Origin of the sequence: Tenacibaculum aquimarinum (assembly GCF_022478115.1) — a bacterium.
Classification (GTDB): Bacteria; Bacteroidota; Bacteroidia; order Flavobacteriales; family Flavobacteriaceae; genus Polaribacter; species Polaribacter aquimarinum_A.
This window is the reverse complement of sequence record NZ_JAKGSC010000006.1, coordinates 57,672-115,342: the sequence shown is the minus strand read 5'-3', so window position 1 is coordinate 115,342 and position 57,671 is coordinate 57,672. Positions and strand designations below refer to the sequence as shown.

Sequence of the window (57,671 nt, the reverse complement as noted above, 5' to 3'; positions counted from 1 at the left end):
AGCCAATTAAATACTTTTGCGGGCTCTTCAAGTATTTCAGACGATCAAGGAAATTTAGTTCTATACACTAACGGGCAAACAGTTTGGAATAAAAATCACCAAATAATGTTAAATGGTGAAGACTTAATTGGTGAAATTAATAATACTCAACCAACACTAATAGTTCCTAAACCAAATAGTAATAATACTTATTATGTTTTTTCTACTAGAACTACAGAATTAAATTCACCCTTACGATATCCAGGTGTATACTTTTCAGAAATAGAGTTTTCTACTCTTTACCCATTGGGAAGAGTGAAATATAAAAACATGAGGTTAACGCACTCAACAGCTGATAAAATTACAGCAGTTCATCATAAAAATGGAGAGGATATTTGGGTCATCACATACGGAAGTGATTCTTATGAAGGCACTGACAATATTTTTAAAGCATATAAAGTAACTGAAGACGGAGTTGATAGACAGCCAACTCGATCAATATTAAATGAAATAGAGAAAAAACGTCTTGGTCAAATGAAAGCTTCTCCAGACGGTTCTAAAGTAGCTTTAATTGCTGGTACATTTCTTTATACTTTTTATTTTGATAACACAACAGGTAACCTGACTTTAAACAAGCAAGTTCAATTACAAACAAGCTTTTCAGAAGGTTATGCTGCCTATGGTTTAAGTTTTTCTCCTAACTCCAAACTATTATATTATCCTGCACTTAGATATACAGATTCGGGTAATACCTATAGAATTATGCAATATGATTTTAACAACACTATAGAAGGATACTTAGGGGATACTGTATATAAAACCTCTCCAGATAGAACAGCTGCTTCTATGGAATTAGGTTCAGATGGGAGAATTTATGTTGTTCAAACAGTAGTTGTAAACAAATATGATGTTGATGGATTTTATATTGGCTTTGAAATGAACCAAATAAAAACTATTGGAATAATTAACGAACCAAATAAACTAGGTGAAGCAAGCGATTACCAACACGATGTAATTGACTTAGAAGAAGGTTGGTCTTATAGAGGTACTCCTAATTTTATTCAATCATACTTTAGAAATAGAATTATTACAGAAAATAAATGCGTTACTGACACCTTTAACTTTAGTCTTGATGCTTATACCCCCATTACAGAGGCTAAATGGGATTTTGGAGATGGAGCAACTTCTAATGATTTTAATCCAACTCATCAGTATTCTTCTGCTGGTGATTTTATAGTAACATGTTTAGTAACTATCAACGGAAAAGAAATTCCTTTTTATAAAAAAGTAACAGTTTACCCATTACCTGTTGTGGTTCCAAATCAAGAATTAGTTCAATGTGATATCGATAATAATGGTATTGATTATTTTGACTTATTTGATATTGGTAGTAAAGTTGTTCGTGGTTTTAATAATCAAGACTTCATTTTCTATCGAAATTTATTAGATGCTGAAAATGATGAAAATAGAATTCCAAATCCAGAAGCTTTTGAAAACGAAACCAATCCACAAGAACTTTTTGTAAGAGTTCTTTCTGAAAAAGGCTGTGCAAGTATTACTAATTTCTTTATTGAGTCAAAATTTGTTGAATTAGGAGGAATTCCAGATTACAATAGTTGTGATAGTTCAGATCTATTAAATGGAGATTTAAAAGCTTCTTTTAGTTTAAGTCAAAAAAGAAGACAAATTAGAGATAATTTCAATTTAAATAATGGAGAAACTATTAGATTTTTTCCCACTTTATTTGATGCACAAATTACAGAAAACTTACTTTCTGACATTTACATTTCTCCTTCAACAACAATTTATGTTAGAGTAGACACAGACTTAGGCTGTGGTGGTATTGAACCATTAAAACTTTTAGTAAACTCTCCTATTATAGATTTAGAAGATAGCTATGTTATTTGTAACGAACCTAGTATTCACAGTCCAGTAATTATAGAAGGCAATAACACTAGTGATAGATATGAATGGAAAAACCAAGCAGGAAATATATTAAGTACAAATAGAGAGTTTACACTTACTACAACTGGCACTTTTTCACTAACAGTATACAAAACCGAAAATGGAATTGAATGTTCAAATTCTAAAAATTTTACTGTTGTTAATCCTATTGGTCCAACTTTAAATCAAGTTATTGTAGATACAGAAACCGAAAACAATATGGTTTATGTTAGTGTTATTGGAAGTAATAGTAACAGCTCATATCAATACTCTTTAGATAATGAAAACTTCTATGGAAATGGTTTAAGTTATTTATTTAATAATGTAGAACCAGGAATTAAAACAATCTATATAAATGATATTGATAATTGTGAGTCTTCTTTAGAAACTGAGATTGCAGTTATTGGTTTCCCTAAATTCTTAACGCCGAATAACGATGGTAATAATGATACTTGGAGTGTAAAAGGTGCAACATCTGATTTTTTTAAAAATGTAGATATCTACATCTTTGACAGATATGGAAAAACTATTCATACTATAAATTTAACTAACCAAGAAAATGGTTGGGATGGAACGTTTAACGGAATTGAGTTACCTACAAGAAATTACTGGTATAAAGCTATACTAGTTGATAACAATGACAACACAATTGAAAGAACAGGAAGTATTGGTTTAATTAGATAATTCATAATCATTAATTGTATTTTTGTTAAATGGATTTTAAACTTGTATCTAACTTCTCTCCTACTGGAGATCAACCAGAAGCTATAAAACAACTTACAAACGGAATATTTTCCGAAGAAAAACACCAAACTTTATTAGGTGTTACAGGTTCTGGAAAAACGTTTACTGTTGCTAATGTTGTTGAAAGAATCAATCGTCCAACATTGGTTTTAGCTCATAATAAAACATTAGCTGCGCAATTATATTCAGAATTTAAACAGTTTTTTCCTGAAAACGCAGTAGAGTATTTTGTTTCTTATTATGATTACTATCAACCTGAAGCGTACATTCCGGTTACAGGAACATACATAGAAAAGGATTTATCTATTAATGAAGATATAGAACGCTTACGTTTAAGCACTACTTCTTCCCTACTTTCTGGTCGTAGAGATGTATTAGTTGTTGCTTCAGTTTCTTGTTTATACGGTATTGGAAATCCTGTAGAATTTAAGAAAAATGTTATTAATATTGAAATTGGGCAACAAATTCCAAGAACAAAATTTTTACACCTATTAGTTACAAGCTTATATTCCAGAACAGAAATTGAAGTAAAAAGCGGAACCTTTAAAGTTAAAGGAGATGTTGTAACAATTTATCCATCTTATGGAGATAATGGATATCGAGTTCACTTTTTTGGAGATGAAATTGAAGAAATTGAAAGTATCGATATTGAAAGTAATTCAATTGTAGAGCGTTTTGAAAATCTAACAATTTATCCAGCAAATTTATTTGTTACTTCGCCAGATGTATTGCAAAATGCCATTCATTTAATACAAGATGATATGGTAAAACAAGTAGATTATTTTAAAGAAATCGGGAAACATTTAGAAGCTAAACGTCTAAAAGAACGTACAGAATTCGATTTAGAAATGATTCGTGAATTAGGTTATTGTTCAGGAATTGAAAACTATTCTCGTTATTTAGACGGAAGAGATCCTGGAACAAGACCATTCTGTTTACTAGATTATTTTCCTGACGATTATTTAATGGTTATTGATGAAAGCCATGTTACAATTCCGCAAACACACGCAATGTATGGTGGCGATAGAAGTAGAAAAGAAAATTTGGTTGAATTTGGTTTTAGATTACCTGCTGCAATGGATAACAGACCATTAAAGTTTGAAGAGTTTGAAGAAATTCAGAATCAAACAATTTATGTTTCTGCAACTCCTGCCGATTACGAACTTCAAAAAACAGAAGGTGTTTTTGTAGAACAAGTAATTAGACCAACCGGTTTATTAGATCCAGTTATAGAAATTAGACCAAGTTTAAATCAGATTGATGATTTAATTGAAGAAATACAAATACGTGTTGAAAAAGACGAACGTACCTTAGTTACAACACTTACCAAGCGAATGGCGGAAGAATTGGCGAAGTATTTAAGCCGAATTCAAGTCCGTTGTCGTTATATACATTCTGATGTAGATACGTTAGAACGTGTAGAAATAATGCAAGATTTACGTAAAGGTTTATTCGATGTTTTAATTGGTGTAAACTTATTACGTGAAGGTTTAGATTTGCCTGAAGTTTCTTTAGTTGCCATTTTAGATGCTGATAAAGAAGGTTTTTTACGTTCGCATCGTTCGCTTACTCAAACAATTGGTAGAGCTGCCAGAAATGTAAACGGAATCGCAATTTTATATGCTGACAAAATGACAAAAAGCATGCAAAAAACTATTGATGAAACCGATAGAAGACGTGAAAAACAGATTGCTTATAATACCAAACACAATATTACACCAACACAAATTAATAAAAAGATTGATGACGCTTTAACCAAAAGCACAGTTACTTCTTATCATTACGACAATGCCGCACAAAAAGCTGCAGAACAAGAGTTAGAATATCTACCAAAAGAAACTATTGAAAAACGTATTAGAGAAAAACGTAAACATATGGAAGCTGCTGCAAAAGAGTTAGATTTTATTGTTGCCGCTCAACTACGTGATGAAATTAAAGTTTTGAAAGAAAATTTGTAGATTTACTTTTATGAAAAAGATATTTTTAGTTTTAATACTACTTACCTACTTTAATTCCTATTCTCAAGAAAAAAAAATAATATATTCTGATGAAGACTTAAATGAACTTACTAAAGAAAAGTATATAAGTAATCCATTAAAGAAACGTTTCTTTGAATATAAAACTGAAAATGATAGTTTAATTATTTATACTAGAGTTGCAAGAAATAAAGTTGGGCGCATTTCTAAAAATCATTTAACAAAAATTAAAAAACAACTACTTAATACTTCTAAGATTAAGATAGATTCTACTCAAACAATTGTAATTAATTTCTATTCAGGTATTGATAACTGTAATAAAGGTCCCGGAAACTCAACCATAAATGCATTGTATAACAAATACATTAGAAAAATTTCTAAAAGGAAAGATGTTGCTCAATTTTTTATTTATAAACAAATTGAAGGGACAAATACATATCCTAGAAAAACAAAATGGCTTAAAGATTCACAACAATTAATTGAAAAAACTTTTTTTAAATTTCATTATCCTTGTTTTAGTTATGTCATTATAAAACCTAATGGAAATTATTACTCCAAAAGAGGTGAATATATGATTACAGAAATTTTAGAAAAGATATAAATCAATCCTCACTCCCCCAAGGAGCACTTGGAGTATCTACTTCTTTCGTTAAATCAAATTTTACTGAGAAAAACCTATTTGTACTTATTCTTCTTAAATTATAAGTAAAACTTGTTTTATCTATAGTAACCCACCAAACATTATTAGAAGCATACGATATTAAATCAGACGTTTCTTGGTCCGCAGGAAAAAACTGTATGTTTGCCAATCCTGTATTCGGGCTTGAACCACCATATTGTGTTACCTTATCTTCAGAACCATCTTTATGTCTGTGATCATGTTTTAAAGTAATTAAATTATCAGTACTTTTAGTAAAAACCCAAGTTCTAGATTTATCTTCGCCAACAAAAAAGGGAATTCTAAGTGTATTCTCTTCACAATAGCGAATATGCATCACTAACTTTTTTCCGGTAAAACCGTCACCTTCTTTTCCTCCAGCAACTATTTCTCCTTCATAAGCTTTTCCACAATGCTCTTTAATTGAATTCCAGAATTTTACTGAGTTAGGAACTTCTTGCGATATTAATTGCAGTGGAAGTAAAAATAAAATAAGTACTTTTTTCATAATTTATAAATTATTAGAAGTAGCAATATAAAACAAAAAAGCCTCACAAAATTGTGAGGCTTTTATATATATAAATTAAGAAACTTTTTAAGCTCCTAATACTTCAGCAACTTTATCTGCAGCTTCTTGGAATTCTGTAGCAGAAATAATTTCCATTCCAGAATTGTCAATTAACTCTTTTGCTTCAATAGCGTTAGTTCCTTGTAATCTACAAATAATAGGTACATTAATTCTGTCTCCCATACTTTTGTATGCATCTACAACACCTTGTGCTACTCTATCACAACGTACAATACCTCCAAAGATATTTACTAAAATTGCTTTTACGTTTGTGTCTTTTAAAATAATACCAAAAGCAGTTTCTACTCTTGCAGCATCTGCAGTTCCACCAACATCTAAAAAGTTAGCTGGTTCTCCACCAGACTCTTTAATTAAATCCATAGTTCCCATTGCTAAACCAGCTCCGTTTACCATACACCCAACGTTTCCATCTAAATCTACATAGTTTAAACCTGCAGCTTTAGCTTCAACTTCAATTGGATTTTCTTCACGTAAATCACGCATTTCTGCATAATCTTTATGTCTATATAATGCATTTTCATCTAAAGAAACTTTAGCATCAACTGCCATAATTTTAGAATCAGATGTTTTTAATACTGGGTTAATTTCAAACATTGAAGAATCAGAACCAATATATGCTTTGTATAAATTAGTAACAAACTTTGTCATTTCCTTAAAAGCAACACCAGATAAACCTAAGTTAAAAGCAACTTTACGCGCTTGAAAAGGCATAATTCCTAATGAAGGATCTATTTCTTCTGTAAAAATTAAATGCGGAGTTTCCTCTGCAACAGTTTCAATATCCATTCCACCTTCAGTAGAATACATAATCATATTTTTACCTGTAGCTCTATTTAATAAAACAGAAATATAATACTCATCTGGCTCAGAATCTCCAGGATAATATACGTCCTCACAAATTAAAACTTGATTTACTAACTTTCCTTCTGCAGAAGTTTGAGGTGTAATTAACATCATTCCTAAAATATCATTAGAAATGCTTTTTACTTCTTCTAAGTTTTTAGCCAACTTAACACCACCACCTTTACCACGACCACCTGCGTGAACCTGTGCTTTAATAACGTGCCAACCTGTTCCGGTCTCTTCAGTTAACTTTTTTGCTGCGTTTACAGCTTCTTCTGGAGTACTAGCTACAATTCCGCGTTGTATTCTAACGCCAAAACTGTTTAATATTTCTTTACCTTGGTATTCGTGTAAGTTCATTCTATTAAAATGTTTTATAGTAAAGCAAAAGTACAAATTCAAATTACAAATTCAACTAACTTTAAGATTAATTACTATAAAATTCAAAAAATTATGTAACGTTTATAATTTTATTAAGTCTTTACAATAATTAACACTAATTTAAGACTTGTTAGCACAAAGGATAAATACTTTCGTACTATCAAATATACAATACTAATCAACTATGTATAGAATTGCTTTATTTTTACTTGTAATACTCTTCTTTTCTGGAGAAAATTACGCTCAAGAAATTAATACAAATCGAAAAAAAATTGATGCTACAAGAATTAGCAACTCTCCTAAAATTGATGGAGATTTAAATGATAATGCTTGGAAAAATGCTCCAATAGCTAACAATTTTATAATGATGCGCCCCACAAATGGCGACGCAGAACCTGCTTCACATAAAACGGAAGTAAAATTAGTATATGACGATAACGCTATTTATGTTAGTGCAAAAATGCTAGCTCCAGATCCATCTAAAATACCTGCAGAGTTTAACAATAGAGATAATATTGGTAATGCAGATTTTTTTATGTTAATGGTAAATCCAAATGATGATGGGCAAAACCCAACAATGTTTATTGTTACTGCTTCTGGTGTTCAGGTAGATTCTAAAGTTTCTAATGGTAATGAAGATTATAATTGGAATGCTGTTTGGGAAAGTGCTCATAAAATTACTGATACAGGTTGGGTTGTAGAAATAAAAATACCATACAGAGCTTTACGTTTTGCTAATGAAGATGTACAATCTTGGGGAATTAATTTTCACAGAGAAGTAAGAAATTTAAATGCTCGTTTTACTTGGAATCATATTGATAATACACAAGGAAGGTGGACACAATACGATGGTTTGTATCAAAATTTTAAAAACATAAAACCGCCAACTCGTTTAGCTTTTTATCCTTATGCATCAGTTATTTCTGATACGTATGACGGACATACAATTGCAGATTGGAATGTTGGTATGGACGTAAAATATGGTTTAACAGAAAACTTTACACTAGATGCAACCTTAATTCCAGATTTTAGCCAAGCTGGTTTTGATAATGTTGAATTAAATTTAGGGCCTTTTGAACAACAGTTTTCTGAACAACGTCAATTTTTTACCGAAGGAACAGAATTATTTTCCAAAGGAAACTTATTTTATTCAAGAAGGATTGGTTCTAGACCTATAGATCAATTTTCTAGCGATAGAAGTTTAGTCGAAGAAGATGTTTTTACAAACGGAAAAAGAACTAATGAAGAAATTATAGACAATCCTGGAAAAGTTCAAATGTTAAATGCCATTAAAATTTCTGGTCGTACAAAAGGAGGTTTAGGTATTGGTTTCTTTAACGCAATTACAGATAAGACAGAAGTTACCATAGAAAAAACGGTAGAAGAAGATTTAGGAAATGGACAAACCGAGACCACTACTTCTACAAGAAAAGAAACTACAAATCCGTTTTCTAACTATAATATTTTAGTTTTAGACCAACAATTTAATCAAAACTCTGCAATTACATTAATTAATACAAACGTAACACGTAATGGTAAATATAGAGATGCAAATGCAACAGGTTTATTATGGCATGTAGAAGATAAAGGTAGCAACTATAATATAGATGGTTCTTTTAAAATGACTAATATTTCAGACGATGTAAATAACCCAAATACAGGATATGCTTTTGACACTAGTATCGGAAAACATTCTGGAAAATGGCGCGGAGAAATTGGTTATAATTTAGAAAACAAAGATTATAATCCTAACGATATGGGAATCTTGTTTAGCAATAATGAGCAAACCTTATATGGTTATTTAGGATATAGATACCTTAAACCTAAAGGAAAAATTAATGAATTATACCACAATTTCTCTTACAATGTAAATTTCTTGCATGAATCTGGAGTTTATACAGGAACTTATTTAGGGTACAATTTTCAGGTACAAACCAAAAAAAGATTTGGTTATGGAGGTAATATAAACTTTAACTCAGAAAGAAAAGATTTCTTTGAACCAAGACAAGGATCTACAAGTGGCGTTTTCTTTTTAAGACCACAAACTTTAAATGTTAATCATTGGGGTTCGTCAGATTACAGAAAGAAATTTGCATATGATTATGATTTGTATTTCACACACAATAAAAACAATGCAAAGGAATCTTACGGTTTTGGAATTTCACCTAGATATCGATTTACAAATCAGTTTTCTTTAATCTATCGTTTAAATTATAATAAAACTAATAATGATCAAGGATATGTAACAGAAATTACAGCAAGTGATGTTGCTAGCGATACATCACTAGCGCCTTACCAAGACAAAATTATCTTTGGTCAAAGAAACCGAACTTCATATAACAATTCTCTAACAGGAAAATACAGCTTTAGTACAAAATCTTCACTATCGTTATCATTTAGACATAACTGGAGTAAAGTGCCTTATAAAGACCAATTTTTCACCTTAGAAAACGATGGTACTTTAGCCAACACAAACTACCAAGACAGTTACGATGTAAACTTTAACAGTTGGAATTTAGACTTAAACTACCTTTGGCAATTTGCACCAGGAAGTCAGTTGATAGCTTTTTATCGTAATTCAATTTCTAACTTTAACGAAAATGCTGCATTAAGTTTTAGTGATAATTTAAATCAGCTTTTTGAAGAACCAAACCAACATATCTTTTCTTTACGTTTAGTCTATTTTATAGATTACAACAACATTAAAAATATCTTTTAGGGCTTGTCAACAACTTAATTCTACACCAATTATCATTGTATAGAATTAAGTTGTTGTCGGGCTTTCCGTTCCAATCTTTTGTTCATTTTTCACAAAAGGATTTCTACTACAATCCCTCACGCAAAACCGATAATTCTTAGTACATTCGTTTTATTGAAATTAAAGCATGATTGTAGCAAAAAATATTCATAAGTATTACGGAGACGTTCAAATTTTAAAAGGAGTAAACCTTCATATTAAAAAAGGAGAAATAGTAGCTATTGTTGGTCCATCTGGAGCAGGAAAAACTACACTTTTACAAATTCTAGGAACCCTAGACAAACCTCAAAAAGAAGAAGAATTTCAACTTTTTGTAGACGGAATATCAATTAAAGACTTAACCGACAAAGAAATTTCTAAATTCAGAAATAAGCATATTGGTTTCATCTTTCAATTTCATCAATTATTACCAGAATTTACTGCTTTAGAAAACGTTTGTATTCCTGCATTTATTGGCAATAAACCAAAAGTAGCAACAGAAAAAAGAGCAAAAGAGTTATTAGATTTCTTAGGTTTATCGCATCGAGAAAATCACAAACCAAATCAACTTTCTGGAGGAGAACAACAACGTGTAGCAGTTGCAAGAGCATTAATTAATGAACCTTCGGTAATTTTTGCCGATGAACCTTCTGGAAATCTAGATTCTACTTCCGCAGAAAACCTACATAAATTATTTTTTGAACTACGTGATAAATTCGGACAAACCTTTGTCCTTGTTACGCATAACAAAGAACTTGCTGCAATGGCAGACAGAACTTTGACAATGAAAGATGGCGTTATAGTGTAACAAAACTATTTTTTTCGCTACTAATCAATAAATCAAAACAACATGAAAGAAACATTTAACGAGTTAGTAGCCTATTTAAAAAATCCTGTTTTAGAAGAAGACACAAATACAGATATCAATTATAGAATTAAAAAATTTGGACATCTTTTAATAATTAGTCTTTTAACGGGTTTAGCAACTTCAGTTTTAATAGGCGCTTTAGATGAGTTTGGTTTGGTAAACATGGACGATCATCAGATGGAAGAAATGATGAAAAGCTTATCTAAAACTATGATTTTTGTTATGGCTGTTGTAATTGCTCCACTTTTAGAAGAAGTTATTTTTAGAGCTCCATTAGCTGCTTTTAAAAAAGGAAAACAATTTAGAATAGCTTTTTACACTTTGGCAATATTATTTGGTTTAGTTCATATTACAAATTATAATTTAACCACAAATGTGCTATTATTTGCACCAATATTAGTGTTACCACAATTACTTTTGGGTGGTTATTTAGGTTTTATTCGTGTACGTTTTGGCTTACTTTGGTCTATTTTATTACACGCTGCTTATAACGGTATTTTAATGGGTGGAGCGTTAATATTTGGTTTCGAATAATGACAAATAAAGAACTTCAAGAATTCTTAGACGAAAAGGTTATTCAATACAACAATCCAAAGTTTATTGAGAGCGATCCAATACAAATTCCGCATTTATTTTCTAAAAAAGAAGACATTGAAATTGCTGGTTTTTTAACCGCAACAATTGCTTGGGGAAAAAGACAAATGATTATTAATAATTCTAATAAAATGATGGAATTATTAGATCATTCTCCACACGATTTTGTGGTCAATCACACAGAAAAAGAACTAAGTAAACTTACCAATTTTGTACATAGAACTTTTAACGAAATTGATTTTCAGTTCTTTATAAAATCATTAAAAAATATTTACAAGAACCACAACGGATTAGAAAATGCACTTTTAATTACTGACAAATCAGATAATTACAAAACTGCAATTCATAATTTCAAAAAAGTGTTTTTTGAAATTCCACATCAAAGCAGAACTACAAAACATGTTTCTGATCCATTAAAAAACTCAGCTTCTAAACGTATAAATATGTATTTACGTTGGATGGTTAGAGATAATAAAACAGGTGTTGACTTTGGTATTTGGAAAAATCACGATGCTGCAAATTTACATTGTCCGTTAGATGTTCATTCTGGAAATGTTGCAAGAAAACTAACTGTTTTAACACGTAAACAAAACGACTGGAAAGCTGTTAGAGAAATGGATACAACGTTAAGGAAATTAGATAAAAAAGATCCTTCTAAATACGATTTTGCACTCTTTGGTTTGGGTGTATTTGAACAATTTTAAACAAAAAAAATCCTGCTTTTAAGCAGGATTTTCTATTTATGTACTCTAATTATTTTTTCTTCTGTTGATTTAAAGGAATTGGTTTTTCTTGTTTTACAACTGGAGTTCCGTGTAAATCAAAATCTCCTGCTTCATGTATTTTAATGTCTATAAACTCCCCTATTTTTATATAGTGTTCTTTAGCATCAACTATAACATCGTTATCTACATCTGGCGAATCAAATTCTGTTCTTCCGTAGAAAAACTCACCATCTTTTCTATCAAATAAACATCTAAACGTTTTTCCTATTTTTTGTTGATTCAATTCCCAAGAAATCTGGCCTTGAATTTCCATAATTTCGTTTACACGTCTAAATTTAACGTCTTCTGGAACATTATCTTCTAAAACATAAGCGCCTGTATTTTCTTCATGAGAATATTGAAAAGCTCCTAAACGCTCAAAACGCATCTCCTCTACCCAATCTTTCAATTCTTGAAATTGTTCTTCCGTTTCTCCAGGATAACCAACAATTAATGTGGTTCTAATTCCCATATTTGGAACTGCTTCACGGAATTTATGAATTAAAGAAGTCGTTTTTTCGTGCGTTGTACCACGTTTCATCGACTTTAAAATTTCAGTATTAATATGCTGTAATGGAATATCTAGATAATTACACACTTTTGGTTCGCGCTTCATTACCTCTAAAACATCCATTGGAAAACCTGTTGGAAATGCATAATGCAAACGAATCCACTCAATTCCATCAACTTTTACTAAAGCTTCTAATAGTTCTGCTAATGCACGTTTTTTGTAAATATCTAATCCGTAATAAGTTAAATCTTGCGCAATAAGCATTATTTCTTTGATACCTTTTTCAGCCAACTTTGTAGCTTCAATAATAATATCTTCAATTGGAGTAGATTTGTGTTTTCCTCTCATTAAAGGAATTGCACAAAACGAACAAGGTCTATCACAACCTTCAGCAATTTTTAAATATGCATAATGTTTTGGCGTAGTTGTTAAACGTTCTCCAATTAACTCGTGTTTATAATCTGCTTCTAAAACTTTTAAAAGATTAGGCAAATCGTGCGTTCCAAAATATTGGTCTACATTTTTAATTTCTCTTTCTAAATCTGGCTTGTAACGTTCACTTAAACAACCAGAAACAAAAACTTTATCAATTTCACCTGCTTCTTTTCTTTGTGCATAATGTAAAATTGTATCAATACTTTCTTCTTTGGCTTTACCAATAAATCCGCAAGTATTAATTACAACAATATTTCCGTCATCTTCTGGATCTTCATGTACAACGTTTTTACCATTGGCTTTTAATTGTCCCATTAAAACTTCACTGTCGTAAACGTTTTTAGAACAACCTAAAGTAACAACATTAATCTTATTTTTCTTGATAGTTTTTGTACGCATCTTTCTACTTTAAAGCGCAAAGATACAATCTTAATTAAACCTTTTGTATATTTCGAAGTCTTAAATAGATATTCCTAATTATGAAAAAATATATCTTCTTATTTGTAGTAACATTATTAATTAGTTGCTCTTCAGAAACTGAAGTAACACCAATAATTCCTATTGATGAAACCGCCTATTTTCCATCAAATAACACAACAACTTGGGAAACTACAACTGCCACTTCTTTAAATTGGAATACAAACAATCTTGATAATTTATATGATTTTTTAGAAGAAAAAAACACAAAAGGTTTTATCATTTTAAAAAACGGAAGAATTGTAGTTGAAAAATATTTTAATGGTCATTCTCAAACAGCTACAAATCCATGGTATTCTGCAGTAAAAAGCTTAACAGCAACTGCCGTAGGAATTGCGCAAGAGGAAAATTTACTTGATATAAACTCTAAAACTTCAGATTATTTAGGAAACAATTGGTCTTCTTTACCCCAAGAAAAGGAAGATTTAATAACAGTAGAACACCATTTAACAATGACAACAGGTTTAGTTAATAATCCTAATAATTTAGTTGCTTGGACTTGCACTGCTCCAGATTGCATGAATTATAATTCTGATGCTGGTACAACTTGGGCATATCATCAAGGAGCATTTTCTCAAGTTCAGAAAATATTAAGTGAAGCTACTGGAACCGATTTTAAAACATATATAAAGAATAATATTTTAGATAAAATTGGTGCTTCTGGTAATTGGTCTAGTGTTTTTGATGTAAATATTTTTTCTAGCAACACAAGATCTATGGCAAGATTTGGCTTACTATCTTTAAATAAAGGAACCTGGAATAATGAAGAAGTTGTTTGTGAAAGTTACTTTAATGAAATGACAAATACTTCTCAAAACCTAAATAAATCTTACGGGTACTTATGGTGGTTAAATGGTAAAGACGGTTTTATTGCTACAGATTCTTCAACCAATACTGGAGAAATTATTCCTGATGCGCCAGCAGATATGTTTGCTGCTTTAGGTGCTAACGATCAAAAAATATATGTTGTTCCTAGTAAAAATATTGTTGTAATTCGTTGTGGAGATAGTGCAGGAAATACCAATCAACTTGCTAACTCTAGTTTCGATAATGAATTGTGGCAAAAAATTAATGCCGTTATAAACTAAATCTAATTGAGAAATTTAGTCTGTTTCTATATTCATAGAAGTTCCGTTAAATATTATCATTTTAAAAGTTATCTTTACGAGATAACGATAACTAAAAACTTTCTTTATCCTGTTTAATTTAAAGGATATTGAAAGTAAAAATAACTATATAACGAGTTACAGCACATATGAGAAAAACCATTGGTAAAGACATAATTTCACTTCTGATTTCAATAATTCTTTTGATAATCTCAATCGGAATTACGTTTTTTACGGATTATACTCTGAATTATAAGCATTACGTGGGAATTGGATTAATTGGAATTTCAACCCTTTTGTATTTTAAGAACAAAAAGTTATTTGTTTATATATTCGGACTGACTTTGATTCTCGGAATCCTAAATCTGATTGATATTTATTATTCAAACATAATATTCGGAATTGGGCCAATTAAGTTCAATCCAATATTTCTGACTTTACTGATTATTTTCTTGGCTTTGAATAAGGAATTACTGAACAAAATGTTTCCTGAAAAAGAATTGGCGGAAAAAAATACGGAAAACATAAAACTGATTAAACATTACGAGCAAAAATTCGAATCGAAAACCGAATCGGAATTGAAAAATATTGCGGACGAAAAAGGTGGATACGTGAACGTTGCAAAAATTGCTTCGAAAAATATTTTGCGGAATAAATACGTGCTGTAACAACGTATATAATCCATTGCTAGTTCTAGCCTACTTACGAATATTCCTGCGGAATATTCTATTCGGTTTTTATTTGCTAAATTAGTTGCTAACACACGCAACGTATCATATACAAAACCGTTAGCAAAGATTTTGGTGCTAACTTGCAATTTCAAGGCAATCACTAAATTCTGTACTTATTTTCATACCAAAACTACGTTGGAATTTAAAGCGGAATCTCAAAAAGTATTGCGCTGAATTTTTTTCACTCATTCGGATTGTTACGCGCGAATTTCGGCTTGCTCAACTTCTGTTCTTAAATTCAAAATAATAGCAATCCTCAACTTTTGGCTGATAAGCGGAATGGCAAAACGTACGGCTGAACTATTCCCAGTTGAAAAAATTTAAAATTAGTTGTTTAAATCAACCGATTCTAACATCACGAAAATTAGGATCTAAAACAAAACTGATGCTCTTTGCGGAAAAGAACGGAATAGTAATTCGGAGTTTTTTGACATTTAAGGAAAAAAATAAAATAGCGCAGGAAAAACAAATAGTTCGGAAATACGCAAAGGAGTAGTTCGCAAAAAAGAAAAAACCTTAGCTAACAATGTATATAATTTATAGCTGCTACTCGCCTACTGTCGAAAAACCTCGCGGTTTTTCTATTTCGGTTATTATTTGCTAACTTACTTGCTGAAACAATGCTACAAATCATATACGAGACCGTTGGCAATAATTAGAGTGAAATGAGTAAAATTTTAATTTTAATAATATTTTTATCTTTTAACAAAATTACTTCACAAGAAATAATTGGAATAGATGACACTTATATTGAAAATAATTTAGTTTATAAAATATCGAATGACAGTCTTTTTAATGGAATAGCTCAAAGGAAAAGAAGAAATGGGCATTTAGTTTTTGAAACGAAATTTAAAAAAGGAATTATCATTTCAAGCAAAATTTATTATAACGGAAAGATAAAGAGAGTATCAAATAAAACTATTTATAATTCTGAAAAACCATATTTGAAATCCAAAGAATATAAATATAATTTGGAAAGTGAAATATTTGAAACAACTACTTATAATGAAAATGGAGAAAAAATCCTTTTAGAACAATTTAAGAAAGGAAAATTGACTTACAGTTGTGAATATTTAGGAAAAAAGAAACACGGAATTGAACTTGGTTATGAAGAAAACGGAGAAAAATTGACTTATAGTTGTGAATATAAAAACGGAAAGAAACATGGAGAAGAACTTTGCATAAAATGTGGCGATAAAAAGAGAGTTACGAAATATGAAAACGGAAAAAAAATAAAATAACTATTGCCAACACCTTGTATAAAAAATTGCTGCTTTTAGCTAAACTAAAACTTGTTGCTCATTTGCAAACTTCTGAATTTCCGTTGGAAATTCCTCGTTCACAAAATCGCAACTTTCCATACAAAACAACGTTGTAAGCAATTTGAGAAAACTCGTTACTCAACCAAAAACATCATTCACTCATTATGACTTTTAAAGAAGAAAGAGATGAATTAGTTTTGAGAAACTAAAGAAATAAAAATGAAATTTTCGATTACACTCTCTCTTCTTCTATTTTCCTTTTTCACTTTTGGACAAGACCTGACCGAAATAAAATCGTCGTTGGAAAAACTAAAGATTGACGAAAATGGCTCGTACGAATCTGATAAATGGTATTACAATCCTGAAACAGCTGATATTAAGGAAATAAAAAAGGAAACTCTGAATAAAGTTCTATCTGAATACGATTTGTATAGTGCTGTTTTAGTAGGATTTTATGGATGGCACGAAAAAACTTCTCGATGTTTGATTTTAAGAAAATCGGACAATGGAGAATTGATAATAATTGACCCAATCTGGTATGACGGAATAAGTACGGAACTTATAAAATTGATTATTGGATATGAATTTAAAAGTAAGGAAGAACTTCAATTATTCACTTTTGAATTACAAGATGTAATGCTCATTGGCTCTACGCACAATAAGGAATTTAAAAATACTGTTATTAACGAAACAAATATTACTATTGACCTATACGATTCATATCAAGAAGAAAGGATTTGGAGAAAAATTGAAATTGGAATTAATAACAATACGATTGAATTTTTGACTTCGACTAATCCAATAAATATGGAAAAATTAACAATCAATAAATAAAAACTGCTTACAACACCGTGTATAATTAATTGCTTTGGCAAGTGCTTATTTGGAAAATTCCTTCGGAATTTTCTCGGGTTCGTATTTGTTTACTAAATTAGTTGCTTAACCACGCAACTAACCATACACAACAACGTTAGCATAAATACGTGAAACCCGTCAGAAAAACGAAAATTAATTAAGAAAAATGTTAACAGCAAAATACAAAGATACAGGTCAAGAATTGGATATAACAAAATTTGAAAATCCGAGAAATGAAATTGACAAAGAAAGGTTAGTTTGTAAATTTTGTGAAGGAAAAATTTCAATTAAAGACGGAAAATTAAGAGCTAAACATTTTTTTCATATTAATAATTGCACAAGTGACTTTGAAAGACACGCTGAAAGTCCACAACATAATTTAGGAAAAGAACTTATTGCTCAACATATCAAAGAATATTGGAGTGAATATTCAAACGCAGAAATCAGATTTGAATATCCAATAATTGAAGTTAAAAGAATTATTGATATTGCAATGCTTTTTCCAAATGGGTGGATTGTTGCTCACGAAATACAATTATCATCAATTACAACTGAAAATTTAGAAAATAGAACAAATGATTATAGAAAGCTCGGAATTGACGTCTTCTGGTGGTTTGGTAAAAGTGCTGACAAAAAAGCAAACCGAGAATGGGCGATTGAAAAATATGGACAATCATTATCTATTAACTATGAACTACTTGATTCCAAATATAAAGATTTACAAAAAGGAAAGAATATATGATTTCAATTTAGAAGAATATATTTATGAAATTAAGCCCGAATATCTTTCAAAGTATAAATTAAAAGTTGTCCATAATGAACCAAATATATTTTGGAGACAAAAAACTTGGGATTTAGCTATTTACAGAAGTATGGAGATTTGGAGAAAAATTCCAGCAAATAAACTTGAAAATAGTATTGGAGAATTAACAGCTTTAGCTAAAAGAAGTTTGAGCGGAAAAATGGGAACAGCGAATGGAAAGTATTTTAAAAAAGATAAAAATAATAATTGGAATTTTATAAAACCTAAAGAAGCGAAATACGAAAAAGTTTTTTTACCTTTAAGTGAAGAAGCTATTATGAAATGTAGAGAAAGAGCTAAAAAGTACTTATGCTAACACCGTATAAACTTTATTGCTGGCTTTTTGCCTACTTGCGAAAGTCCTCGCGGACTTTCTTGGTCAGTAATTATTTACTAAATTAGTTGCTTGAAACACGCAACAAAGCTTATACAACAACGTTGGGCATAATTTGAACGAAATGAGAAAAATATTGATAATATTATTAATTGGAATTTCCAATATTACATTTTCACAAACAATGACAGAAATTGATTCTGTTTCTTATGTAATGTGTGATTACCTGAAAAATTTGGAAATTAAAAATGATACACTGAAAATTAACTCATTATACGAAAAGCAACTTTATCCATATTTAGGAAAATTTAAGCAATCACAAACTCAAAAAATTGGACAACAAGTTTATTATAGACTTCAAAGGAATTGTGTGGAATTCCGAAATTTATTAGACAGATTGGAACCGCCAAAAGAATCAGTGACGAGAATAACGGAAAAACCAAAACCTGAAATTTCGAAAAAGCAACTCAAGGAATTTAAAAACGAAAAGGAATTTTATTATTTCGAAGTTGCTGGAGATACAACAAGAGTAAAAATGGAAAAAGGAAAATGGACGGACTCATTTTCTAATAATACATTTTCAAAACTGACCTATAATTGGATTAACGAAACAGAATTTGAATTAGTTTTTGTGGAAAGCAACAATGAAACAAGGTCAAATTTTAGTGTAAAAGGAGATAAATATATTTATCAGATTTTATCAAAGGAAAATGGATATTATCAAATGACAGTAAATATTCCTGGACAAGAAACTTTTGAGAAATTTAAAATGTATTACGAATAAAAAACTATGCCCAACACCGTGTAAAAAAAATTGCTTATTTTTAGCTTAACCAAAGTTAGTCGCATTCTTGTAAACTTCTATTTTCCTGCGGAAAATAGCCGTTCACTTTAAACGCAACTTTCCATAACACAACAACGTTGGGCAAAATATAACCAAAACCAAGAATTAGAATGAATCATATTCCTAATAAACTTGAATTACATTATTTTTTAAAAGACCATTCTCATTCAATCGACGCATTTGTAAAAAATGGTTGTGAACGAGATTTACTTTTAATATTAAAGGAGCTAACTGAAAAACTTGATATTAATATCAATATAGAAAGTGAAGTTTATCTTGAAGGAGGTTTTAAAGAAATATGGAAATTTTTAGGAAAAAACAATAATCAATTAGCTTTAATTGTTTCAATACTAGCTTTAATAATAGCAACTGTACCGAAAGAAAACAAAAAACTTACAGAATTAGAAATTGAAAATTTTGAACTTGACAATCAAATGAAAAGATTGCAAATCAAAAAATTAGAAGAAGAATTAAATCAAGAACAAATAGAAAAATTAGCTGAAAAAATTGTTCCAATATTTAATCAAAATTATAAAGTTCTATGGTATAAATCTAATTTTTATAAGAAACTTGTAACTTACTCTAAAGTCAAAGAGATTTCTGTAACTCAATTAGATAAGAATAATCAACCTTTGAAAAAAGAAGAACCTATTTCAAAAACAGATTTCTATAAATTCATTTTAAACTCTAATGAATTTACTCCAGAAATAAATGATGAAGCAGTTATAAACATAATTTCTCCAGTTTTACTAAAAGGTAAATTTAAATGGAAAGGGTTTTATGAAAATGAAATTATAACTTTCTATATGAAAGATGAAATATTTAAGTCATCTGTAAGAAATAACGAAATCGAATTCACAAATGGAACTTCTATAAAATGCGTTTTAAAGCAAAAAAGGATTATTAATGAATTTGGTCTAATTAAGACAAAAAGTTGTGATGTATTGCTTGTGTTGGAAGTTATGAAAAAATCAGAAAGAGTTACAACAGAACAAGGAAAAAAATACAAGCGAAACAAATCCGATTTAAAAAATCAAACTAAATTAGATATATAATACTTTGCCCAACACCGTGTAGTAAAAATTGCTTAATTTTAGCTTAACCAAAAGTTGTTGCTTTTTTATTCACTTCTATTTTCCTGCGGAAAATAGCCGTTCACAAAAATCGCAACTTTTATTACACAAACACGTTGTAACCAATTTGAGAAACCGAATGGCAATTAACCAATTTATAACATACATACTGCCGAAAAAGGCGATTGAAATTAAATTTGGAGAAATACCAAATCATTTGGAAATTAAACATTCTGAATGGGAAAAGTTTTGGGAAAAATATACTGAATCTGACAACGAAGATTTAGAGCCTGAATTTGAAGATGCAAGAACAACAAATTGGTGGAAAGAGATAGAAGTTAATGTAGCGGAATTAGAAAAACAAATTGACAAAATAATTACTCGTGCAAGTTGGACTGACGATGCAATTTGGAAAAGTGAAAAAGCGGAATTTGACCACGATGTTAGTATCGGACTTAATAAAACGAATGAATTTATTGATGAATTTATGTTTCGGACTGACTTAACAGACACTACTCTGAATTTCCTCAATTCAATGCTTGATATCTGTCAAGAAAATAATTGGATTTTAATGGACAGAAACGGAAATTTATGCAAACCGAATATTTCGGATTTAGGTCAATTAATTAAAGGTTCAGATGCCGACCGATTTTTAAGGAATCCGAGTAAATTCCTTGACGAACTGAATAATGAAAAATAAAAACTGGTTACAACACAGTATATAAAAAATTGCTATTTTGTGCTTAACCAATGTTAGTTGCTTTGTTTGCTAGCTTCTGATTTTCCTTCGGAAAATCCTCGCACACAAACACGCAACTTTCCATATACATAAACGTTGTACAACATTAAAAACCGAACAAAACTATGAACCCATTAGGAGATTTTATGAAAAGTGCCAAAGGTTTGACAAAAAATCCATTGGGAATAATCGGATTATTTATATCCTTAATTTATGGTTTCGCTTGTTTAGTTTTGAGTACAAGTATTTCAAATTTAGAATCAGTTTATGAAAGAATTCCTCTAATTTGGTTTATTATAATATTTCCATTAATAATTTTAGGAGCATTTATTTTTTTAGTAGTAAATCATCACGAAAAGTTATATGCACCGAGTGATTTTCGAAATGACGATTCATTTATAGAAACTATGAGTGGAAAGAAAATAAAAGAAAAACAAGAAAAAGAAGCTGAATTACTAAATTCCGCTGATAATTCTATAATAGAAATAGCAGAACCCAAGATAAAAGAAAGAGAAGAAAAAATCGAGAAAATAGTAGAACCAAATAATGAATCGATTAGTAAAATTGAATTGAGTAATAGAATTTCGGACGCTGAAGATTGGGCCGTAAAAGATTTAGAATTAAAATATAACATAGCATTTAGAACTAATCAAAGATTGGTATCAAATAGCATAAAACTTGAATTAGATGCTTACGCTTCAAGTCCTGAAAAAGTAATAATAGCTGAAATAAAATACTGGCATTCAAATAAAGCTATAAAACCGCTTCTACTTTCACTTCAAAATTTTATTCTTAAAATAAATACTTTTAAAACAGCATTTAAAAATAAAGAAGTCGAATTAATATTAGTCGTAGTTTTTGACAAAATTAATGAGATAACAGTAAATAAAATTGAGTCGTTTCTTTCGGAATTAGACGTTAATGTTAAATTAGAAATAAAGGAATATTCGAAATTAAAATCTGATTATGAAGAATAAAACGTTGTACAACACCGTGTATAATTCATTGCTAGTTATAGCCTACTTACGAAAGTCCTCGCGGACTTTCTATCTGTGATTTATTTGCTAACTTTAGTGCTTAAACACGCAACGAAATCATACACAAACACGTTGTGCGCAAGCTGAAAACCGAACTAAATGAAAAACTATTTCTTTCTGATTTTAACATTAATTACTATTTCAAGTTGTAAAGACAAAGGGAATGACAATAGCGAAACTAAAGTTCTGAAAACAGAATCAGTTATTGAAACTAAAGTCATTGAAAAACAAACTGAAAAAGTAAAAACGGAATCACTAAAATCTGAAAACAAAAAAGTTGCGGATTGGACTCACCCAGAGTTTTTTGAATTTAAAAACTACAAAGAATATCGTGTTACAGATACAATAAGTATTGACTTGAATGGAAACGGGATATTTGAACGAATATATTTTGACAAAAAAGACTGTCCGAAATTAATAATTGAAGAAAAAGAAAAGGACTTAATCTCGATTGGTTGTGGAAAAGAAGAATATAGTGGATTTCCAAATGCTATTGGTTGGGTTAATTTATGGTGTGTTGTTTCTGACAAGGAAACTTTTGAGATTATCGTAGAAGATGGAGAATTAGTTGGCGACAGAATTGTGAATTTGGAAAGACCAAGTATTTACTTTGGAAAAGAAGAAGCAGGTGGCGGAATAATAACATATAGAAATGGAGAACTGTATTGGGTTCATCAATCTGATTAAAAAAAGCCAGCGCACAACAATGTATAAAAATAATCGCTCAATTTCGGGCTTAACCAAAGGTCGTTGCAAGTTTATTACGTCTGATTTTCCTGCGGAAAATCCTCGCACATAAACCCGCAACTATTCTTATACGAGACCGTTGTATGCCATTTGAACTAACCCAAGAACAGTCTAACAAAAAATGAAATATGTCCAATTTTAAACTACTATTTTCTGACTATTTTGAAATTGAACATTCGACTTTAGAAAAATTTGGAGCATTAAATATTTGTTTAAGTTCTGACTTGCCAATGTTTATTGACCCTTTTTTATTGTTCGCATCTGAAAAACCAGAGTACAAAGAACTTCATAAAAAAGTAGTTGAACATTTACTTATTTTAAAAGAATATGCGACTGAAAATGACGGAATAGGTGTAGATATAAATCTATTCAAATTTCCCGAAATCAAACAAAATTGGTTAGGATTAGCAAAATATGGAAATGGCGGAAAAGGATTAGGAAAGAAATTTGCAAATGGAGCTATAACTGCTTTTAATGGTTTTTACAGCACTTTTGGAGAAGAAGAAATAACTGCCGAAACTCATATAGAAAAATTGACCCTTCTAAATTCTGGAGTTGGAAAAGATTTTATTAGTGACTTTACGACAAACTTAATACAAGAATATCTTCTTGAGTTTACCGAGAATTTTGCAAAAAAGCATTTAAAAGAAAATCAAACTAGAGATTTTTCAATTAGGTGTCGATTCGATAAAAAAACAAAAATATGGCAACCTCGAACTTTTAGACTGCCATATTTTTTTAGAGAAAAAGGTGGAGATTTCATTATTCTAACACCTTTAGATATTCTAACTGTAGATGATGCTGTAATCAACAATTCTGATTTTTATTCAAGCTTTCACAATGTAACAAGGTCTTTAGAAAATTCATCTTTACGTTCAGCTATAAACGAATTTTTCAGGTCTCACTTACCAAGAAAACCCAAAAAGAAAGATAAAGAATATGCCTTCTTAAAAACAATCAGAAAATTCCCTGATTTAGTAGACTTTTATATAAAACTGAAAGAAGACAAAAAGTATGAAGTTACTTCTGCTTCTATGTCTCAAATCAATGAATTAAAAGAAAAATTAGTTGATGCTCTAACGCCATTATGTGAATTACTAAACAAGAATAGTGATTTCTACAAATTACAATCCAATAGTTATGATGAATCTCTTAAAAGGGCTTTGTATCTAAAAGACGTAATCGAGAATAATGATGGTTATCGAATTTTCTACGATGGTCATCGACCTATTGCGAAGGAAGATACAATACAGAGAATATTTAGACTGACTTGGTATGCTTCACCATACGATGTTAATGCAGAAGTAAATAATGGTCGTGGACCAGCAGATTATAAAGTGTCTTTTGGAAGTGGAGATTCAACCATTGTAGAATTTAAATTGGCGAAATCATCTTCGTTAAAGAGAAATTTAGAAAACCAAACAGACATCTATAAATCTGCATCAAAATCTGCTAGTGACATTTCAGTAGTTTTATGTTACACATTATCAGATATTCGAAAAGTCAATAAAGTTTTAAAAGAAATTCAAAAAGAGAATCACGAAAATATAATAGTAATTGACGCTACAAGAAAGGCATCAGCTTCTAAAGTTTAATAATCGGAATAATAACAAACTGAAAAAAACGGCATACAACAACGTATAAAATTAATTGCTTGGTTCTAGCCTACTTACGAAAGTCCTCGCGGACTTTCTATCTGTAATTTATTTGCTAAATTAGGTGCTTAAACCACGCAACTAATCTTATACAAAACCGTTACCTGCAAGCTGAACAACCGAACAAAAAGAAAAAAATAGAAAATATGAGTATATTTCACTTCGCTTTTAAAGTAAAAGACATCGAGTCAACACGAAAATTTTATGTAGAAATTTTAGGATGTAAAGAAGGAAGGTCAACTGAATCTTGGATTGATTTTGATTTTTTTGATAATCAACTATCTGCTCACGTTAGTAATAAATTTCCTGAATTGGATTATTGTGGAAAAGTAGATGGAGTAAGTGTTCCAATTCCTCATTTTGGGTGTTTATTGGACAAAAGCGAGTTCGAAAGAATTGAAAAGAAACTGAAATCGGAGAAAATTGACTTTGTAGTTAAACCACAAAAGAGATACGAAGGAAAAGTTGGAGAACAGATGACAATGTTTGTATTTGATTATAGTGGAAACCCAATAGAATTTAAATCATTTTCAAACAATAATGAGGTTTTTGCCGAATAAAAGCCAGCAGGTAACAACGTATATAATTTATTGCTAGTTCTAGCCTACTTACGAAAATCCTCGCGGATTTTCTATTTGGTTTGTATTTGCTAAATTACGTGCAAAACCACGCAACAAACCATATACAAACACGTTGGCAATAATTTATGAAAACCGAATTTCCATTAAAATTTACAGCTGAATATCGAACTAGTTTATCTAAAGATGAACTAATTGAACAACTTAATGCAGGAGAATCGGAAAAAATATTAAAAGGATTGACGACAAAAAAATATTCTAAAGAAATAAAATCTAATCAATTCCTAATTCAGCGATACATTCTTGGACTTGACCTTGATTTAATAATGGGAAATCCACCATTAATAATTGGAACTTTTGAAAATAGTAATCAGCAAAAAATAAAAGTGGAATTCGTTCCATATTTGCTTAATGCTATTTTTTTTATCATCTTTAGTTTAGTTTTTATGATAAGCTCTTTGACAATGGAAAAAGCAACTATAAATGGAGTTGTTAAAGAAGCTGATTTCGGAATAAAATCAATATTTTTTGGAGTGGGATTATTTGTGTTGTTGCTTTGGTATTGGCTTGACATTAGACCAATACGACATTCGAAAAAATGGCTTGAATCAAAATTGAAATTGACTGAATTATAAAAAAACTATTGCCAACACAGTATATAAAAAATTACTGGTGTTTGGCTTAAATAAAGGTCATTGCTTGTTTTGTTACGTCTGATTTTCCTTCGGAAAATCCTCGCACACAAAACCGCAACTTTCCATATACTAACACGTTAGCAAAGATTTTGGTGCTAACTTGCAATTTCAAGGCAATCACTAAATTCTGTACTTATTTTCATACCAAAACTACGTTGGAATTTAAAGCGGAATCTCAAAAAGTATTGCGCTGAATTTTTTTCACTCATTCGGATTGTTACGCGCGAATTTCGGCTTGCTCAACTTCTGTTCTTAAATTCAAAATAATAGCAATCCTCAACTTTTGGCTGATAAGCGGAATGGCAAAACGTACGGCTGAACTATTCCCAGTTGAAAAAATTTAAAATTAGTTGTTTAAATCAACCGATTCTAACATCACGAAAATTAGGATCTAAAACAAAACTGATGCTCTTTGCGGAAAAGAACGGAATAGTAATTCGGAGTTTTTTGACATTTAAGGAAAAAAATAAAATAGCGCAGGAAAAACAAATAGTTCGGAAATACGCAAAGGAGTAGTTCGCAAAAAAGAAAAAACCTTAGCTAACAATGTATATAATTTATAGCTGCTACTCGCCTACTGTCGAAAAACCTCGCGGTTTTTCTATTTCGGTTATTATTTGCTAACTTACTTGCTGAAACAATGCTACAAATCATATACGAGACCGTTACAGCACATATGACGAAAACCATAACTAAAGACATAATTCCACTTTTAATTTCTATAATTCTACTATTAATTTCAGTCGGAATTACATTGTTTACGGAATATACTCTGAATTATAAACATTACGTTGGAATTCTTTTAATCGGAATTTCAACGTTTCTGTATTTTAAAAATAAAAAGGTATTTATTTATGTTTTCGGAATGACTTTAATTCTCGGAACTATAAACCTGATTGATATTTATTATTCAAATATTATATTCGGAATTGGACCAATTAAATTTAATCCAATTTTTCTGACTTTACTTGTTATTTTCTTGTCTTTAAATAAAGAAAACTTGAACAGAATGTTTCCTGAAAAAAAGATAAATGAAAATAAGTTGGCGGAAAAAAATACTGAAAATATAAATCAGATTAAAAATTACGAACGAAAATTTGAATCGAAAACAGAATCGGAATTGAAAAAAATTGCGAACGAAAAAAGCGGATATGTAAACGAGGCGAAAATTGCTTCAAAGAACATTTTGAAAAAAAAATACGTGCTGTAACACCGTGTATAAAAAATTGCTACTTTTAGCTTAACTTAAAGTTTGTTGCATTTTTGTCAACTCCTATTTTCCTGCGGAAAATAGCCGTCGACTTAAAACGCAACTTTCCATAACACAAACACGTTACCTGCAATACCCAAACCCAATGGCTGAAGACAAAGAATTTAGAGTTGTAATACCAAAAGAACATTATCAGATTCTGAATTTTAAGACTGATGGATTACCTGGAGTTGCAGTTGTGAATAAAAGTTTAGCGGAATTTGAACCGAAAGAAGTTTTTGTTTGGCATTGTTCGATAATGTTACAATGTGAAAAACTAATCGAAAACGGAATGCCATCACGAGAAGAAGTTGAAATATTAGACAAGTTTGGCGACTTTCTCGATGACAAAATAAAAGGGACTGATAAAGAAAAACCAAACGGACTTTTTCTCGCAAGAATTACGTGGAATGAAACGCGTGAATTGATTTGGCGGATTTTTGACCCAGAAATTACGAATGATTTTCTGACTGACATAATTGAACGTGAAGACCATCCTCGGAATTTTGACTATCGAATTGACGAAGACGAAGATTGGAAATTGACCGAATGGCATCTGAAAAAAAGAGAATAAAGTACAGCAGGTAACAACGTATATAATTTATTGCTAGTTCTAGACTACTTACGAAAATCCTCGCGGATTTTCTATTCGGTTTTTATTTGCTAAATTACGTGCTTAACCACGCAACAAACCATATACAAACAGGTTGTGCTTCATTATCAGAAACCGCTAACCAATGATAAAATTCTTTAGAAAAATTAGACAAAAACTATTAACTGAAAATAAACTCAGTAATTATTTCATTTATGCTATTGGAGAAGTCATTCTTGTTGTAATTGGTATTCTTATTGCCTTGCAATTAAATAATCTTAATGATATAAAAAAAGACAATGGTGATGAAAAGAAATACCTTGCTAGAATACAATTAGATATTAAGCAGGACTTAGCAGAACTAGAAAGGCTTTTTCAAGGGGATACTATTCAATTAGATGCTTATACTTATTTGGGACGTTATTTCCAGTCAGATTCAATAGCCACAGACCCTACTTTATTACTCTCAAAGTCAGGTAGTGCTTTTGGAATCCATTGGTTTGAAGGTAAAAATATAGTTTTTGATGACATGAAATCGTCTGGTAAAACAGGACTCATTACTTCAGATTCTTTAAGGAATAGTATTCAATATTACTATAGATTATTTGATGAAGTAATAAAAGAAGAGAGCGTACACAATAATTCCATCTTAAAATATAATGGTAATATTTATCCTTTATTCGAAACAGGTTCTGGAACAGACCTTGCGATGCCAGAAAGGTGGAAAGTAAACTCGAATGAAAAATCATTTTATAAATATTATAATTCTTTGATAAACCTAGATGAAGACCAAAAGAAAATAATTTCCGATAATTTTGGCTTGACAAAAGCTAACATTTTACTGAATCATAAAGTGCGACTGTTACTACACAAAGAAGGACTAAAGACAATTAAGGCTATTGATGCTTATTTAAAACTAGAAAAATAACGAAAGCACAACAACGTATATAATTTATTGCTAGTTTTAGCCTACTTACGAAAATCCTCGCGGATTTTCTATTCGGTTTTTATTTGCTAAATTTAGTGCTTAAACCACGCAACAAACCATATACAAACACGTTGTGTGTCATTTACAAACAAAAAACTGAATACAAAAAATGGAAAATAAAACATACAAGAAAATATCTAATTGGTACCGAAAATTCCAAATTAGTAAATCACCTCAAATGAATTTAGTTTGGGGATTCTTTTTGTATACGCTAATTGGATTTATTTTACTATCTATCCCTTTATTTCACAAAACCGACATATCCTTTTTAGATAATTTATTTATTTCAACTTCAGCTATTTCTACTACTGGTCTTGTAACTATAAGCGTTTTCGATTCCTATAATTTTTTTGGCCAGTTTATTATTATGGCATTAATTCAAATTGGCGGAATAGGATATATGACGCTAACAACATACTATTTAATATTTACTACAAAAAAAATAACGCATTGGCATAGTAAATTAATAGGAACGGAATTTACATTACCTAATACAATCCAAATAAAAGATTTCATCAAAAGCGTTATTGTTTTTACCTTAATAATGGAAACTATCGGAGCTATACTTTTCTACTTTGCCTTTACAAATTCTGGAATGGGAAATTTAAAAGCAATTTGGTTTTCAATTTTTCATAGTATTTCATCGTTTTGTACAGCTGGATTTGGATTGTTTAATGATGGTTTCGAAAGCTATCAAGACAATACTTTTATAAATACAATTATTTCTGTATTAGCCATTTCTGGTTCTTTAGGTTTTATAGTAATTACAGATTTGTGGTATCGAATTAGAGGTAAATCAAAAGAAATTTCCTTTACAACTAAAATCATTATTTATGGGTTTTTGATTCTGCTTTTTTTAGGTACTTTACTTATTTACACAACAGAGTCATCATCTATTCTCGGCTCAAATAGTTCACTAATGACCTCATTCTTTCAAGCAATGTCTGCTATGACAACAGTTGGGTTTAACACGATACCTATCGGTGAATTATCCTTGCCAATATTATTGCTTGTAACCTTTCTAATGTATATTGGAGCTTCGCCTTCCGGAACAGCAGGTGGAATGAAAATAACGACTTTAACGGCAATGCTATCGATATTGAAAAGCCGATTATTTGGTCAGAAAAAAATCACATTTTTAAACAGACTTATTCCATTTGATAGAATATATGTTGCCACATCAACTTTTATGCTTTACACGAGTTTAATTTTCTTGTTTTCATTTTTACTATCTTACTTTGAAAACTTTTCTTTTGACAGCATATTATTTGAAGTAGCATCCGCTTTAGGAACTGTTGGGTTAAGCACAGGAATTACAGGAGATTTATCTAACATAGGTAAAGTATTGATAATCATCTTAATGTTTATTGGACGAGTTGGAGTTCTAACTTTTGGATTTGCTTTGTTGCAACAAAAAGAAAAAAAAATAAAAAATATAAAAACGGATGATTTAGCTGTATAATAAAACGATATGAAGAATTTAGCCACTACTACAATAATTTTACTGACAATATGTTTAACTTCTTGCTCAGATGTTAGTCATAATCTTAATTTAGCAGGAGAAGATAAATTTACTGCACTTGAACTAGAATTACTACCCAATAATTTAGTTTTAAAAGACACTACGTATGTCGCCATTTACTCTGATATTTATAGTGAAACAAAAGATACAAGATTTAATTTAACGGCTACATTGAGTTTAAGAAATACTAGTTTAAAGCATAGCATTTATATTACCTCAATTGAGTATTATGATTCTTCAGGCGAAAAAAATAAGGAATTTCTTTTGAAACCAATCATTCTTAAACCTATGCAGTCTATAGAATATGTTATTGAAGAGACTGACACATCTGGAGGAACAGGGGCTAATTTTGTAATTAAATGGAGTGCTACTAATAAAAGTGTTGAACCAATTTTTGAAGGCATTATGATATCAACAAACGGACAACAAGGAATTTCTTTCACGACAAAAGGAATTTCGATAAGTAATAAATAAAAACGCCACACAACACCGTGTATAAAACATAGCTATTATAGGCTTTTCGAGAGGTTTTTGCTTATTTACAAAGTACGCCAAAATTTTTATTTGGTTATATTTATAAAAGAAAATGAAACATAAAAATAAAAAATTCGGCTCGTGCTAAATCCGAAAAGTTAGCGTTTATTTATACGCTACGTTTCATACACAAGACCGTTGGGCGTCATTACCACTCAAATTCCGAAAAAATGAAAAAACTTACTGAAATAGGATTTAAAAAAGTAGGGAAATGGAGTTTTGAGAATAGTTTATTTCAATATGAATTAAACGAAAATTATACCGCAAAAAATATATTATACTCTTTTGTAATTGAAAACGAAATAAAATATATTGGAAAAAGTGTTAAAACAATTTCACAAAGACTAAATGGTTATAGAAAACCAAATATTTCCCAACGAACAAACTTCAGATTAAATAATCTAATTATTGAAAAATTAGGAGATAGAAAAGAAGTTGAAATATATTTATTCGAAGATAATGCTGAATTAAGTTACAAAGGAAAGAAAATCAATTTATCAGCAGGTTTAGAAGACAATTTAATTGCGGAATTTTTACCAGAATGGAATTATCTTGGAAAAAACGGAAAATTAAGCGAACGAAAAAAGGTTGTGAAAATTGAGAATAAAGAAAAAATAATGGAAAAAGTATATAACGAAGAAATAATTGTAAAAATCGGAGAAGCTTATTATAATCAAAGGTTTTTTAATATTAGAAAAAAATATTCTGAATTATTTGCAAAAAATCATCTTGAACCAATAAAAATTCAACTTGGAGAAAACATTGAGAAAATCGTAATTGGAAAAATTAATAGAACAGCAAATTCAACTGGAGCACCAAGAATAATAATGACAGGAATAGATGGAATAGAATATGAAAATTGGGTTCAAGGAAATTTCAAAATGAGAGATATATTTAAAGTAGAAATTATTGAAAAAGATTTAATAAAACTGAAAAAATAACGAACGCCCAACACCGTATAAAAATAATTACGGCTTAGTGCTTAATCAAAGGTCGTTGCGTGTTTGTAACGTCTGATTTTCCTGCGGAAAATCTTCGCATACAAACCCGCAACTATTCTTATACATAAACGTTGGCAAACATTTCCGAGCAAACTCTTAAAAGATAAAATATGGACATTGAAGATTTAATGAACAATCCGAAATTTAATATTGACCTTGGAACTTTATTGATGAGTATTCACTCAACAAACTTGATGAATAGTTATCATTTGAAAGCAATTCTCAAAAGACAAATTCAAATATTAGAGTTACAAAAAGGGAAAACTGGACAGGAATTAGAAGAGTCAGTTCAAATAGAAATTGATAGTTTAAATGAAAAATTCACGGAATGGTTAAAAGAGGATATTATAAATGACGTTGACAATTTTTCGAGAGATTAAGAGTTAAAAAACAATAAAGAATTGGATAACAGCTTGGTCGGAATTGGAATTGCACTCGGAATAAGTTTCTTTATACTTTACACAAGGAAAAAGAAATGGATGAACCCGAAAATAGTTTGGCTGATTTGCGTCGGACTTTTAGCAATTGGACTTTTTGGATTTTTATATTCTAAAACTGAATTCAGAAATGACCGAATTATGTATTTCGGATTTTGCGTACCGACAGTCTATTGGGCTTTTGACCGAATTTTTAAAAGGATAAGTGAAAATATACACAATAGAGATTTTATACTCTTTTTAAGATATTCAGACGAAATAAATAGCGGATTTGGAGCTGAAAACCTAAAAGTGAAAAATTCTGATAAATTATTCTCGTTCGGACTTTTAATTATAATTGTCGGAACTTTATTTATCGGAATTGGAATAATAAAATAAAAACGATTTGCCAACACCGTGTATAATTAATTGCTTGCTTCTAGCCTGCTTACGAACATTCCTGCGGAATATTCTATCTGTGATTTATTTGCTAACTTAGTTCCTTAAATCACGCAACTAACCATACACAATCACGTGGGCAATTAAAACCTACATTTCGTCTGAAAACAAACTTTCATCAGAAATCAGCAGATTTTCATTTCGAATTGTTAAACAACGAACGAATTACGATTATTGTCAGTCAAATCAAACAACAGAATTTGACTTAAATATAATGTTGGGAATTAACCGAAAAGCCAACTAAATTTTGAAGTAGGTTAATAAAAAAAATGAAAAAATGAAAAAACTATTATTAATTTTAATTCTTACAGTATTTCAACATTCCTTTGCTCAAACCGAATTGACAGAGAAAGATGCTTTTGCTTTTTTTATGAAAGCTTATAATCATAAACCAAATGACAAAACTAATGTTCGAGTTGGTCATAACCCCAATTATAGATGGTTCGACTTATACCTTTATAAATTTCATAATCAGGAGTACCAGCAGGTTAAAAATGATGAGTTTAAAAATCAAAAGTTCGCAAATAGAATTCTCAATGAGCTGAAGAAAAATATAAATAAAGCCGATAATAATCTAATATACTATCAAACTATCGAAGCTAACTTAGGTAAATACAATTTTTCTGAAGGTTCATTTCCCGTTTATTATAATATGGACAAATTCAAGGGAGTTAGTGGTAATTTACAAGGCTTTAGAATTAATATAAATGAAATTTTGAACAAGGATGATGTAAACTTTACGCTGCCAATGCAGTCAACTGATGCTGAAAAATTTATTAATTCTCGTAAAAAAAGTAATGGCCAAATTGATAGAAGCATTCTACTAAAATTCTATTTCAAAGTAACATCTCTCAACACAATAGTTTATTCTCCAAGAGGAGGAGTTAACGGATATAATAAAGAAGATTTATCTATTATAGCAACAAAGATAGAGGTTTTTAAAAATGATTATTCTAATGCTTTATACAGCTTGAAAATAATAAATCAAGGAAGAGATTATACTCAAGTATACAAAGCAAAAAAAGAAGAAGAATTTAAAACCACTCAGCAAAAGATAAAGGACAAAAAAAGTCGTGATGACTATAATAAAGTTGTTGAGAAAATGAAACGAGAAAAAGAGGATCTTAAAAAGGGATTTGAGAAAGCTAAGAGAAATAAAAACTTCAAGGAAGGATTAGCACGTATTCAGATAAATGAAAAATACGGTTTCATAAATACAAAAGGACAAGTTGTTATTCCCCCATTATATGATAGAGTTGCTTCTAGATTTGAATCTGGTTTAGCATGGGTTAAGAGAAATGGCAAATACGGTTTCGTAAATACTAGAGGAAAAGTAGTCATTCCGATTAAGTATGATAATGTAAGAAATTTTTTAAAAAGACAGAATGGAATAACTATGGTTGAGCTTAATCGAAAACAATTTTATATTAATCTAAAGGGACAGTGTGTAAAAGACTGTAATTAATAATGTAGAATAAAGAAAAACAATAACTGCCCACAACACCGTATATAATTTATTGCTAGTTCAAGCCTACTTACGAAAGTCCTCGCGGACTTTCTATCTGTGATTTATTTGCTAACTTTAGTGCTTAAACCACGCAACGAAATCATACACAAAACCGTTAGCTACAAGCTATAAAAACCAAGAATACGAATTGAATTTAGATAACAAATTAATATTTTTCTTTAGTGCTATAGGAGCTTTTAATAGTATCGTTTTAAGTATCTATTTTTTATTTATTGCTAAACCAATAAATAAATCAAATTATTTTTTAGGTGCATTGTTAGCTGTTTTAAGTATCCGTGTTTGGAAGTCTTTATTCTTTTATTTTAACCCTGAACTCTCAAAAAATTACCTGCAAATAGGTTTATCTGCTTGTTTTTTTATTGGACCATTTCTATATTTTTATATTAAATCTAAAACTCAAGGTGATAAGCAATCAAACAAATTTTTTTATTCTCATATTTCATTATTCCTATTAATTATTCTGGGTGTTGGTTTTTTATATCCATACCAAAAAAACGCAGAACTTTGGGGTAATTATTTTTACAAAATAATTAATTATCAATGGGTTTTATATATTCTAGCATCAGCATTTTTACTAAAAAGCACTTTACGAAAAATATTAATAAAAAAAGCAAAACTAAATTATAATGAAATTTGGGCTTTAAGTGTTTTTTTTGGTGTACTTATTATTTGGACAGCCTATTATACTGCATCTTACACATCTTATATTTCGGGAGCTCTTTCTTTTTCTTTTGTGTTTTACTTATCTATATTACTTCTTTTTTATAAGAGAAAAAAGGACTTTGTTATCTCAGAAAAAAAAGAAAAATATGTTAATATTCAAATTGACGAAAATGAAGCACAAAAACTTAAACAAAAAATTACATCTATCTTAAATGAAGAAAAGTTATATAAAAACGCCAACCTAACACTACCCATATTCGCTAAAAAACTTAATATACGCCCACAGTTATTATCGCAATTTTTAAATAATAATTTAAGCAAAAGCTTTTCTCAATTTATTAATGAATATAGAATTGAAGAGGCAAAACATCTTTTAAAAACTCACCCTAATCTAAAAATTGAAATCATTGCTGAAAAATGCGGATTTAACTCAAATAGCACATTTTACACTGCTTTTAAAAAGGTAACAAACACAACTCCAGCTAAATACATTCGAAATAAATAATGATATTAAAACTCCTGATGTATACAACAGGAGTTTTAATGTATAATTTTGTAGATATCTCAACAAACATTCATAGTATCATTGCTGTTCAATTTAATTAACAACAATAAAAATACTTATGAAACATTTTCTTTTATTAATTGGATTTCTAATAATTAACTCTTCAGTTTTTTCACAAACGGAAGTATCTAAAATTGAAAGCACTCTTTTAAATTATATAAACGGTACTTCTTACAACAAATCTAAGCTTATTGAAAAAGCATTTTATACCAATGCCAATCTATATTTAGAAAAAAACAACAAAACACTTTGGACTGTTCCTGCTAAAGAATATGCAAGTTGGTATAAAAATAAAAAAGAAGGGGAGTTTACGGGAAGAATTGGAAACATTTTATCTATTGATAACTTTGAAGGTATTGCAACAGCAAAAGCAGAAATTATTATCTCTGAGAGTGGTTTGAGATATATTGATTTATTTCTTTTAAAAAAAATTGAAAACGAATGGAAAATCATTAGCAAAACTGCCAGTAATGAAAAAAGTAACCAAAAAGGAGATAAAATCTTATTTATAGTATCAAATGTTTCATTTCATGGAGAATCTGATATTCCAACTGGTAATAGTTTCTCTGAAATAGTTAATGCTTATGATACATTTAAAAAGGCAGGATTTACTGTCGACTTCGTTAGTCCAACAGGAGGAAGTATTCCGCTTGCGTATATTAATACATCTGATTCACTACAAAAAAAGTTATTATACAACCAAGATTTTATGTATGCCCTAGAAAACACAAAAAAACCTAAAGAAATCACCGCAAAAAATTATAAAGCAGTTCATTATATTGGTGGAGGAAGTGCTATGTATGATGTGCCTAAGAATAAAGCTATCCAAAAAATATCAATGACCATTTATGAAGAATATAATGGTATTATATCTTCAGTATGTCATGGAACAGCAGGTATCGTAAATTTAAAAACAAAAGAAGGAAAATACTTGGTAAATGGAAAAACCATTAGTGGATACCCAGAAGCTTATGAAAAAGAAGGTGCGGAATATTTTAAGCAATTCCCTTTTTTAATTCAAAAGACCATAGAAGAAAGAGGAGGTATATTTAAATATTCTCCGAAAAACTCTGTTCATATTGAGGTTCAAGGTAACGTGATAACTGGTCAAAATTATTTATCCTCGAAAGATGTAGCTTTAAAAATAATTCAGACTATAACAGAGTAAAGCCTGTAGCTAACAATGTATAAAAGTAATAGCGGTTTGGGTGTTAACTCGAGCCGCTATTTTATTTTTAATTTAGTATTTTGTAAATCTAGAGCTATTACGTTTTTTTTTCGCTACTGCTCTTATACGTAACCGTTGGCAGTAATTTGAGCATACAAAACATTAAAGAAAGAAATGAATGAATATTTAAAATCATTTAATTTATTTACAGACATAGAAATTAATAATTTCTTGAAATTATCTCAAACCATTTTATTAAAAAAAGGTGATTTATATATTAACAATAATGAAATTTGCAATACTATAGCTTTTGTTAAAAGTGGAATTTTTCGTTCTTATTACTTTTCAAACAATGACGATGAAATCACTTATTGTTTCACTTTTCCAAATAAACTATTAATGGCTTATTCGTCATTTATTTCACAAAAAAAATCTGAAGAAAATATTCAAGCTCTAACAGATGCTGAAATAATTTCAATACCAAAAGCAACGTTAGAAAATTTAGCGAAATCAAATAGTAATTGGTTGCGTTTTTTGAAAATTATTGCCGAAAAAGAATATGTAGAATTAGAAAAATGGATATTTAATCATCAAAAAGATAAAGCTCAACAACGCTATTTAGATTTAATTAAAACACAACCTGAATACATCAAAGAGATTCCACTACATTACATAGCATCTTACTTAGGTGTTACACAACGTCATCTTAGTAGAATAAGGGCTAATATTACGTATTAGACAAATGTCCTCTTCTTAAACCTTTAGTGCTTCATAAATTTGCATATAATTTAAAAACAGATATTATATGAAAACAATAATTTTAATAGGAGCAAACGGAAAAATGGGACAGGCTGCGCTTACAGGTTTAAGAAAACACAAAGTTATAACTGCTGGGCGTACTGCTAATAACTATGATTATCAAGTTGACATTACTAACGAAGAATCCTTAAGAAAACTTTTCAAAGATGTAGGGCATTTTGATGCTGTTGTAAATACTGTTGGTGTATGTGAATATGCTAGTTTTACAGACATGACGGAAAAACAATGGATGAGTACCATTTTAAGTAAAATGATGGGACAAATTAATATTGTTCGTATAGGACAAGAATACATTGCAGATAACGGTTCTTTCACATTAATTACGGGAATTCTAAATGTTAAACCGATTCCATTTGCGATCGCAGACGCAACTACAAGTGGAGCAATTGATACATTCGTTAAATGTGTTGCCTTTGAAATGCCAAGAGGAATTCGAGTAAACTCAATAAACCCAACTGTTTTAGAAGAGGCTTGGGATGTTTATGGTGAAATTATGCCAGGTTTTGAGCCAGTTCCTGGAAAGTTAGTAGGTAAAGCTTTTGAACGTTCGGTTGATGGATTTATTACGGGTCAAGTAATTTTTGTAGATGCATAAATAAAAACTACCGCCAACACCGTTTATAATTTATTGCTAAGTCCTCACCTATTTACGAAAGTTTGTGAGGACTTTTTATTTAGTTATTATTTACTAAATTAGTTGCTTACATACGCAACGTATCATACACAAAACCGTTAACAAATATTAGGGTAAATCAAAATTACAAACATGAAAAAAACACTATTTATTCTTAGTCTATTTATTGGTATTTTAAATTTAAACGCGCAATCTGATGCCACAGTTAACGAAACAGTTAATTGGCTTAATGAATAGGCTTTACCAAAACAATTAAGAGTTATTAGCCCATACACTACCACAAATATAAAGGTAGAAATGAATGAAAAACAAATTATATATTCAAGAGTATATAAAAACGAATACGATACTCCGATTAGAAGAGAATTCAAAAAACATAAATTATTAGGAGTTGAATATTCCGATTCCTATTACAGAGTGTATATTGATGTTGAAGGATACTGGCATTCTTTTCGATTCAAAGATAAAAAAATGGCTCGAAGAGCATACAACGCTTTCGATCATCTTTTTAAAATATTAAATATAAATGTTACTAGAAAGAATAAACTAGCAGATAAAAACACATTTTAACCAAATCTAAAAATCAAAATATTACGAAAAAAAGAATTTTAATAACAATAATTGGGACTGTAATTATCGGAATTGCTTATTTCGGAATTGAAATGTTTGACTTTGCAAAAGGAGTAAAAGAAGACGCAAAAAAAAGCGAAATTGAATTTCAACAAAATTCTATTATAAAACTTACGGAATTTAAAAACGGACGTTGGATAAGCACAATTGACTCTCTTGCCGGAATTGAAATTAAAAACGGAAAATGGATTATGTTTTACAAAGGAATGGAAACTGACTCTTCCGATGTTTACGATTTTAATATACGAAGAGAATACATAAAGGAATTGGGAACTGATCATAAACCTTTCGAATATCTAACGATAACGAATGATTCTGACTCTTTAGAATATTCTATACTTGAATACAGTAGTGAATTATTAAGTTTGAGTTATATTCCGAGAGGAAACACTCTGAATTATAAACCTGAAAAATAAAGACGGTTGCCAATACCGTATATAATTTATCGCTAGTCCTAGCCTACTTTCGAATATTCTAGCGGATATTCTATTCGGTTTGTATTTGCCAAATTAGTTGCTTAATAACGCCACTAACCACAGCAAACAACAACGTAGCCAAACATTTGACCAAAGCAATGAAAAGACGAAAACTATTTAGTTTTCGTCTTTAGGTTTAATAAATTCTGAATGATATTTTTCTAAAAACCTCTTCTGTCTTGCAATCATTTGTTGCCTTAATTTATCAATATCAATAAATTCATTTCCAAAATTACTTTCAAAAAAATTATCGTTAAAGAAATGTTTGCTAAAAAGTGAATCTTGAGAAAAAACATCTTCAAATCCTTGATTTTTAAACCCTGAATAGCTTGAGAAAAATTGTGATTTAAAAGATTTCATTAAACTATCTTTATCAGATAATGAGAAATTATCGAACTTATCATTGGAAGACCAAGAATAAATGCTATCGTATCTAATTAAATTTCCGTTTTCATCAAATTCTTTATCAACTTTCCAAGTTCCTTTAGGCTCTTCTACTATATTAGTCTTATCCTCTTCTTTTTCAAATTTTTTGGTCTCATTTTCTTGCCCTTTACAACTAACACTTAACAAACCAACCATCAATAATAAAATATACTTTTTCATCACTTTAGTTTTTGAGTTAAACTTAATTTTGGGTTTGTTCTAAATGTTTTTAACAAACCACCAGTTTCTATCATTTTAATCAATCTATTTTGGTGAAACACTTCTGATTTTCGTTCACCATTTTTATACCAAACACATTCCAAATAACTGTCATTATCAACCAAACGGAATATTGAATCCTCTTTTGGAACATATTTAATAACTTGCATTTTCGGAGAGGTAAGTTTTCCTTTAACTTTTACCCATTCCCCAGATTTAAACTTTCTTGGCATATCAATAAAATTTTAAAGAATTAAACTTATTATTAAGAGGATGCTGAAAAATTCAGCATCACTCTCAATACTTAACTTTAAAATTTAGTGAAACAATTATGAAATCTTAATGCTTCTGGCTGGCTTTTGCTTTGCCTCTTCTTTTTTAGGCAAAAGAATACTTAAAATACCATTTTCATAATTTGCATTAATTTTTTCATCGTTTACACTCTCTGGTAAATTAAAGGTTCTTTTGAACGAGGAGTAACCAAACTCTCTACGAGTATAGTTTTCTTCCTTTTGTTCATTTTCTTCCTTTGTTTCGGTGGAAATCGATAAAACTTGATTATCAAGGTCAAGTTGAAAGTCTGACTTTTTTAAACCCGGAACAGCCATTTCTACAATGAAAGCGTCGGCAGTTTCCTTAATATTTACTTTTGGTAAAGTAATACCAGTATTAAAATTTGAAGTAAATACTGATGGCAGATCTCTATTAAAAATGTCATCTAACCAATTTGATAAAGTTGGGAAGTTTTGATTTGAATTGCTGTTCGCTAAACTTCCATTTTTAGGAACAGTTGCTAAATTGCTCATAATTACAAAATTTTAAATTAAACATTAAATCAAATTTGAAATCTTTTACGAATTCATTTATCTATAAGCAAATAAAATACCAAAATAAACTCAAGGGCTTTTATCAGGTATTTCATGTAATATTCTGTGTAATTCTGTCATTTTTATGAATAATTGTCATATTTAATAACAAAAAAATGACATATTTACATTTAGTTAAAAAAAAAAAAAAACCTAATAACAAAACGTATATAGTTGAAAAACTTGTAAATAGTGATTTAGAAATAGTAAAAAAATGCATACAGTTTTTCAAGTTTCATATAAAATTGAAACTGAATTATTAAATGCAATTGATTTTTCGCCATTAAAAAAACTGTTGGGGAATATATGAGAAGTAGATTCCGTTTTTTTTTGATACATGAAAAAAGGAGAATTAGCTGGAGTTATAGAAATTATTGACAATGACTCCTAAACCCATATTAGACGTTTAGTTGTTAACCCACTTTTTTAGACAAGGAATTGCACAAAAATTAATGGAATTTATAAAAGAATAGTATTTGAAATGTTTTTACTACAAAACACACTATATAACTACCTTTCAATAGTTCTAAACGTTAAGTTTATTCTTGGGCTTTTTATTTTTTTTGTTGGCGGTAATCGATGTAACCAATTGGTTTGTGTTTGGTCTTTCATAACTAATAAAGAACCATGTTCTAATACTTTATAAACGGTTTCCTTGGTTTCTTTATGTTTAAACCCAAATTTGCGCGCTGCACCAAAACTTACTGAAGCTATTGCACCGTTTTTCTTTAAGTCTTTTTCTCCGTCGCTGTGCCACGCCATTCCTTCTGAACCATCGTGATATAAGTTTAACAAGCAAGAGTTGTATGTTTCCTGTGTTTGCGCTTCTACTAATTCTTTAAGCTCTAAGAGTTCTTTTGTAAATGTTAAAGCAGTTTTTGTAATTTTTGAGTATTGATACTCAAATGGTTTTTCTGCGTACCAAGCTACTTTTCTTTTTGTGGTTATTAGTTTCCCAAAAATTATGGCTTGATCATTTTTAAAATCGATTGTATTTAATAACGTATTGTAATAATCTGTTGCTTTTGCTATTGATAAAATGGTTCCGTAGTATATTACTGTTCCGTCTTTGGGAAGTAAATTTCTTAGTTGATTGGTTTGATTGAATAAATCCATTTTTACTGATAATTTTGAGATTCTAAAACAAATTAAGAATGACAAAGTGTATATAAATACGCACGCGTTAGGGATTGAAGCATTTGTTTGAGCTCTTTTGTGAAGTATGAACAAAAAGCGAGTGGGTAAAGCCCGCTCGAACGCACAAATAATACTAATTTTCTTCTTTAACTAAGCGTAGTAACGGAATTGGCAAATCTACATTTTCATTAATAAACCTTTTGTGTACTGCTTCTTTAAGAGAACATTTCATTTTAAATTCTTGAAAGGGATCATTTAACCAAACATAAGCTCTTAGATGAATATGGTTTTCGGAAGTATCTATAAACCTTACCTCTACAGGTCCAGTTGTGGACACTAAAACTTCTTTAGCTGTTCTATTATCTATTACACTTTCTAGTTTTATGGCTTCTTCTTGAATAATTTTTTTGGCCAAATCTACATTGGCTTTTAAACCTATTTTAAAGTTATTGAAACTTAATATATAAGAATCGTCTATGGTGTGATTTAAAATAGAATCTGTACTAATTACAGAGTTTGGTATAATTAGCCTTTTATTTTCGAAGTTATTTATTACGGTATGTCTAAGCGTTATATCTTCTACAATACCTATTCTGGTGTCATCTAACTTTATGTAATCTCCAACTCTAAAGGGTTTAAAAATTACAATAAATGCACCTGCAATTAAATTAGATAGCGCTGCTTGTGCTGCAAAACCAATAATGGCTGCTAAAATACCTGCTCCAGAAAATATAATAGCTGCTTTGCTTCTAAAAACGGGAACTGTAAATATTAAATAGAATACTGCAAAAAGTCCTAGAAAAAACTTTACCGAATTTTTAAAAAACTGTAAACTTGTGTTACCAAATTTATCTTTTTGTTTCTTTTTTATTACTTGAACAGCAACAGATCTTATTACTCTTGAAAAAATCCAGGCAATAAAGAAAACTACAATACAATACAGAGTAATACTCCAAATATTGTTCAACTTTAAAAATTCTTGCCAAAAATTATTCATAAAATTATACTTTTCTTTAAAATTAAATAATTCCAAAGCATTAATTATTGCTATATCAAAAATAAGAATTTTAACATGATATTGCTTTATTAAGAATAAGTATTTCTTGAATTTTAAGAATTAAATTTCAAGACAAACAGAGCTAAAGCTACACTAAAATGCCTCCTTTATTTCTAAAGAAGGCAAAAGTAAAATAATTGGGGGAAAACATAATTGAAATATTTCACATTCAAATGTAACCTTAAAATAAATTATATCCCTTAAAAACTGGGGTAGTTAATGGGTAGTTTATTCTAAAAAGCTATTATTTTATAGCACTTTCAATTGTTTTCAACTCTTTCCTGCTTTTTATGTTTAATTTTTCATAAATATTTTTTACATGAAATTTTACTGTATTTACAGATATGTTTGCTTGGTTTGCTATTTCTTTATTAGTCATTCCTGAGGCTATTAAATCAAATACTTCTCGCTCTCTTAAACTAAGGTTTTCAATATTAAAGTTTATAGCGTTTTGACTTTTCTCATCAGCTAAAACTTTAACCTCTTTTGAGAATTTTAATATCTCATTTTTCATGTAGAAATTATCTTTTCTTAAATCTTTTTCTCTAAATAATACAGCAAATGATAAAACTATAATTTGAACAAAACTCCCAAACTTCATAGTTGTTGGACTACTTTGAAATATTGAAAAACCCAAACTTCTCAAAACCACAAAATCTAATCCGCTAAATAAAATTATAGCAAAAGCCAAAGTAAATAATTTTGTGTGGTTATTATTTTTAAAAAGAACAATACTAGTAAACCAAAATATAAATGAATTGATAAAAATTAATACATTAAAAATTATGTAAAGTTCAATCTTAGAAAAGATAAAAAATAAGATTACAAGTAAAATAATTAACACAACTAAAATTTTTGCGTTTTTTTTAATTCTTGGGAAGTATTTATCTATTTCTAAAAAACTAATACTAAATTTATTTAAAGAGTAAGTAAAAAAAATAGTATTCAATAGAATTAAAAACTGAATATATTCTGATTGTACATTAAAAAAATTAAAAACGCCATCAGTTAGTATAAAGCTAAACAATAAACTCGTTAGTAAAAATCCATGATACAAAAAGGCTTTGTCTTTAAAAAAGTAATAATAATTTATACTAAAAATAATAACTAAAAAAGCCGTTCCATAGTAAAACCCATTTATAAAAAACTCTAATTTCTCCTTATAAATCGAGGTTTCTTCTTTTTTAAATTCAATAGGAAAATATGAACTAAATTTTGAGTTTACTTTTACATAAACAAAAGCGTCTCTTGAAAATTTAAAAGATACATGTCTTTGGTTTTTTAAAGCGGGAATCTCAATTGAATTTTTATATGCTACTGCATTGTTAACTCTTATACTCTTTATTCTAAATATATAGTTTTCATTTGAAGTTATTTTTGGTACTTTAAACCAAAAAGTAGCTTTTGAGCTCCATTCTAGTACTTCTTTAGTAAGAAGATTAAACTCTTTACTTTCTATGTCTTTAATAGACAAACTACTTTCAGTATCTTTATAAAAATAAATTTCAGACTGGGCGTAAGAAAAAAAAGTAAATAAAAATGTTAGTAAAAGTAGTTTGAATTTCATTAAGCAATTAGCATTATATGTCCATTATTCCTTTGTAACAAAATTAAATGCTTCTGTTGCATGTATTGTAGTGGTATCAAAAACCGGAATTGTAACATCATTTTGTTGAACAAGTAATGGTATTTCTGTACATCCTAAAATTATACCTTCTGCACCTTCTTTTGTAAGTTTTTTAATAATATCTATATATTTATTCTTTGATACATTACTTACAATTCCTTTAGATAATTCAGTGTAAATTACATCGTTAATAAAAACCTTGTCTTCACTATTTGGTATTAAGGTTTCTAAACTAAAGTTACCTAAAACATCTCTATAAAATGTTTTATCCATTGTGTATTTTGTACCCAATAAAGCTACTTTTTTCAGGTTCTTTTGTTGAATTTGTTTTCCCGTAGCTTCGGCTATATGAATTACAGGAATTGAAACTACATTTTCAATTGCGTCTATACACAAATGCATCGTATTTGCACAAATTAAAATACAACTTGCTCCAGCTCTTTCTAAACTTTTACCTGCAGAAGCCATAATTTCATCTAACAAATCCCAACGACCTGCTAATTGATGTTTTTTTATTTCCCCAAAATCTACAGAATGAATTACAATTTTAGCGGAATGATGTTCGCCATATTTTTCGGCAGCCAACTCATTTAACACTTGATAATACATCATTGTTGATTGTGGTGTAATTCCGCCAATTAATCCTATTGTTTTCATCTTAAAAAAGTGTTATTTGACTGTCGTCGTCTGTATTCTTCTTTTCTTTTATTGATTTTAGTAATGCGCGTTTTGCTTTCTCTTCTTTACTAATCAATTCATTTACAGAAGATTTATTTATTGTTGGCTCTACCTTTGGAACTTCTAATAAAACTTCTTCTTTAATTTCCTCTTCTTCATTAACCTCAACATCTTCTATTTTTGGTTCCTCTGGCTCTTCAAAAGGTAAAGATTCTAATAAGCTTACTTGCTTAATCTTATTTGTAGTTATTTGATTTCCTTGTGCTTTTATTCCTTTAACAGAAATAAATTGCTCAAAATCTACCTTTATTCTCTCTAAACTTCTTTTTGAAAAAACAATTTCAGCTACAGGTCTGTAATCTGTAGCAATAATTTCTAATTGAGACTTTGGATGATCAGAAATAAAAACTTCTTCTTTATCTGTTTGTTCAATCTCGAAACGTTTTACATAATATCGTTCTTTTTCACCATCAAAATAAATGGCAGAAATTGGTTTGCTTGGCTTCCATTTTTCTAAAACAATCATATCATCTTCAAAATGCAAACCTAAATCTGGTGTAACTGCTTTAATTTTACCGCTTTGCGTGGCGATTAGGATTTTATCTTCTGCTCTAAATTCGCCTAACAACTCACCTCTTTCGTCAACATTTAAACGTTGTACAGTATCATCGAACCAAATTTTACGTGGTTTTAATGTTGAAACTCCGGCCGATTTAAAATCGACACTCTTTATAGAATATTTAGTTATTGTGTTTCCACGAACGGCTCTACCTTTTACTGCTAAGTCTGCAAAATCAATATCCCATTTTAGTTTTTTAACACTTCCAACAGCTCTTAAATTAATAGTTACTACTTCTGCTTCTCCATTTGGGTTTGCAGAAAAATACAACACTTTGGAACTCTTACTTCCATTAGTTAAATCGTATTCTTTATCTCGTGTTACTGAAGTTACATTAAAACGTTTCATATAAGACGCTCCTTTAGCTCCGTCTTTATACATAAAATTGTAAACCGTACGTTTGTCTTTCTTTTTAAAGACCGCGATATGAATAATGTCTTTACCAACAAAAGTTTTTGATGCTACTTTTGTAACCATCATTTTACCATCTTTTCTAAAGATAATTACATCGTCAATATCCGCGCAATCAGTAACGTACTCGTCTTTTTTAAGTGAGGTTCCAACAAAACCTTCCTCTCTATTTACATAGAGTTTTGTGTTACGCATTACTACTTTTGTAGCAACAATATCATCAAAAATTCTGATTTCCGTTTTACGCTCCTTCCCTTTTCCATAGGTATCTTTTAAGCGCTTAAAATAAGCAATAGCAAACTCTATTAAGTTTGCTAAATGGTCTTTTACAACAGCTATTTTTTCTTCTAAAGCTTCAATTTGTTGTTTAGCTTTATCAATATCGAATTTAGATATTTTCTTAATTCTAATTTCTGTTAAACGAACAATATCTTCTTCGGTAATTGCTCGTTTTAAATGTTTAATATGTGGTTGTAAACCTTTATCAATAGCTTCAATTACACCTTCCCAAGTTTCTACCTCTTCTATATCTCGATAGATTCTGTTTTCAATAAAAATTCTTTCAAGCGAAGCAAAATGCCATTGTTCTTGTAACTCATTAAGCTGAATTTCTAATTCGCGTTTTAACAAATCTACCGTTAAATCAGTAGAATGTTTTAGCATTTCTGAAACTCCAACAAAAACTGGTTTGTTATTTTCAATTGTACATGCTAATGGAGAGATTGAAGTTTCGCAATTTGTAAACGCATACAACGCATCAATAGATTTATCTGGCGATACATTTGGTGGTAAATGCACTAATATTTCTACGTTAGCAGCAGTATTATCTTCAATCTTTTTTACACGAATTTTCCCTTTGTCATTCGCCTTTAAAATACTATCAATTAAAGAAGTTGTTGTGGTTCCAAACGGGACTTCCGTAATTACTAGTGTCTTTTTATCGAGTTGAGATATTTTTGCTCTAACTCTTACTTTTCCACCACGTTTACCATCATTATAATTTGTAAAATCTGCAATTCCGCCTGTTAAAAAGTCTGGAACAATTTTAAAACTTCTTCCTTTTAAATATTTTATTGATGCATCAATTAATTCAATAAAATTATGTGGTAATATTTTAGTTGATAAACCTACTGCAATTCCTTCTGCTCCTTGTGCAAGTAATAATGGGAATTTTACAGGCAAATCTATCGGCTCTTTTCTTCTTCCGTCGTAAGACAGTTTCCAATCGGTAGTTTTTGGGTTAAAAACAACATCTAAGGCAAATTTAGAAAGTCTTGCCTCAATATAACGCGAAGCTGCAGCTCTATCTCCAGTTAAGATATTTCCCCAGTTTCCTTGCATATCAATCAGTAATTCTTTCTGACCAATTTGCACCATTGCGTCTGCAATAGAAGCATCTCCATGCGGATGATATTGCATGGTATGACCAACAATATTAGCTACTTTATTGTAACGTCCATCGTCTAAATCTTTCATAGAATGCATAATTCTACGTTGTACTGGCTTTAAACCGTCTTCCAAAGAAGGAACGGCTCTTTCTAAAATTACATACGAAGCATAATCTAAAAACCACTCTTTGTACATTCCTGTAACTTTGGTAATGGTTTCGACCGCATCAGTCGGATTATCAAGGTTATTTTGATTTGTTAATTCTTCTTCGTGTTCATTTGTTTCTTCACTCATTTATGAATGTTTAAACGGTTGTTTCGTTATTATTTTTATTCAACAGAAAAATACCAAGAAAAGCTGCGGCGGCAGCAATCATGTTTATATAGTGTGTTCTGTTTATTTCCCAACTTAAATTATCTAAATCTACATTAAGCATATTTATAAAAAATATAATTGCAGTAAACATCAAATACAACCTAAATCTTCTCGCTTTATTTAGCATCTTTTTTGTCTTTAACTACTAAACTTCATCCTCTATAAAATCCATCTCCACTTTTAGATTTTCGATAATAAACTTTTGTCTATCAGGCGTATTTTTTCCCATGTAGAATTGTAGCATTTGCTCAATAGACATTTCTTTGTCTAACATTACTGGATCTAAACGGATATCGTCTCCAATAAAATGCACAAATTCATTTGGAGAAATCTCTCCCAAACCTTTAAATCGTGTTATCTCTGGCTTTCCACGTAATTTAGCTATTGCATCTCGTTTTTCGTCTTCAGAATAACAATAGAAAGTTTGCTTTTTATTACGAACTCTAAACAACGGCGTCTCTAAAATGTATAAATGTCCTTCTTTGATTAACTCTGGAAAAAACTGCAAGAAAAATGTAATTAATAACAATCTAATGTGCATTCCATCTACATCGGCATCCGTTGCAATTACAATGTTGTTGTAACGTAAATCTTCTAAACCATCTTCAATATTTAAAGCCGCTTGTAATAAGTTAAACTCTTCGTTTTCGTACACAATCTTCTTACTTAATCCGTAAGAATTTAATGGCTTTCCTTTTAAACTAAAAACCGCTTGTGTGTTTACATTACGAGATTTTGTAATAGATCCAGAAGCTGAATCTCCCTCAGTAATAAAGAGCGTTGTATCTAAATAGCTTTCTTTTTTTATATCGCCTAAGTGAATTCTGCAATCGCGTAATTTCTTGTTATGCAAGCTTGCTTTTTTAGCTCTATCTTTTGCTAATTTTCTAATTCCAGATAATTCTTTACGCTCTTTTTCAGCTTGTAAAATCTTCTTTTGAAGCTTGTCTGCTGTATCTGTGTTTTTATGTAAGAAATTATCGAGTTGTGTTTTTAAGAAATCGTTAATGTAACTTCTTACGGTTGGCAAATCGCCACCCATTTCAGTAGAACCTAATTTTGTTTTTGTCTGACTCTCAAAAACAGGTTCCATTACTTTAATAGCAATGGCAGAAATTATAGATTTTCGAACATCCGAAGCTTCAAAGTTTTTACCATAAAACTCTCTAATCGTTTTTACAATAGCTTCTCTAAACGCAGCTTGGTGCGTTCCACCTTGTGTGGTATGCTGTCCATTTACAAAAGAATGATATTCTTCTGAATACTGCGTTTTACTATGCGTAATTGCAACTTCAATATCGTCTCCTTTTAAGTGAATTATTGGATACAACATATCTTCTTGATTGTTGTTATCTTCCAATAAATCTTTTAATCCGTTTTCAGAAAAGTACTTTTCTCCGTTAAAAACTATGGTTAAACCAGGGTTTAAATACACATAGTTTTTCAACATTTTAGCTACATATTCATTTCTGAATTTAAACTTCTTAAAGATTGTTTCATCCGGAATAAAAGAAACCTTAGTTCCTTTTCTACGCGATGTTTCTTCTAAAAACTCTTGATCTCCTAAAATACCTTGAGAAAACTCTGCAGAAGCCGATTTACCATCACGAGTAGATTCTACTCTAAAAAATTCTGATAATGCATTTACAGCCTTTGTACCAACTCCGTTTAAACCAACCGATTTTTTAAACGCTCTAGAATCATATTTTCCTCCGGTATTCATTTTAGAAACAACATCTACAACTTTACCCAACGGAATACCACGACCGTAATCTCTTACAATAACTTTACTTCCATGTATAGAAATTTCAATAGTTTTACCAGCGCCCATTACATACTCATCAATAGAATTGTCGAGTACTTCTTTTACTAAAATATAAATACCATCGTCTGGCGAAGAACCATCTCCCAACTTACCAATATACATTCCTGGTCGCATTCTAATGTGCTCTTTCCAGTCGAGCGATCGTATATTATCTTCGGTATATTTTGTTTCTTGCGTCATAAATCTTTAAATGGTTGGAGTCTTGCTAAAATAGCATTTACACTGCAAAAACAAAATAGCAAAATCGATTAGTTATTAACAGATTTTTTAGTGTTTTTTTTGGGCGTTTTAACAGGCTTTCGCTACTCGCTTTTTTAAATTTTGTATATCGACTTCGCTCAAAACCAAAACTAAAAAAGAGCTCAAACAGACCGCTCAATCCCTAACGCGCGTACTTGCAAAGTTCAGTACTATTTTTAAGTAATTGGAAATCTATAATTTATGCTTGTTTTTTTAACTATTAATAAATAACAAATCGAAAATATATTTATTAAAAATAAGAGTAAATTTCGTAAAAGATTGGGTAAATAAAAAAGCTTTGGCATTTTACCAAAGCTTTTTACTTTAAAATATTACTACCCCTTAAAAAGTAATATTTTGAATGTTATAATAAATCCCCTTAAAATTTAATTACACTACAAATGTAGTTTAGATGTACAGTTTTTTGCACAGGAAAAATCCTGTTTTAAAAGAAGAAAAATATTGTTTTATTTAAAAAAAGACATTTCTTATTTAAAAATCTTAAAGGTTTAATGTTTTAACTTATTTGTATAAGTAAGCCTGCGTGAAAGATTGAGCGGTCTGTTTGAGCTCTTTTGAAGTATGAAAAAAGCGAGTAGCGAAAGCTTGACGAAAATAAAAAAGAGAAGCCGTTTTAGCTTCTCTTTTTTATTTTGGGCACGCCCTAAAAATTATTTTATCGTCTACTATAATTTGGCGCTTCTTTAGTAATTGCAACATCATGCGGATGACTTTCGTTAATTCCACTTGCTGTAATTCTAACAAATTTACCTGTATTTTTTAATGTTTCAATATCTTTTGAACCGCAATAACCCATTCCGGCACGTAAACCTCCAATAAATTGGTGAATACTTTCGTATAATTCGCCTTTATAAGGAACACGACCAACAATACCTTCTGGAACTAATTTCTTAATATCGTCTTCTACATCTTGGAAATAACGGTCTTTAGAACCTTGTTTCATTGCTTCTACAGAACCCATTCCACGATACGATTTAAACTTACGTCCTTCGTAAATAATTGTTTCTCCAGGGCTTTCTTTTGTACCTGCTAAAAGAGAACCTAACATAACACAATCTGCTCCTGCAGCAATTGCTTTAGGAATATCTCCTGTATAACGGATTCCACCATCTGCAATTACAGGAACTCCAGAACCTTTTATAGCTGCTGCAACTTCTAACACTGCAGAAAACTGAGGAAAACCAACTCCTGCAACAACTCTTGTTGTACAAATTGATCCAGGACCAATACCAACTTTTACAGCATCTGCGCCAGCTTCTACTAAATATTTTGCGGCTTCTGGCGTTGCTATATTACCTACAACAACATCTAATTTTGGGAACTTTTCTTTTACTGCTTTTAATACATTTACTACACCTTTTGTATGTCCGTGCGCAGTATCTATAATTACGGCATCAACTCCTGCATTTACTAAAGCTTCTGCTCTATCTACAGCGTCTCCGGTTACACCTAAAGCAGCTGCAACACGTAATCTACCAAAGGTATCTTTATTTGCAATTGGCTTTTGAGTAACCTTTGTTATATCTCTAAAAGTAATTAATCCTTTTAATTTATAATCTGCATCAACAATTAATAATTTTTCAATTTTATAATTTTGAAGTATTTTTTCTGCATCGTTTAATGAAGTTCCTACTGCTGCTGTTACCAAGTTTTCACTTGTCATAACTTCTACAATTAGTCTTTGGTTGTCATGCTCAAAACGTAAATCTCTATTGGTTACAATTCCTTTTAAAACTCCGTTTTCATCAACTACAGGAATTCCGCCAATGCTATGCTCTTTCATTAACTGCTTTGCATCGTACACAATTGCATCTAATGGCAAAGTAACTGGATCTATAATCATACCAGATTCGGCACGTTTTACACGTCTAACTTCTTGCGCTTGTTGCTCAATAGTCATATTTTTATGTAAAACACCAATACCTCCTTCTCTAGCAATAGCAATAGCTAAAGCAGATTCTGTAACTGTATCCATTGCTGCAGAAGCAATTGGTACGTTAATAGTAATGTTTCTAGTAAATTTTGTTTGAATTGAAACTTCTCTTGGAAGTATTTCTGAAAAAGCAGGAACTAATAAAACATCATCGTATGTTAAACCTTCTCCTAAAATTTTGTCGTTGTGTGCTGTCATGGTGCAATTAAGATATAATTGCGAGCAAATTTACAACAAATTAATGATTGTTTATATTAATTAAAGGTTATTCTTTTTGGTACTAAAAAGTTCTTTCAAAATTAAAAAAACTGAAGCTGTGTAGGTTAATGTCATTAACATTCCTGAAAACATAATTAGATATTTCATCCAAAGGATATCTTTCCATAGAAAATAAATACCTCCAAAAGTAAAAACTAATGAAAAGAACGGTTCTATCATTAAAAACATTTTTAACTTCTGATTTACGCTTGTAGTTGCTAAAAGCAAAGAAACCATAAAGAAGATAACGGAAAGTGATAAAATATGACTGTGAACGGTTGTCATAATTTCTCCTTCAGATTTTTTGAACTTCATTTTGGTAGCATTTTCATCTACTTCGTTACCTAAATAGCGCTCTTCTATTCCGGTTGGATTTGCATCTGTTGTTGTTCTAACAAATGAAATTCCACCATAAAAACCAATACTTAAAGTAACTAAAAAGGCTACTATTAAATATCTTATTTCTTTAGGAAATTGTTTAATTAAACCGTTAAACTGCATTAAAAAACCTTGTTTTGATGTAAAATAGCCAAGTTTTGTAAAAACTTGTTTACTGCTATTGTCATTGAAGAAGCGGAAATTGTTGCGCCAGAAATTGCAATAATATCTTGCTCGTACGTTAACGTATCTTTAAACGTTTTTCCGATAAATTGTTTTAACCAACGTTTGCTACCTATTTCTCCACCATAATCTTCTCGGTAAATTAATATTTTGGTTTTTGCTACAATTAGTTCTTTGTTAAGTAGTATTAAATAATCAAATTCGTCTGTTTTGCTTGGTGCTTTGTCTACATAAGCATAACCCAATAGCTGATTATTGTTGCTAATCTTAAATAAGTTTTCTTTTGTAATTGTTTGCGTAAGCTGCTTATTTACAGCGTCTGAAACTGAAATACTTTCTAAAGAAAAGTCTTCTACAGAGAAGGTTTTTTTAATTTCTTTTGCTACTTTTTTTTGCAGTCTATTTGATATATTAAACGAAAAAAATGTAAATGAAATTAAAACAAGAAATAAAGCTAAAAAACGTTTCATATTCATGCAGCAAAAGTAATTAGAATTAATCTAAATAAAAAGAAAAATAGTGTTGTTTTATGGAATAAGCTAGCAAAAACACCCGCGTTAGTGATTGAAACGGCATCCTTTTTTTGAGGCACGAGAAAAAAGATATAGTGAAAAGCACGACCTGAAAGGGAACGCCATAAAAAAAAGCCAACACAAATTTTACTTTGCATTGGCTTTTAGTCAACAAAAATTAATTACAATTTTGTCTATATTTTAGTTTAGAACCAAACTCCTATTCCTAAATTTAATTGTTTTGTATCTTGGTTTAAAGCATTGTCTTTAAATTGGTAATCTGCTTTTACAACCGCTCCTGGAGCAATTTTATAGCTTAAACCAACTGTCCATTCTTGACGATCATAAGTTAAGTTTTCTGCTAAAGCACCATCTACATCTGCGTGTGTGTTATAATCCTCGTAACGAACAAATCCAAAAAGTTGTTGTTTTTTACGTTGTGGTAATAAATTATAAGCTGCTTCTAAATAATATCCTTGTAATGCGCTTCCTAAATCTTTTCCTGTTGCTAAATTATATGCTTCTGTATCTGATAAATCTGCATAAATAAATTGACCACGCGCTGTAAAACGTTGGTATGCGTAACGTGCATCGAATCCAAACATTGAAAGACCAACGTCAGCTCCGTCAATATTTTCTACATCTACTGGAGATTGTGTTCTACCAAAATAACCTGATAAGCCTAAACGTAATCCTGGTAAACCGTAGTAATCTAATTTTGCCGAGAAGTTAGGATTGTTAAAGTTAGACTTTGCTCCTTTTTGTCTTCCGCCACGTAAACCGCTACTTCCACCTAACTTACCTCCAGTAATGTTTCCATTACCATCTGAAGTTGTTGTTTGAAATCCGTTGAAAATATAGGCTTGGTAACGTAAAGACGCTTCGTCATATCTACCTGAAACACCTACTCCAATTTCTCTCCAAGTTGTTGGAATTATTGCTCCATCCATACTTGGACGCTCAACTCCGTTAAACGTTGTTGGTTCGTGGTATTCATTTACAATTCCCATTGGAACTAACATTAAACCTCCACGAAGATTAACATTTTCTGCAACTGTATATTGTAAAAATGCTTGCTCTACGTATACTTCGTTTACGTGTTCAAATTCTACTTCTGTTACAAACTGTACTTTATCTGAAAACTTGTATCCAAATAATAAAACTAAACGTTGTACGTCTAATTCTGCATTTTTTCCTGTTGCTCTGTTGTAAGTAATTTCTCCATAACCACCAACTGTTAAGCCTTTTTGAGCTAAGTTAGAAGATAAAATACGTTGTGCTGCATTTTTTTGATTCTGAGGGTTTGTAGGAATACTATCTTGAGGCGCACTTTGTGCCATTGATAGAAGTGTAAAACTTGTTAATAATAAGAATAATACTTTTTTCATCTTAATTAGATTAAATATAAATAGTGATTAAATTTTCGACTGCAAATATAGTCACCAATTTTAATCTAACAAGTATTATTTAGATTTATTTTAAATAAAAATAAAGAAAAAAGAAATATGGATATTTTAAAACTTATAGGGTTTTTAGATATGAAATGATAGCTCTTCTAATATCATAAGATAAATCTGTATTAGCCGGTTGAAAAACTGTTAGTACACCTGGATTTTTATCAGATAAAAAAGGAATATCGAATCCTTTTAATAAGTAATCAGAGAAAGCTACTTTATAAATTTGATCGTTATTTATAGGAAGATTTTTAACTAACCAATCCTCTCCTACTTTTTCTACATTATGTCTATGCAAATAAGCTCCTGTTCCTGCTGCTTGAACTCCAAAATCTAAAACTTTCTTTAATAAACTACCTTTAATATCTACTTTTAAAATTGCGCCTCCATAAGGTAAAACTCTAAAAATATCTACGGAATTTATATCTCCTTCTAAAACATCGTCAATTCTAATAGAACCTCCATTTACCAAGGCACAATCTACTTCATTATTAAAAGCATAACTCATAGATTTTGTTATAATTTCTCCTAAGTTAGTTTGTTTACTTCTTGTTGGCGTATCTCTACCATCTAAAGGAACAGTTGCAGTATAAATTACTTGGTCTGGATTAGCTATAATCTCTTTGATTTTAGCTTTTAAAAGTGTTTGCCATTTGTCTACTACTACTCCAACTTCTTCGTCTCTAAGAATTCTATCGTTAATTTCTTTTAATTCTGATTTTACAGTAGTTTCCTTTGTAATTGTATTGTAACTTATCCTGTGAATATAAGCAGTTTTTGCATTAGCATCTGCTTTAGAAATTTGAACATTCCCAACAAAATCATTACTATTAGTATGTTCATGTCCGCCCATAATTAAAGGAACATTTGGTAATAATTGTGCTATTTGTTTGTCTTGTTCAAGTGTAACATGTGTTAAACCAATAACAATATCCACTTGGTCTTTTAAATCTAAATAAGAACGTTCTGCCTCTATTAAAACATCTCCATAAGACACATAATCTCTTGGATTAGAAGGCACACAAACACTTATAAAACCTACTTTAATTTTTGTTCCATCTGCATCTGTAAGTTCCTGAATAAACGTATCGTTTACAGGAAATTTCTTACCGTTTACTACTTTTTCAAAATAGAAATTTCTTCCTCCTTTATTATGCATTACGTTTCCTGAAAGCCATTCGAAATTACTTTCATTTAAACGCTTTTGTAAATCGTTGTAACCTAAATCGAACTCATGATTACCAAATGCAACTAAATCGAAATTCATGTAATTCATTACATCAATCATTTGTTTACCTCGTAAACGTTCTCCATCTACTTTAATGGTTCCTAATAAAGACGGATTTAAAAAATCGCCAGCCATAACCATCATTGTATTCGGGTTTTCTTCTAACAAAGCATTATGAACCGCTTGAACTCTTGCCATTCCACCAAACTTACCTCCTTGAATTGGTGCTATTTCATAGACATCATTCAACTGTAAAAAGTTAAACTCAATAGTATTTGGGTCATTTGTAACGGTTTGCTCTACAACAACTTTCTGTGGAAGCAATACTGCTTGTTTAGTTTCTTTCACCTCTTTTGAAGTAGTTGTTGAGGAAGATCCACAAGAAAACAATAATAGTATTGTTGCGAAATATAATATTGATTGTAATTTTTTCATTTTTTATTTTTTTGATAGAAGTTGAAACAATCTTTCGACTGCGCTCAAGATGACATAATCAACTTAAAACACCTCTAAAGCCTTATTATAAGCACTTTCAAAACTCATTGGTTTTATACCTGTTTCTGCTTTTTCTGTTGTAAAATAACTTAATAATTTTTCTGTTGGCATGTTACCTGTTAAATCGTCTTTTGCCATTGGACAACCTCCGTAACCTTTAATTGCACCATCAAAACGCATACAACCTGCTTTGTAAGCTGCATTAACTTTTTCATGCCATTTGTCTGGTGTTGTATGTAAATGTGCACCAAATTCAATTGTTGGATATTGTGGAATTAAATTTGAAAACAGGTAATCGATAACTTCTGGTGTTGAGCTTCCTATTGTATCTGAAAGCGATAAAATTTTAACGCCCATTTTAGACAATTTCTCTGTCCACTCACCTACTATTTCTACATTCCAAGGATCTCCATAGGGATTACCAAAACCCATAGATAAATACGCAACAACCTCTTTATTAGTTCTATTTGCAATACTTAAAATTTCTTGTAACGTTTCTATAGATTGCGATATTGTTTTATGTGTATTACGCATTTGAAAGTTTTCTGAAATTGAAAACGGATAGCCTAAATAATCTATTTCTTCAAATTGAGAAGCATCATTTGCACCTCGAACATTAGCAACGATGGCTAATAATTTACTAGTTGTTGAAGATAAATCTAATTTAGATAACACTTCAGCAGTATCTCTCATTTGAGGAATTGCCTTTGGCGATACAAAGCTTCCAAAATCAATAGTATCAAAACCAACCTTTAGTAAGGAATTGATATACAGTACTTTCTTTTCCGTAGAAATGAAATGACTTTTAATACCTTGCATTGCATCTCTTGGACATTCAATAATTTTCACTTTGTTGCTCATCGATATCAAAGATAAACAAAGTATAGAAATTCTAACAATCAAATTAAGTTTGTTTCTACACTCATTTTTGGTAACTTCGCTAACGTTGAATATTAGACAATTAAAAAAATAAGAAAACCTGAAAAATATAATCCAATTTTGACAGGAACTATTCCAACTAAAAGTGATTAAAAAATTATTAATGAATATCAAAATCATATTGAATTTAAAGCAAAATACATATCGACATATGCTTATTGAAAAAAAAAAGAAAAAAGGCTTTGAATTTAAACAAAGT

Annotated in this window: 56 protein-coding genes (2 of these 56 cut by a window edge); 37 read left to right on the top strand and 19 right to left on the bottom strand. The window is 30.1% G+C overall.

The features are described from left to right. The 3 genes in view from L1S33_RS11530 to L1S33_RS11520 are tightly spaced (at most 29 nt apart) and all read left to right on the top strand, a layout consistent with a single transcriptional unit that may run on beyond the window. Positions 1–2,607, top strand: partial view of a T9SS type B sorting domain-containing protein gene (locus tag L1S33_RS11530; protein ID WP_240562438.1) — the 3' portion only. Its footprint begins 138 nt before the window's first position; 2,607 of the gene's 2,745 nt are visible here — the last part of the coding sequence; the start codon falls outside the window, past its left edge; it ends in the stop codon at positions 2,605–2,607. 29 nt (positions 2,608–2,636) lie between these two features. Further along, positions 2,637–4,625: an excinuclease ABC subunit UvrB gene (gene uvrB / locus L1S33_RS11525; protein ID WP_240552548.1), complete on the top strand. Its 1,989-nt coding sequence runs from the start codon at positions 2,637–2,639 to the stop codon at positions 4,623–4,625. Between the two features lie 10 nt (positions 4,626–4,635). Next, positions 4,636–5,244, top strand: a complete 609-nt coding sequence (locus L1S33_RS11520; protein ID WP_240562437.1) for a hypothetical protein — start codon at positions 4,636–4,638, stop codon at positions 5,242–5,244. Position 5,245: 1 nt separating this feature from the next. On the opposite strand, the gene L1S33_RS11515 is transcribed toward L1S33_RS11520, so the two are convergent. Together L1S33_RS11515 and sucC are read right to left on the bottom strand one after the other, a co-directional pair. Further along, a complete protein-coding gene (locus tag L1S33_RS11515) occupies positions 5,246–5,809 on the bottom strand; it encodes a hypothetical protein (RefSeq protein ID WP_240562436.1) in 564 nt (187 codons plus the stop codon). A gap of 87 nt (positions 5,810–5,896) precedes the next feature. Continuing rightward, positions 5,897–7,093 carry an ADP-forming succinate--CoA ligase subunit beta gene (gene sucC / locus L1S33_RS11510; protein ID WP_240552551.1) on the bottom strand — a complete coding sequence of 399 codons (1,197 nt, stop codon included), beginning with the start codon at positions 7,091–7,093 and terminating at the stop codon, positions 5,897–5,899. Positions 7,094–7,298: 205 nt separating this feature from the next. On the opposite strand from sucC, the gene L1S33_RS11505 reads away from it, so the two are divergent. The 4 genes from L1S33_RS11505 to L1S33_RS11490 all read left to right on the top strand — a co-directional run bounded on the left by L1S33_RS11505 (position 7,299) and on the right by L1S33_RS11490 (position 12,017). Beyond that, the gene (locus tag L1S33_RS11505) at positions 7,299–9,833 is read left to right on the top strand and encodes a DUF5916 domain-containing protein (RefSeq protein ID WP_240562435.1); all 2,535 of its coding nucleotides are present in this window, start codon (positions 7,299–7,301) and stop codon (positions 9,831–9,833) included. A 166-nt stretch (positions 9,834–9,999) separates the two neighbouring features. Next, positions 10,000–10,659, top strand: a complete 660-nt coding sequence (locus L1S33_RS11500) for an ABC transporter ATP-binding protein (protein WP_240552553.1) — start codon at positions 10,000–10,002, stop codon at positions 10,657–10,659. A 42-nt stretch (positions 10,660–10,701) separates the two neighbouring features. Beyond that, entirely contained in the window at positions 10,702–11,253 is a 552-nt protein-coding gene (locus L1S33_RS11495; RefSeq protein WP_240552554.1) for a CPBP family intramembrane glutamic endopeptidase, read from the top strand. Continuing rightward, a complete protein-coding gene (locus L1S33_RS11490) occupies positions 11,253–12,017 on the top strand; it encodes a TIGR02757 family protein (RefSeq protein WP_240562434.1) in 765 nt (254 codons plus the stop codon). The genes L1S33_RS11495 and L1S33_RS11490 overlap by 1 nt, the downstream gene beginning before the upstream one ends. 49 nt (positions 12,018–12,066) lie before the next feature. Here L1S33_RS11490 and rimO read toward each other — a convergent pair whose 3' ends face one another. Next, positions 12,067–13,422, bottom strand: a complete 1,356-nt coding sequence (gene rimO / locus L1S33_RS11485) for a 30S ribosomal protein S12 methylthiotransferase RimO (protein ID WP_240552556.1) — start codon at positions 13,420–13,422, stop codon at positions 12,067–12,069. A gap of 80 nt (positions 13,423–13,502) precedes the next feature. On the opposite strand from rimO, the gene L1S33_RS11480 reads away from it, so the two are divergent. The 29 genes from L1S33_RS11480 to L1S33_RS11340 all read left to right on the top strand — a co-directional run bounded on the left by L1S33_RS11480 (position 13,503) and on the right by L1S33_RS11340 (position 39,142). Continuing rightward, entirely contained in the window at positions 13,503–14,588 is a 1,086-nt protein-coding gene (locus tag L1S33_RS11480) for a serine hydrolase domain-containing protein (RefSeq protein ID WP_240562433.1), read from the top strand. Between the two features lie 167 nt (positions 14,589–14,755). After that, positions 14,756–15,274 carry a hypothetical protein gene (locus L1S33_RS11475; protein ID WP_240562432.1) on the top strand — a complete coding sequence of 173 codons (519 nt, stop codon included), beginning with the start codon at positions 14,756–14,758 and terminating at the stop codon, positions 15,272–15,274. Between the two features lie 728 nt (positions 15,275–16,002). Beyond that, positions 16,003–16,578 (top strand): toxin-antitoxin system YwqK family antitoxin, encoded by a 576-nt coding sequence (locus tag L1S33_RS11470; RefSeq protein WP_240562431.1) that lies wholly within the window; start codon positions 16,003–16,005, stop codon positions 16,576–16,578. A gap of 321 nt (positions 16,579–16,899) precedes the next feature. After that, complete coding sequence (locus tag L1S33_RS11465; RefSeq protein WP_240562430.1) at positions 16,900–17,433, top strand: hypothetical protein; 534 nt, start codon at positions 16,900–16,902, stop codon at positions 17,431–17,433. Between the two features lie 187 nt (positions 17,434–17,620). Next, entirely contained in the window at positions 17,621–18,196 is a 576-nt protein-coding gene (locus L1S33_RS11460; protein ID WP_240562429.1) for a competence protein CoiA, read from the top strand. Next, a complete protein-coding gene (locus L1S33_RS11455) occupies positions 18,153–18,572 on the top strand; it encodes a hypothetical protein (protein ID WP_240562428.1) in 420 nt (139 codons plus the stop codon). The genes L1S33_RS11460 and L1S33_RS11455 overlap by 44 nt, the downstream gene beginning before the upstream one ends. Before the next feature lie 142 nt (positions 18,573–18,714). Beyond that, a complete protein-coding gene (locus L1S33_RS11450) occupies positions 18,715–19,374 on the top strand; it encodes a hypothetical protein (protein WP_240562427.1) in 660 nt (219 codons plus the stop codon). Between the two features lie 170 nt (positions 19,375–19,544). Further along, positions 19,545–20,489, top strand: coding sequence for a hypothetical protein (locus L1S33_RS11445; protein WP_240562426.1), 945 nt, complete (start codon positions 19,545–19,547; stop codon positions 20,487–20,489). Between the two features lie 235 nt (positions 20,490–20,724). Further along, positions 20,725–21,207: a hypothetical protein gene (locus tag L1S33_RS11440; RefSeq protein ID WP_240562425.1), complete on the top strand. Its 483-nt coding sequence runs from the start codon at positions 20,725–20,727 to the stop codon at positions 21,205–21,207. A gap of 164 nt (positions 21,208–21,371) precedes the next feature. Further along, the gene (locus L1S33_RS11435) at positions 21,372–22,223 is read left to right on the top strand and encodes a hypothetical protein (protein WP_240562424.1); all 852 of its coding nucleotides are present in this window, start codon (positions 21,372–21,374) and stop codon (positions 22,221–22,223) included. A 159-nt stretch (positions 22,224–22,382) separates the two neighbouring features. Then, the gene (locus L1S33_RS11430) at positions 22,383–22,970 is read left to right on the top strand and encodes a hypothetical protein (protein WP_240562423.1); all 588 of its coding nucleotides are present in this window, start codon (positions 22,383–22,385) and stop codon (positions 22,968–22,970) included. A gap of 188 nt (positions 22,971–23,158) precedes the next feature. Beyond that, positions 23,159–24,625, top strand: a complete 1,467-nt coding sequence (locus tag L1S33_RS11425) for a hypothetical protein (protein WP_240562422.1) — start codon at positions 23,159–23,161, stop codon at positions 24,623–24,625. 206 nt (positions 24,626–24,831) lie between these two features. Next, on the top strand, positions 24,832–25,245 hold the full coding sequence (locus L1S33_RS11420) for a VOC family protein (protein WP_240551622.1): 414 nt from the start codon (positions 24,832–24,834) through the stop codon (positions 25,243–25,245). Positions 25,246–25,391: 146 nt separating this feature from the next. After that, positions 25,392–25,898: a hypothetical protein gene (locus L1S33_RS11415; RefSeq protein WP_240562421.1), complete on the top strand. Its 507-nt coding sequence runs from the start codon at positions 25,392–25,394 to the stop codon at positions 25,896–25,898. A gap of 700 nt (positions 25,899–26,598) precedes the next feature. Then, positions 26,599–27,168, top strand: a complete 570-nt coding sequence (locus tag L1S33_RS11410; protein ID WP_240562420.1) for a hypothetical protein — start codon at positions 26,599–26,601, stop codon at positions 27,166–27,168. A 145-nt stretch (positions 27,169–27,313) separates the two neighbouring features. After that, entirely contained in the window at positions 27,314–27,781 is a 468-nt protein-coding gene (locus L1S33_RS11405) for a DUF695 domain-containing protein (protein WP_240562419.1), read from the top strand. A 163-nt stretch (positions 27,782–27,944) separates the two neighbouring features. Continuing rightward, positions 27,945–28,727, top strand: a complete 783-nt coding sequence (locus tag L1S33_RS11400; protein ID WP_240562418.1) for a DUF6090 family protein — start codon at positions 27,945–27,947, stop codon at positions 28,725–28,727. Positions 28,728–28,896: 169 nt separating this feature from the next. Then, positions 28,897–30,249, top strand: a complete 1,353-nt coding sequence (locus L1S33_RS11395; RefSeq protein ID WP_240562417.1) for a TrkH family potassium uptake protein — start codon at positions 28,897–28,899, stop codon at positions 30,247–30,249. A gap of 9 nt (positions 30,250–30,258) precedes the next feature. Beyond that, on the top strand, positions 30,259–30,783 hold the full coding sequence (locus L1S33_RS11390) for a DUF3124 domain-containing protein (protein ID WP_240552710.1): 525 nt from the start codon (positions 30,259–30,261) through the stop codon (positions 30,781–30,783). A 230-nt stretch (positions 30,784–31,013) separates the two neighbouring features. Beyond that, the gene (locus L1S33_RS11385) at positions 31,014–31,784 is read left to right on the top strand and encodes a GIY-YIG nuclease family protein (protein WP_240550691.1); all 771 of its coding nucleotides are present in this window, start codon (positions 31,014–31,016) and stop codon (positions 31,782–31,784) included. A gap of 170 nt (positions 31,785–31,954) precedes the next feature. Next, positions 31,955–32,224 (top strand): hypothetical protein, encoded by a 270-nt coding sequence (locus L1S33_RS11380; protein WP_101018966.1) that lies wholly within the window; start codon positions 31,955–31,957, stop codon positions 32,222–32,224. Positions 32,225–32,323: 99 nt separating this feature from the next. Beyond that, entirely contained in the window at positions 32,324–32,659 is a 336-nt protein-coding gene (locus tag L1S33_RS11375) for a hypothetical protein (RefSeq protein ID WP_240562416.1), read from the top strand. Positions 32,660–32,996: 337 nt separating this feature from the next. Next, the gene (locus tag L1S33_RS11370; RefSeq protein ID WP_240552561.1) at positions 32,997–34,184 is read left to right on the top strand and encodes a DUF4852 domain-containing protein; all 1,188 of its coding nucleotides are present in this window, start codon (positions 32,997–32,999) and stop codon (positions 34,182–34,184) included. Positions 34,185–34,374: 190 nt separating this feature from the next. Beyond that, positions 34,375–35,415: a helix-turn-helix domain-containing protein gene (locus tag L1S33_RS11365; protein ID WP_240562415.1), complete on the top strand. Its 1,041-nt coding sequence runs from the start codon at positions 34,375–34,377 to the stop codon at positions 35,413–35,415. A gap of 118 nt (positions 35,416–35,533) precedes the next feature. Next, entirely contained in the window at positions 35,534–36,643 is a 1,110-nt protein-coding gene (locus tag L1S33_RS11360; protein ID WP_240562414.1) for a nuclear transport factor 2 family protein, read from the top strand. Positions 36,644–36,817: 174 nt separating this feature from the next. After that, on the top strand, positions 36,818–37,381 hold the full coding sequence (locus L1S33_RS11355; RefSeq protein ID WP_240562413.1) for a Crp/Fnr family transcriptional regulator: 564 nt from the start codon (positions 36,818–36,820) through the stop codon (positions 37,379–37,381). A gap of 67 nt (positions 37,382–37,448) precedes the next feature. Next, positions 37,449–38,057: a short chain dehydrogenase gene (locus tag L1S33_RS11350; RefSeq protein WP_240562412.1), complete on the top strand. Its 609-nt coding sequence runs from the start codon at positions 37,449–37,451 to the stop codon at positions 38,055–38,057. 336 nt (positions 38,058–38,393) lie between these two features. Continuing rightward, positions 38,394–38,666, top strand: coding sequence for a hypothetical protein (locus L1S33_RS11345; protein ID WP_240552573.1), 273 nt, complete (start codon positions 38,394–38,396; stop codon positions 38,664–38,666). A 92-nt stretch (positions 38,667–38,758) separates the two neighbouring features. Next, positions 38,759–39,142, top strand: coding sequence for a hypothetical protein (locus L1S33_RS11340; RefSeq protein WP_240552574.1), 384 nt, complete (start codon positions 38,759–38,761; stop codon positions 39,140–39,142). A gap of 177 nt (positions 39,143–39,319) precedes the next feature. On the opposite strand, the gene L1S33_RS11335 is transcribed toward L1S33_RS11340, so the two are convergent. From L1S33_RS11335 to L1S33_RS11260, 16 genes are all read right to left on the bottom strand, one after another. Beyond that, positions 39,320–39,808 carry a hypothetical protein gene (locus L1S33_RS11335; protein WP_240562411.1) on the bottom strand — a complete coding sequence of 163 codons (489 nt, stop codon included), beginning with the start codon at positions 39,806–39,808 and terminating at the stop codon, positions 39,320–39,322. Continuing rightward, entirely contained in the window at positions 39,808–40,080 is a 273-nt protein-coding gene (locus L1S33_RS11330) for a hypothetical protein (RefSeq protein ID WP_240552576.1), read from the bottom strand. The genes L1S33_RS11335 and L1S33_RS11330 overlap by 1 nt, the downstream gene beginning before the upstream one ends. Positions 40,081–40,176: 96 nt before the next feature. Next, the gene (locus tag L1S33_RS11325; RefSeq protein ID WP_240552577.1) at positions 40,177–40,653 is read right to left on the bottom strand and encodes an Hsp20/alpha crystallin family protein; all 477 of its coding nucleotides are present in this window, start codon (positions 40,651–40,653) and stop codon (positions 40,177–40,179) included. A gap of 570 nt (positions 40,654–41,223) precedes the next feature. After that, the gene (locus L1S33_RS11320; RefSeq protein ID WP_240562410.1) at positions 41,224–41,829 is read right to left on the bottom strand and encodes an alpha-ketoglutarate-dependent dioxygenase AlkB family protein; all 606 of its coding nucleotides are present in this window, start codon (positions 41,827–41,829) and stop codon (positions 41,224–41,226) included. A 154-nt stretch (positions 41,830–41,983) separates the two neighbouring features. Further along, entirely contained in the window at positions 41,984–42,847 is an 864-nt protein-coding gene (locus tag L1S33_RS11315) for a mechanosensitive ion channel family protein (protein WP_240552579.1), read from the bottom strand. 304 nt (positions 42,848–43,151) lie between these two features. Further along, positions 43,152–44,474, bottom strand: a complete 1,323-nt coding sequence (locus L1S33_RS11310; protein ID WP_240562409.1) for a LuxR C-terminal-related transcriptional regulator — start codon at positions 44,472–44,474, stop codon at positions 43,152–43,154. Positions 44,475–44,498: 24 nt separating this feature from the next. Further along, positions 44,499–45,191 carry an aspartate/glutamate racemase family protein gene (locus L1S33_RS11305; protein ID WP_240562408.1) on the bottom strand — a complete coding sequence of 231 codons (693 nt, stop codon included), beginning with the start codon at positions 45,189–45,191 and terminating at the stop codon, positions 44,499–44,501. 1 nt (position 45,192) lies between these two features. Beyond that, positions 45,193–47,925, bottom strand: a complete 2,733-nt coding sequence (locus L1S33_RS11300) for a DNA gyrase/topoisomerase IV subunit A (RefSeq protein ID WP_240562407.1) — start codon at positions 47,923–47,925, stop codon at positions 45,193–45,195. Positions 47,926–47,935: 10 nt separating this feature from the next. Beyond that, on the bottom strand, positions 47,936–48,133 hold the full coding sequence (locus L1S33_RS11295; protein ID WP_240562406.1) for a hypothetical protein: 198 nt from the start codon (positions 48,131–48,133) through the stop codon (positions 47,936–47,938). Between the two features lie 18 nt (positions 48,134–48,151). Next, positions 48,152–50,011: a DNA topoisomerase IV subunit B gene (locus L1S33_RS11290; RefSeq protein WP_240562405.1), complete on the bottom strand. Its 1,860-nt coding sequence runs from the start codon at positions 50,009–50,011 to the stop codon at positions 48,152–48,154. A 736-nt stretch (positions 50,012–50,747) separates the two neighbouring features. Continuing rightward, positions 50,748–52,223 (bottom strand): IMP dehydrogenase, encoded by a 1,476-nt coding sequence (gene guaB / locus L1S33_RS11285; protein ID WP_240562404.1) that lies wholly within the window; start codon positions 52,221–52,223, stop codon positions 50,748–50,750. A 60-nt stretch (positions 52,224–52,283) separates the two neighbouring features. Beyond that, positions 52,284–52,784 (bottom strand): hypothetical protein, encoded by a 501-nt coding sequence (locus L1S33_RS11280; protein WP_240562403.1) that lies wholly within the window; start codon positions 52,782–52,784, stop codon positions 52,284–52,286. Then, the gene (locus L1S33_RS11275; RefSeq protein WP_240562402.1) at positions 52,784–53,314 is read right to left on the bottom strand and encodes an FMN-binding protein; all 531 of its coding nucleotides are present in this window, start codon (positions 53,312–53,314) and stop codon (positions 52,784–52,786) included. The genes L1S33_RS11280 and L1S33_RS11275 overlap by 1 nt, the downstream gene beginning before the upstream one ends. A 248-nt stretch (positions 53,315–53,562) precedes the next feature. Beyond that, positions 53,563–54,744, bottom strand: coding sequence for a porin (locus L1S33_RS11270; RefSeq protein WP_240562401.1), 1,182 nt, complete (start codon positions 54,742–54,744; stop codon positions 53,563–53,565). A gap of 133 nt (positions 54,745–54,877) precedes the next feature. Beyond that, entirely contained in the window at positions 54,878–56,473 is a 1,596-nt protein-coding gene (locus tag L1S33_RS11265) for a bifunctional metallophosphatase/5'-nucleotidase (protein WP_240562400.1), read from the bottom strand. 63 nt (positions 56,474–56,536) lie between these two features. Next, on the bottom strand, positions 56,537–57,394 hold the full coding sequence (locus L1S33_RS11260; protein ID WP_240552587.1) for a hydroxymethylglutaryl-CoA lyase: 858 nt from the start codon (positions 57,392–57,394) through the stop codon (positions 56,537–56,539). A 181-nt stretch (positions 57,395–57,575) separates the two neighbouring features. Here L1S33_RS11260 and L1S33_RS13245 point away from each other — a divergent pair, with 181 nt between their 5' ends. Further along, positions 57,576–57,671: the 5' portion of a DUF4269 domain-containing protein gene (locus L1S33_RS13245; RefSeq protein ID WP_394801774.1), read on the top strand. It continues 60 nt past the right edge of the window; 96 of the gene's 156 nt are visible here — the first part of the coding sequence; it begins with the start codon at positions 57,576–57,578; its stop codon lies off the right edge, out of view.

Bases quoted from the DNA above. Each gene is read 5' to 3' on its own strand.
- uvrB (WP_240552548.1), top strand. From the start codon at position 2,637: ATGGATTTTAAACTTGTATCTAACTTCTCTCCTACTGGAGATCAACCA.
- L1S33_RS11520 (WP_240562437.1), top strand. From the start codon at position 4,636: ATGAAAAAGATATTTTTAGTTTTAATACTACTTACCTACTTTAATTCC.
- L1S33_RS11515 (WP_240562436.1), bottom strand. From the start codon at position 5,809: ATGAAAAAAGTACTTATTTTATTTTTACTTCCACTGCAATTAATATCG.
- sucC (WP_240552551.1), bottom strand. From the start codon at position 7,093: ATGAACTTACACGAATACCAAGGTAAAGAAATATTAAACAGTTTTGGC.
- L1S33_RS11505 (WP_240562435.1), top strand. From the start codon at position 7,299: ATGTATAGAATTGCTTTATTTTTACTTGTAATACTCTTCTTTTCTGGA.
- L1S33_RS11500 (WP_240552553.1), top strand. From the start codon at position 10,000: ATGATTGTAGCAAAAAATATTCATAAGTATTACGGAGACGTTCAAATT.
- L1S33_RS11495 (WP_240552554.1), top strand. From the start codon at position 10,702: ATGAAAGAAACATTTAACGAGTTAGTAGCCTATTTAAAAAATCCTGTT.
- L1S33_RS11490 (WP_240562434.1), top strand. From the start codon at position 11,253: ATGACAAATAAAGAACTTCAAGAATTCTTAGACGAAAAGGTTATTCAA.
- rimO (WP_240552556.1), bottom strand. From the start codon at position 13,422: ATGCGTACAAAAACTATCAAGAAAAATAAGATTAATGTTGTTACTTTA.
- L1S33_RS11480 (WP_240562433.1), top strand. From the start codon at position 13,503: ATGAAAAAATATATCTTCTTATTTGTAGTAACATTATTAATTAGTTGC.
- L1S33_RS11475 (WP_240562432.1), top strand. From the start codon at position 14,756: ATGAGAAAAACCATTGGTAAAGACATAATTTCACTTCTGATTTCAATA.
- L1S33_RS11470 (WP_240562431.1), top strand. From the start codon at position 16,003: ATGAGTAAAATTTTAATTTTAATAATATTTTTATCTTTTAACAAAATT.
- L1S33_RS11460 (WP_240562429.1), top strand. From the start codon at position 17,621: ATGTTAACAGCAAAATACAAAGATACAGGTCAAGAATTGGATATAACA.
- L1S33_RS11450 (WP_240562427.1), top strand. From the start codon at position 18,715: ATGAGAAAAATATTGATAATATTATTAATTGGAATTTCCAATATTACA.
- L1S33_RS11445 (WP_240562426.1), top strand. From the start codon at position 19,545: ATGAATCATATTCCTAATAAACTTGAATTACATTATTTTTTAAAAGAC.
- L1S33_RS11435 (WP_240562424.1), top strand. From the start codon at position 21,372: ATGAACCCATTAGGAGATTTTATGAAAAGTGCCAAAGGTTTGACAAAA.
- L1S33_RS11430 (WP_240562423.1), top strand. From the start codon at position 22,383: ATGAAAAACTATTTCTTTCTGATTTTAACATTAATTACTATTTCAAGT.
- L1S33_RS11425 (WP_240562422.1), top strand. From the start codon at position 23,159: ATGTCCAATTTTAAACTACTATTTTCTGACTATTTTGAAATTGAACAT.
- L1S33_RS11420 (WP_240551622.1), top strand. From the start codon at position 24,832: ATGAGTATATTTCACTTCGCTTTTAAAGTAAAAGACATCGAGTCAACA.
- L1S33_RS11415 (WP_240562421.1), top strand. From the start codon at position 25,392: ATGAAAACCGAATTTCCATTAAAATTTACAGCTGAATATCGAACTAGT.
- L1S33_RS11410 (WP_240562420.1), top strand. From the start codon at position 26,599: ATGCTACAAATCATATACGAGACCGTTACAGCACATATGACGAAAACC.
- L1S33_RS11405 (WP_240562419.1), top strand. From the start codon at position 27,314: ATGGCTGAAGACAAAGAATTTAGAGTTGTAATACCAAAAGAACATTAT.
- L1S33_RS11400 (WP_240562418.1), top strand. From the start codon at position 27,945: ATGATAAAATTCTTTAGAAAAATTAGACAAAAACTATTAACTGAAAAT.
- L1S33_RS11395 (WP_240562417.1), top strand. From the start codon at position 28,897: ATGGAAAATAAAACATACAAGAAAATATCTAATTGGTACCGAAAATTC.
- L1S33_RS11390 (WP_240552710.1), top strand. From the start codon at position 30,259: ATGAAGAATTTAGCCACTACTACAATAATTTTACTGACAATATGTTTA.
- L1S33_RS11385 (WP_240550691.1), top strand. From the start codon at position 31,014: ATGAAAAAACTTACTGAAATAGGATTTAAAAAAGTAGGGAAATGGAGT.
- L1S33_RS11380 (WP_101018966.1), top strand. From the start codon at position 31,955: ATGGACATTGAAGATTTAATGAACAATCCGAAATTTAATATTGACCTT.
- L1S33_RS11375 (WP_240562416.1), top strand. From the start codon at position 32,324: ATGAACCCGAAAATAGTTTGGCTGATTTGCGTCGGACTTTTAGCAATT.
- L1S33_RS11370 (WP_240552561.1), top strand. From the start codon at position 32,997: ATGAAAAAACTATTATTAATTTTAATTCTTACAGTATTTCAACATTCC.
- L1S33_RS11360 (WP_240562414.1), top strand. From the start codon at position 35,534: ATGAAACATTTTCTTTTATTAATTGGATTTCTAATAATTAACTCTTCA.
- L1S33_RS11355 (WP_240562413.1), top strand. From the start codon at position 36,818: ATGAATGAATATTTAAAATCATTTAATTTATTTACAGACATAGAAATT.
- L1S33_RS11350 (WP_240562412.1), top strand. From the start codon at position 37,449: ATGAAAACAATAATTTTAATAGGAGCAAACGGAAAAATGGGACAGGCT.
- L1S33_RS11345 (WP_240552573.1), top strand. From the start codon at position 38,394: ATGAATGAAAAACAAATTATATATTCAAGAGTATATAAAAACGAATAC.
- L1S33_RS11340 (WP_240552574.1), top strand. From the start codon at position 38,759: ATGTTTGACTTTGCAAAAGGAGTAAAAGAAGACGCAAAAAAAAGCGAA.
- L1S33_RS11335 (WP_240562411.1), bottom strand. From the start codon at position 39,808: ATGAAAAAGTATATTTTATTATTGATGGTTGGTTTGTTAAGTGTTAGT.
- L1S33_RS11330 (WP_240552576.1), bottom strand. From the start codon at position 40,080: ATGCCAAGAAAGTTTAAATCTGGGGAATGGGTAAAAGTTAAAGGAAAA.
- L1S33_RS11325 (WP_240552577.1), bottom strand. From the start codon at position 40,653: ATGAGCAATTTAGCAACTGTTCCTAAAAATGGAAGTTTAGCGAACAGC.
- L1S33_RS11320 (WP_240562410.1), bottom strand. From the start codon at position 41,829: ATGGATTTATTCAATCAAACCAATCAACTAAGAAATTTACTTCCCAAA.
- L1S33_RS11315 (WP_240552579.1), bottom strand. From the start codon at position 42,847: ATGAATAATTTTTGGCAAGAATTTTTAAAGTTGAACAATATTTGGAGT.
- L1S33_RS11310 (WP_240562409.1), bottom strand. From the start codon at position 44,474: ATGAAATTCAAACTACTTTTACTAACATTTTTATTTACTTTTTTTTCT.
- L1S33_RS11305 (WP_240562408.1), bottom strand. From the start codon at position 45,191: ATGAAAACAATAGGATTAATTGGCGGAATTACACCACAATCAACAATG.
- L1S33_RS11300 (WP_240562407.1), bottom strand. From the start codon at position 47,925: ATGAGTGAAGAAACAAATGAACACGAAGAAGAATTAACAAATCAAAAT.
- L1S33_RS11295 (WP_240562406.1), bottom strand. From the start codon at position 48,133: ATGCTAAATAAAGCGAGAAGATTTAGGTTGTATTTGATGTTTACTGCA.
- L1S33_RS11290 (WP_240562405.1), bottom strand. From the start codon at position 50,011: ATGACGCAAGAAACAAAATATACCGAAGATAATATACGATCGCTCGAC.
- guaB (WP_240562404.1), bottom strand. From the start codon at position 52,223: ATGACAGCACACAACGACAAAATTTTAGGAGAAGGTTTAACATACGAT.
- L1S33_RS11280 (WP_240562403.1), bottom strand. From the start codon at position 52,784: ATGCAGTTTAACGGTTTAATTAAACAATTTCCTAAAGAAATAAGATAT.
- L1S33_RS11275 (WP_240562402.1), bottom strand. From the start codon at position 53,314: ATGAAACGTTTTTTAGCTTTATTTCTTGTTTTAATTTCATTTACATTT.
- L1S33_RS11270 (WP_240562401.1), bottom strand. From the start codon at position 54,744: ATGAAAAAAGTATTATTCTTATTATTAACAAGTTTTACACTTCTATCA.
- L1S33_RS11265 (WP_240562400.1), bottom strand. From the start codon at position 56,473: ATGAAAAAATTACAATCAATATTATATTTCGCAACAATACTATTATTG.
- L1S33_RS11260 (WP_240552587.1), bottom strand. From the start codon at position 57,394: ATGAGCAACAAAGTGAAAATTATTGAATGTCCAAGAGATGCAATGCAA.